The sequence below is a fragment of the Catenovulum agarivorans YM01 genome, from assembly GCF_000281085.1.
GTDB lineage: Bacteria > Pseudomonadota > Gammaproteobacteria > Enterobacterales > Alteromonadaceae > Catenovulum > Catenovulum agarivorans.
The window spans coordinates 57,978-115,648 of record NZ_JH767525.1 but is presented as its reverse complement, the minus strand read 5'-3'; the positions used below and the strand labels follow the sequence as shown (position 1 = coordinate 115,648).

Annotated in this window: 44 protein-coding genes (2 of these 44 cut by a window edge); 17 read left to right on the top strand and 27 right to left on the bottom strand. The window is 39.8% G+C overall.

Annotation, left to right across the window (positions count from 1 at the left end; translation table 11 throughout):
* Nucleotides 1-420 carry the final stretch of an HslU--HslV peptidase ATPase subunit gene (gene hslU / locus WSC_RS0107920; protein WP_016955385.1) on the top strand. It extends 912 nt beyond the left edge of the window, so the window shows 420 of its 1,332 coding nt (coding positions 913-1,332); its start codon lies off the left edge, out of view; the stop codon is at nucleotides 418-420.
* Between the two features lie 22 nt (nucleotides 421-442).
* On the opposite strand, the gene WSC_RS0107915 is transcribed toward hslU, so the two are convergent.
* The 4 genes from WSC_RS0107915 to WSC_RS0107900 all read right to left on the bottom strand — a co-directional run bounded on the left by WSC_RS0107915 (nucleotide 443) and on the right by WSC_RS0107900 (nucleotide 4,175).
* Nucleotides 443-2,176 (bottom strand): ABC transporter substrate binding protein, encoded by a 1,734-nt coding sequence (locus WSC_RS0107915; RefSeq protein WP_016955384.1) that lies wholly within the window; start codon nucleotides 2,174-2,176, stop codon nucleotides 443-445.
* Nucleotides 2,177-2,268: 92 nt separating this feature from the next.
* Complete coding sequence (locus WSC_RS0107910; protein WP_016955383.1) at nucleotides 2,269-2,694, bottom strand: type 2 periplasmic-binding domain-containing protein; 426 nt, start codon at nucleotides 2,692-2,694, stop codon at nucleotides 2,269-2,271.
* A gap of 11 nt (nucleotides 2,695-2,705) precedes the next feature.
* Entirely contained in the window at nucleotides 2,706-3,863 is a 1,158-nt protein-coding gene (locus WSC_RS0107905) for a hypothetical protein (RefSeq protein ID WP_016955382.1), read from the bottom strand.
* A 54-nt stretch (nucleotides 3,864-3,917) separates the two neighbouring features.
* Nucleotides 3,918-4,175 carry a hypothetical protein gene (locus WSC_RS0107900; RefSeq protein WP_157447229.1) on the bottom strand — a complete coding sequence of 86 codons (258 nt, stop codon included), beginning with the start codon at nucleotides 4,173-4,175 and terminating at the stop codon, nucleotides 3,918-3,920.
* A gap of 306 nt (nucleotides 4,176-4,481) precedes the next feature.
* Here WSC_RS0107900 and WSC_RS0107895 point away from each other — a divergent pair, with 306 nt between their 5' ends.
* Nucleotides 4,482-6,266 carry an ABCB family ABC transporter ATP-binding protein/permease gene (locus tag WSC_RS0107895; RefSeq protein ID WP_016955380.1) on the top strand — a complete coding sequence of 595 codons (1,785 nt, stop codon included), beginning with the start codon at nucleotides 4,482-4,484 and terminating at the stop codon, nucleotides 6,264-6,266.
* Nucleotides 6,267-6,283: 17 nt separating this feature from the next.
* Here WSC_RS0107895 and WSC_RS0107890 read toward each other — a convergent pair whose 3' ends face one another.
* The 11 genes from WSC_RS0107890 to WSC_RS0107840 form a co-directional block, all read right to left on the bottom strand.
* Nucleotides 6,284-7,078 (bottom strand): S1/P1 nuclease, encoded by a 795-nt coding sequence (locus tag WSC_RS0107890; protein WP_040394097.1) that lies wholly within the window; start codon nucleotides 7,076-7,078, stop codon nucleotides 6,284-6,286.
* Between the two features lie 48 nt (nucleotides 7,079-7,126).
* Complete coding sequence (locus tag WSC_RS0107885) at nucleotides 7,127-8,329, bottom strand: cyclic di-GMP phosphodiesterase (protein WP_016955378.1); 1,203 nt, start codon at nucleotides 8,327-8,329, stop codon at nucleotides 7,127-7,129.
* Between the two features lie 112 nt (nucleotides 8,330-8,441).
* Nucleotides 8,442-11,504 (bottom strand): phosphorylase b kinase regulatory subunit alpha/beta, encoded by a 3,063-nt coding sequence (locus WSC_RS0107880; RefSeq protein ID WP_016955377.1) that lies wholly within the window; start codon nucleotides 11,502-11,504, stop codon nucleotides 8,442-8,444.
* Nucleotides 11,505-11,749: 245 nt separating this feature from the next.
* A complete protein-coding gene (gene leuD / locus WSC_RS0107875; RefSeq protein ID WP_016955376.1) occupies nucleotides 11,750-12,352 on the bottom strand; it encodes a 3-isopropylmalate dehydratase small subunit in 603 nt (200 codons plus the stop codon).
* The gene (gene leuC, locus WSC_RS0107870) at nucleotides 12,352-13,761 is read right to left on the bottom strand and encodes a 3-isopropylmalate dehydratase large subunit (RefSeq protein WP_016955375.1); all 1,410 of its coding nucleotides are present in this window, start codon (nucleotides 13,759-13,761) and stop codon (nucleotides 12,352-12,354) included. The genes leuD and leuC overlap by 1 nt, the downstream gene beginning before the upstream one ends.
* 12 nt (nucleotides 13,762-13,773) lie before the next feature.
* Nucleotides 13,774-14,865, bottom strand: a complete 1,092-nt coding sequence (gene leuB, locus WSC_RS0107865; protein WP_016955374.1) for a 3-isopropylmalate dehydrogenase — start codon at nucleotides 14,863-14,865, stop codon at nucleotides 13,774-13,776.
* A 20-nt stretch (nucleotides 14,866-14,885) separates the two neighbouring features.
* Nucleotides 14,886-16,448, bottom strand: a complete 1,563-nt coding sequence (leuA, locus tag WSC_RS0107860; RefSeq protein WP_016955373.1) for a 2-isopropylmalate synthase — start codon at nucleotides 16,446-16,448, stop codon at nucleotides 14,886-14,888.
* A 305-nt stretch (nucleotides 16,449-16,753) separates the two neighbouring features.
* On the bottom strand, nucleotides 16,754-17,788 hold the full coding sequence (locus tag WSC_RS0107855) for an ABC transporter ATP-binding protein (protein ID WP_016955372.1): 1,035 nt from the start codon (nucleotides 17,786-17,788) through the stop codon (nucleotides 16,754-16,756).
* Nucleotide 17,789: 1 nt separating this feature from the next.
* Nucleotides 17,790-19,484, bottom strand: coding sequence for an ABC transporter permease subunit (locus WSC_RS0107850; protein WP_016955371.1), 1,695 nt, complete (start codon nucleotides 19,482-19,484; stop codon nucleotides 17,790-17,792).
* Between the two features lie 7 nt (nucleotides 19,485-19,491).
* Entirely contained in the window at nucleotides 19,492-20,496 is a 1,005-nt protein-coding gene (locus WSC_RS0107845; RefSeq protein ID WP_016955370.1) for an extracellular solute-binding protein, read from the bottom strand.
* 139 nt (nucleotides 20,497-20,635) lie between these two features.
* Nucleotides 20,636-22,867, bottom strand: coding sequence for a bifunctional diguanylate cyclase/phosphodiesterase (locus tag WSC_RS0107840; protein WP_016955369.1), 2,232 nt, complete (start codon nucleotides 22,865-22,867; stop codon nucleotides 20,636-20,638).
* A 105-nt stretch (nucleotides 22,868-22,972) separates the two neighbouring features.
* On the opposite strand from WSC_RS0107840, the gene WSC_RS22195 reads away from it, so the two are divergent.
* Entirely contained in the window at nucleotides 22,973-23,920 is a 948-nt protein-coding gene (locus WSC_RS22195) for a TIGR03899 family protein (RefSeq protein WP_016955368.1), read from the top strand.
* A gap of 780 nt (nucleotides 23,921-24,700) precedes the next feature.
* Here the strand turns inward: WSC_RS22195 and cysG are convergent.
* The 5 genes from cysG to WSC_RS0107810 all read right to left on the bottom strand — a co-directional run bounded on the left by cysG (nucleotide 24,701) and on the right by WSC_RS0107810 (nucleotide 33,308).
* Nucleotides 24,701-26,122, bottom strand: coding sequence for a siroheme synthase CysG (cysG, locus tag WSC_RS0107830; RefSeq protein WP_016955367.1), 1,422 nt, complete (start codon nucleotides 26,120-26,122; stop codon nucleotides 24,701-24,703).
* Between the two features lie 117 nt (nucleotides 26,123-26,239).
* Entirely contained in the window at nucleotides 26,240-26,986 is a 747-nt protein-coding gene (locus WSC_RS0107825) for a phosphoadenylyl-sulfate reductase (RefSeq protein ID WP_016955366.1), read from the bottom strand.
* Entirely contained in the window at nucleotides 26,973-28,676 is a 1,704-nt protein-coding gene (cysI, locus tag WSC_RS0107820) for an assimilatory sulfite reductase (NADPH) hemoprotein subunit (protein ID WP_016955365.1), read from the bottom strand. Before cysI ends, WSC_RS0107825 begins: the two co-directional genes overlap by 14 nt.
* Nucleotides 28,676-30,472, bottom strand: coding sequence for an assimilatory sulfite reductase (NADPH) flavoprotein subunit (locus WSC_RS0107815; protein WP_016955364.1), 1,797 nt, complete (start codon nucleotides 30,470-30,472; stop codon nucleotides 28,676-28,678). The genes cysI and WSC_RS0107815 overlap by 1 nt, the downstream gene beginning before the upstream one ends.
* Nucleotides 30,473-30,593: 121 nt before the next feature.
* Nucleotides 30,594-33,308 (bottom strand): ATP-binding protein, encoded by a 2,715-nt coding sequence (locus WSC_RS0107810; protein WP_016955363.1) that lies wholly within the window; start codon nucleotides 33,306-33,308, stop codon nucleotides 30,594-30,596.
* Nucleotides 33,309-33,520: 212 nt separating this feature from the next.
* On the opposite strand from WSC_RS0107810, the gene WSC_RS0107805 reads away from it, so the two are divergent.
* The 7 genes from WSC_RS0107805 to WSC_RS0107775 all read left to right on the top strand — a co-directional run bounded on the left by WSC_RS0107805 (nucleotide 33,521) and on the right by WSC_RS0107775 (nucleotide 44,663).
* Nucleotides 33,521-34,411, top strand: a complete 891-nt coding sequence (locus tag WSC_RS0107805) for a hypothetical protein (protein WP_157447227.1) — start codon at nucleotides 33,521-33,523, stop codon at nucleotides 34,409-34,411.
* 90 nt (nucleotides 34,412-34,501) lie between these two features.
* Nucleotides 34,502-35,584, top strand: a complete 1,083-nt coding sequence (gene gcvT / locus WSC_RS0107800) for a glycine cleavage system aminomethyltransferase GcvT (protein WP_016955361.1) — start codon at nucleotides 34,502-34,504, stop codon at nucleotides 35,582-35,584.
* Between the two features lie 29 nt (nucleotides 35,585-35,613).
* Entirely contained in the window at nucleotides 35,614-36,003 is a 390-nt protein-coding gene (gene gcvH, locus WSC_RS0107795) for a glycine cleavage system protein GcvH (RefSeq protein ID WP_016955360.1), read from the top strand.
* 330 nt (nucleotides 36,004-36,333) lie between these two features.
* Nucleotides 36,334-39,225 (top strand): aminomethyl-transferring glycine dehydrogenase, encoded by a 2,892-nt coding sequence (gene gcvP, locus WSC_RS0107790; protein ID WP_016955359.1) that lies wholly within the window; start codon nucleotides 36,334-36,336, stop codon nucleotides 39,223-39,225.
* Between the two features lie 532 nt (nucleotides 39,226-39,757).
* Nucleotides 39,758-41,854 carry an ATP-dependent nuclease gene (locus tag WSC_RS22190; protein WP_016955358.1) on the top strand — a complete coding sequence of 699 codons (2,097 nt, stop codon included), beginning with the start codon at nucleotides 39,758-39,760 and terminating at the stop codon, nucleotides 41,852-41,854.
* Entirely contained in the window at nucleotides 41,835-44,087 is a 2,253-nt protein-coding gene (locus WSC_RS0107780) for a UvrD-helicase domain-containing protein (protein ID WP_016955357.1), read from the top strand. The genes WSC_RS22190 and WSC_RS0107780 overlap by 20 nt, the downstream gene beginning before the upstream one ends.
* 81 nt (nucleotides 44,088-44,168) lie before the next feature.
* Nucleotides 44,169-44,663, top strand: a complete 495-nt coding sequence (locus tag WSC_RS0107775) for an REP-associated tyrosine transposase (protein ID WP_026016727.1) — start codon at nucleotides 44,169-44,171, stop codon at nucleotides 44,661-44,663.
* A gap of 19 nt (nucleotides 44,664-44,682) precedes the next feature.
* On the opposite strand, the gene WSC_RS0107770 is transcribed toward WSC_RS0107775, so the two are convergent.
* The 4 genes from WSC_RS0107770 to parS form a co-directional block, all read right to left on the bottom strand.
* Entirely contained in the window at nucleotides 44,683-45,333 is a 651-nt protein-coding gene (locus WSC_RS0107770; RefSeq protein WP_016955355.1) for an ATPase, read from the bottom strand.
* A 2-nt stretch (nucleotides 45,334-45,335) separates the two neighbouring features.
* Complete coding sequence (locus WSC_RS0107765; protein ID WP_016955354.1) at nucleotides 45,336-45,593, bottom strand: hypothetical protein; 258 nt, start codon at nucleotides 45,591-45,593, stop codon at nucleotides 45,336-45,338.
* 113 nt (nucleotides 45,594-45,706) lie between these two features.
* Nucleotides 45,707-46,162 carry an RES family NAD+ phosphorylase gene (locus tag WSC_RS0107760; RefSeq protein ID WP_016955353.1) on the bottom strand — a complete coding sequence of 152 codons (456 nt, stop codon included), beginning with the start codon at nucleotides 46,160-46,162 and terminating at the stop codon, nucleotides 45,707-45,709.
* Nucleotides 46,159-46,596 carry a type II RES/Xre toxin-antitoxin system antitoxin gene (gene parS / locus WSC_RS0107755; RefSeq protein WP_016955352.1) on the bottom strand — a complete coding sequence of 146 codons (438 nt, stop codon included), beginning with the start codon at nucleotides 46,594-46,596 and terminating at the stop codon, nucleotides 46,159-46,161. Before parS ends, WSC_RS0107760 begins: the two co-directional genes overlap by 4 nt.
* A gap of 134 nt (nucleotides 46,597-46,730) precedes the next feature.
* Here parS and efpL point away from each other — a divergent pair, with 134 nt between their 5' ends.
* Both efpL and WSC_RS0107745 read left to right on the top strand, forming a co-directional pair.
* Nucleotides 46,731-47,297, top strand: a complete 567-nt coding sequence (efpL, locus tag WSC_RS0107750; protein ID WP_016955351.1) for an elongation factor P-like protein EfpL — start codon at nucleotides 46,731-46,733, stop codon at nucleotides 47,295-47,297.
* 210 nt (nucleotides 47,298-47,507) lie between these two features.
* On the top strand, nucleotides 47,508-49,121 hold the full coding sequence (locus WSC_RS0107745; protein ID WP_016955350.1) for a trehalase family glycosidase: 1,614 nt from the start codon (nucleotides 47,508-47,510) through the stop codon (nucleotides 49,119-49,121).
* Between the two features lie 29 nt (nucleotides 49,122-49,150).
* On the opposite strand, the gene WSC_RS0107740 is transcribed toward WSC_RS0107745, so the two are convergent.
* Complete coding sequence (locus WSC_RS0107740; RefSeq protein ID WP_016955349.1) at nucleotides 49,151-49,330, bottom strand: DUF6435 family protein; 180 nt, start codon at nucleotides 49,328-49,330, stop codon at nucleotides 49,151-49,153.
* 205 nt (nucleotides 49,331-49,535) lie between these two features.
* Here WSC_RS0107740 and WSC_RS0107735 point away from each other — a divergent pair, with 205 nt between their 5' ends.
* Nucleotides 49,536-52,217: a DEAD/DEAH box helicase gene (locus WSC_RS0107735; RefSeq protein ID WP_016955348.1), complete on the top strand. Its 2,682-nt coding sequence runs from the start codon at nucleotides 49,536-49,538 to the stop codon at nucleotides 52,215-52,217.
* 88 nt (nucleotides 52,218-52,305) lie between these two features.
* The gene (locus WSC_RS0107730) at nucleotides 52,306-53,655 is read left to right on the top strand and encodes an alkaline phosphatase PhoX (protein ID WP_016955347.1); all 1,350 of its coding nucleotides are present in this window, start codon (nucleotides 52,306-52,308) and stop codon (nucleotides 53,653-53,655) included.
* On the opposite strand, the gene WSC_RS0107725 is transcribed toward WSC_RS0107730, so the two are convergent.
* Nucleotides 53,639-54,205: a nucleotidyltransferase family protein gene (locus WSC_RS0107725; RefSeq protein ID WP_016955346.1), complete on the bottom strand. Its 567-nt coding sequence runs from the start codon at nucleotides 54,203-54,205 to the stop codon at nucleotides 53,639-53,641. The genes WSC_RS0107730 and WSC_RS0107725 overlap by 17 nt on opposite strands.
* 169 nt (nucleotides 54,206-54,374) lie before the next feature.
* Between WSC_RS0107725 and WSC_RS0107720 the strand changes: the two genes are divergently transcribed.
* The gene (locus tag WSC_RS0107720; protein ID WP_157447226.1) at nucleotides 54,375-55,055 is read left to right on the top strand and encodes a PilZ domain-containing protein; all 681 of its coding nucleotides are present in this window, start codon (nucleotides 54,375-54,377) and stop codon (nucleotides 55,053-55,055) included.
* A 23-nt stretch (nucleotides 55,056-55,078) separates the two neighbouring features.
* Here WSC_RS0107720 and WSC_RS24030 read toward each other — a convergent pair whose 3' ends face one another.
* Nucleotides 55,079-55,933, bottom strand: coding sequence for an inositol monophosphatase family protein (locus WSC_RS24030; RefSeq protein WP_016955344.1), 855 nt, complete (start codon nucleotides 55,931-55,933; stop codon nucleotides 55,079-55,081).
* 165 nt (nucleotides 55,934-56,098) lie between these two features.
* Between WSC_RS24030 and pelA the strand changes: the two genes are divergently transcribed.
* Nucleotides 56,099-57,247 carry a pectate lyase gene (gene pelA, locus WSC_RS22180; RefSeq protein WP_016955343.1) on the top strand — a complete coding sequence of 383 codons (1,149 nt, stop codon included), beginning with the start codon at nucleotides 56,099-56,101 and terminating at the stop codon, nucleotides 57,245-57,247.
* A 49-nt stretch (nucleotides 57,248-57,296) separates the two neighbouring features.
* Nucleotides 57,297-57,671, top strand: the 5' end (the start) of a protein-coding gene (locus WSC_RS0107705) for an EAL domain-containing protein (protein ID WP_082196140.1). The gene runs 1,518 nt beyond the window's last position; 375 of the gene's 1,893 nt are visible here — the first part of the coding sequence; the start codon lies at nucleotides 57,297-57,299; its stop codon lies off the right edge, out of view.

Here is a 57,671-nt window from a genome sequence, read left to right as displayed (position 1 = left end):
ATCGCATCTGGTGCATTCCAAATGGCGAAACCGTCAGACTTAATCCCAGAATTGCAAGGTCGTTTGCCAATTCGAGTTGAGTTGTCGGCGTTAACCACTGAAGATTTTGTCTCTATTTTAACTGATACCAATGCGTCATTAACTGAGCAATACAGTGCATTATTAGCCACTGAAGGTGTAAAGGTTGATTTTACTGAAGATGGAATTAAACGTATTGCTGAGGCAGCATGGCAGGTAAATGAGCGTACTGAGAATATTGGCGCACGTCGTTTACATACTGTGATGGAAAAGCTGATGGAAGAAATTTCATTTGATGCCAGTGAAAAAGACGGGGAGCAACTGACAGTTGATGCGGCTTACGTCAACAAATACCTCAATGATGTAATTGAAGACGAAGACTTGTCGCGCTTTATCCTTTAATTTTATGGCCAGATAAACTCTGCTAACCAGTAGAGTTTATCTGCAAGTTTAAACTCACCTCAACTCTGTTTCTGCCATTGCCTTTTGCTTGATATAAAGCTTCATCCGCTCGTTTTAACAATTCAGCTGAAGATTCATCTTTTGTAAGTTGGGCTATGCCTGCACTAAAAGTCACACTGTACTCGTTTGCGACCAATATATTGCTTGTCATACTTTGTAGGCGTTTGCACAAACTTGTTGTGTCTAAACTACTTGTGTTAGGAAACAACAACAAAAATTCTTCACCGCCCCAGCGGTAGAGAAAATCAGTTGGACGAATACCCTCATCAAGTGTTTTGGCTATTTCAACAAGTACTCTATCCCCTTCATCGTGGCCATAGTTGTCATTGATGCGTTTGAAATAGTCTATGTCTAACAATACCACGCTGAGCTCTTTGTCTGAACTTATGCACCGGGTGACTAATTTATTGAGCTTCTTCATGCCTGCACGGCGGTTATACAATGAGGTGAGGGGATCTGTATGGGCGAGTTGTTTCAGCTCATCCATCATGCTATTTAACTGTACATTGGCGTCTTGTAGTTTTTCTGTGCGGCTACGAACTTTGTCATCCAACACTTTATTTAATTGCAATAACTGTTTCTCTGCGTGCATACGTCTTTGTATGTTCAAGGCTAGTAGCGCGATCGCCGCTAATAAAATGGTTAATATGGCTAAGCTAGCGTGGACAATTTCGGTATGTTTTTGATAAAAGCTTTCGGTTCTACCATGAATTTTACTGGCTTTTGGCAGCCTATCTAAGTTGATGTTGAAGCGCTGAAGTTGTCTATAATTAAAAGTTGGCACAAAATCGGATTTATCGCGAATGGGGATATCAGATACCTGCTTGCCTCGGATTATATCTTTAGCTATTTGCGCTAAACTCGCGCCATGTTGTAGCGGATTATTCATCAGTCCACCCATGACACCTTGGTTAATTAGAACCGCGCCCCACATCCCATAAATAGGGACTTTACTCAAATTAGTTAGTGGGAGAAGGTGCTCGGAAAAAGAGATATATTGACCGTTGCGGTCTCTGTGCATGCCTAAGATCAGATAAGCTGTATTTGCAGAAGCAGTATTTACACTCTGATGTAATTCAGCTAAGGAAAAGTCATCCCAAATTTTAACCGATAGTCGAGTTGTTAGTTTTGCCAACTCTAATCTAGCTTGGTCAGTCATTCGAGCGCCTAGCTCGGTTTTATCTGATAATAAAATAACTTGTTCAACTTTGGGCTGAATTTGTTCAATCAGCTTAATATTACCAGATATTTCCATCCCCTCTAGTATGCCGGTGAAGTTGTCTCTATCTTGCAAAAGCTCAGGTTTAAATACGTTTACCCCGCCAAATACCACAGGCGTATTAGCGAACAACTCAGGGTGTTCAATTAGAAAATAAAAAGCAGCATCGTCTGCAGTAATGACTACGTCTGGTTTAAAACTACGGTATTTATGTAATAACAGTTGGGTTATAAGTTGCTCGTGTACCGCGTCCGCAACAAATCTACGTGCGTCCATATATTCAACGTGGAAATTTTCACTAGGTAAAAAATCGTTTAGAGTATTTTTTACCCCCTGCGTTAGCTGTGCGGTCCAATCGTACTGAGGGTGGTAAGAATTAATTAATAAAATACGTGCTTTGGTTTCTGTATCATTACAAACGGCTTCCTTGCTGCATACGACAGAAAATACAAAGCAAATCAACAAGACTGCTTTCATGGAACTAACCGTTTACTATTAATTGCTGTTTTTTAGTATAGCTGAAATTTTTACGTGCGGCGTTACAGAACGCCACACGTGTGTTATTTCGCTTATTTGAGTTTAAAGACTACTTTGACACTAGCGTCAACTAAGCTGGAGTCGATATAACCCACCATATTCGGATTGGACGAAATTAATGCTTTAACGGCATTGGCGTCTCCAGCATCTTTTGGTGGTGTACCTTTACCGGTAAATACCAACTTAGACCAATAAGCCTTATATTGAGAAGCATTTTTCTTACAAATTTTCTCGTTAAAGGTTTCTCTGGCAGTCATTCCTTCATCCTGGTTGAGCGGAAAAGCTGTTGAGCCGTCTGGAAATTTTTTCGATTTGCCAAGAAAGAGCCTTGAAACTTCATCCGCTGACATTGAATCAAAAGCGACAGATGGATGTACAACCACTACGACTTCAGCAAAAGCTGCGATAGGAGCAAGGATCAAGCCGATCGCAGCAATTATTGCTTTAAATTTAGACATGCTTAATCTCCTTAAAATACCGTTTGCAGAGCAAAGGCATAAACTTTTTGGCGTTTTTGCCCATCGCGATCAACATCACTGTATTGAAACTTGAGCGCTGTACCAGCTGTGATGTCCCAGCGTGTTCCAAGGCTAATTACATCCCGTTTATTTGCTTCGCCTGCCGCTTGTGCATTTAGCTCTGCTATCAGCTCTGCTGTTTGTGGTGTTACTGGAATACCTTGAGATAAATTAGATGCTTCATCATCTGCTTTAGAGGCGGTTAAGTGAATTAACCAGTCACCGGTTCGTACACCTAACATGACAAATTGGCGAATGTTGTCGGCGTATAAGGTTTCGTCTTCAAATCTTAATTCAACATGTTCAGCAGCAGCTACAAAGGTGCCTGTGTCTATATTTAGGCCTAGCTCAATAAACTTTGCATCATCTTCGTCGATTCGGAATCTGTCAGCGTTTCTTGAAAATCCCGCACCTTGTAAAGTCTGCAATAGCTCAGGTACGTCAGGCAGAGCTTCAAGGTTAATTGACAATTTGGCCATATGGTAAGCAGCTCTAAAGGTCCACCAATCTTTGGCGAGCGTTCCGGCAAAACCGAGTTGGTTACGAGTTTTTGCTTCAATATCGACCCCGCGTTCATTTAACTCGTCGGTAAAGCTTCCAAAATACACTTGCATTGTTGTGTCAAAACTACCGAGTGTACCTGTGGTGTATAAGTCGATACCGTTCACATTGTTAAACGGCAGGTAATATACTTCGTTGGGTGGAGCAATCCATGGATAAGCGTAACCAACATCTAAATAATCCGAATACATGTAAAAGGGTGTTCGTAAACGACCAATCCTAACTGTGCTTTCGTCGGTAGCTTGCCAACTAACGTAAGCCCATTCAGCTTCAACTTTAAAGCCGTCTGTGTTGCGAGCGGTTAATTGCACGGTTGCAGTCAGCTCATTTGCAATATCAGAAGAAAATTGGATACCAAGCAAGCTATTGTCGAAAGTGATGTCTTCTTCTGCATAACCAGCGTAACTTCGGGCTGATTCGTCGTCCACAAAGCCACCGCCTATCGACATAAAACCTGAAAAGTTAAAATCGCCAGCATGTGCTAAAGAATGGCCGCAGGAGAGCAGGGCTAGTGCACAAACTGACTGTTTAAGTCTATTTCGAATCATAAAAATGCTCCTAAGGTTACTGCTATAGTTTTATTTATACCTTGTTTGAAGGTCTTACACTTTAAACTGCGAAGACAACTTTCTAAGTGCAGTTGTGATGCAGACTGTATCTTCGGTGACTCTGAATTTTTTATGTTGCGTGGTTTGCTCTGCTAGATTTTGAATGGTATCTAATAAATTGCCAACATTATTTAATAATGATTCGAATTTATCGAAAATTGCGACAATCGCAATGGCGACGATAAATTCTAAAATAGGGTATAGACGGCTCTGACGTTTTTGCAGTGAAAGTGTATTTTGCCTTTTGGTCATTTGCGCATAACATTGGGCGACCACAAATGATAAGATTGTGATTGCTCCCACAGCCATTAGTTTGTGCGAAATTCGCAGTAAAAACATGAATTGCCCTCTTCCGTACTGAAAGTAGAAGTCGCTTGGATTCCGATTAAAGTGTAGCAGAGAATAAGCTTTGCACTATTTTTCTAGTAAATGGCCGCGGAATTTTCCAACGAAACCGATTAAGATAAGCTATAGCCTGTTGATCTTTGGGGAATAAATTTTGTTCAAATCCAAAGGTTAGGTTAATTAAGACAATTCTATTAAAGAGATAATAACGATATGCGCCCATCCCACTTCAATGATTTTGAAAATCAAACATTAAATTGGCAAGTTATTCGGCAAATCTGGCCATATCTGTTGGAATTTAAGAGTCGGATCATTTTGGCGCTGTTGTGTTTAGTATTGGCGAAAGTTGCGGGGGTGACTTTGCCGTTTGTCTTAAAGCATATAGTTGACGACTTAAACACAAACAATGGCGCTCAGGGGTGGTTAGCTGTGCCAATAAGCCTGTTGATAGCCTATGGGGTTGTGCGTTTTTTAAATACCTTGATTGGTGAAATTCGCGACACTTTATTTGGCCGGGTTACTGAGCGCGCCATGCGTCGCCTTGGCCTTGGCGTTTTTAAACATTTACACCAACTTGATTTAGATTTTCATTTAACCCGCCAGACAGGTGGTATTGCTCGTGATATTGACCGTGGTACACACGGCGTCAGCTTTTTAATGCGTTTTATGGTGTTCAATATCGGCCCAACTTTGTTGGAAATAAGTTTTGTTGTTGGGTTGTTTCTAGTTAATTATGGCTGGCCGTTTGCGTTAATTATTGTCGTGGCAATTGTTTGTTATGTTGGTTTTTCAGTTTGGGCAACTGAATGGCGCACCGGATATGTTAAAGCGGCGGCAAAAGCTGATTCGAGCAGTAGCACTCGAGCGATAGACAGTTTATTAAATTATGAAACCGTTAAGTATTTTAATAACGAAGCTTACGAAGCACAGCGCTACGACGGCGCACTTGCAGAGTGGGAAATAGCAAAACGTAAAAATAGGTTATCTTTGTTTGTGCTTAACGCAGGTCAAGCTTTGGTTATTTCTTTAGCTATGGCAAGTATGATGATTTTAGCAGCCTATCAGGTGAGCTTAGATGCAATGACAATTGGTGACTTTGTTTTGGTCAACGCGTTTATGATGCAGTTGTTTTTACCGCTCAATTTTCTTGGTTTTGTCTATCGAGAAATAAAAGGCTCGCTTGCCAATATCGAGCATATGTTTGATTTACTAAAACGCAAACCTAAAACCATGGATTTGCAAGATGCCAAAGAGCTAGAAGTTACCCGCGGTAAAATTGAATTTAAGCAGGTTCATTTTTCGTATCAAACTGAACGTAACATTTTGCAGCATGTTAGTTTTGAGGTAGAAGCTGGCCATAAAGTTGCTGTAGTGGGACACAGTGGCTCTGGTAAATCGACCCTAGTAAAATTGCTTTATCGTTTTTATGATGTAACTGGTGGTCAAATATTGATTGATGGACAATATATTCAGCAACAAACTTTATTATCTTTGCGAAAAAACATTAGCATAGTGCCGCAAGATACAGTTTTGTTTAACGATACTTTATTTAACAACATCCAATACGGTAAACAGGATGCGAGTGAAGCTGACGTTGAGAAAGCAGTTGAACTGGCAAGTTTAGCCGAATTTGTTGCATCTTTACCTGAAGGGTTACAAACGAAAGTAGGTGAGCGTGGGCTTAAATTATCAGGTGGCGAGAAGCAGCGAGTTGCGATTGCGCGGGCAATTTTAAAAAATTCACCTATTTTGGTTTTTGATGAAGCAACGTCTTCGTTAGATTCAAACGCTGAACGCGCTATTATGCGCGCTTTTAATCAGTACGCCAGTGGCCACACTAGCATAGTGATTGCACATAGGTTATCAACTATTGTAGATGCCGATAAAATTATCGTATTAGACAAAGGCCAACTGGTTGAACAAGGGACGCATGCTGAGCTGCTGCATAAGCAAGGCCACTATTTCAATTTGTGGCAAGCGCAGCAGCAACAAAGTTAAACATGCTAAGCTTGCGGTTAGTCTGCCAATAGAATATTGAGTTGATGCGCAAGCCGCACAGCTGCTTGGATAATTCGCTGTTCGCTTATGCTTAAGTTATTCTCTAGGTAACTTTGGCTGATTTGCGCTTTTTCTTTGGCAGGATAAATGTTTTGTCTAATCTGGACACTTTCGTTTATCCAATCAATTGCTGTGCTGTTTTGCCACTCTTGTTTGCTGTTGTTGGATAAAGCACTTATTTTTGCCGATAGTGTTTTTATCCAATAACTATGTTTGTGAGTTGCAAGCATCTGGCTGTCCCACAACCTATGCATATTGGTTCGTTTGTTTTGAAAGTAGACAGCAAAATCATTGCCTCCTCTATCTTCACCATTGCCAGCATGCAATGGTTGGTGAATATCTCCAACCAAATGCAATACAAAGTACAAAGCTAATTTTTGTTGTTCGCTATTAGTACTTTGAGCCAGTTGTTTGCTGTAGTGCATCAATGCTGTGTAAGCGTCACCTCTTTTCGGTGCGTGTAAGTTTGCTTGGTAGTTTTGTTGGTTAGGTACAGTGACATAATGCCAAGGGGATGCGGTTTTTTGCCAGAACTTATCTTTTTGCCCACGCATTCTATCCAAATAGGTTGTGGCATGCGCAATAGTTTCATCGCCAAGTAATTGGGCTATTTTGTCTTTGCTCGCTGGTTTTAACATAGGTTCAGCTAATTCACCAATGAGCTCATGGCCCATTGGCCCCCATGCATGAGCGACTTTTACATGAGTTGCGGATAAGATAATAAGTAAAATAGATAGCTTGAGTGTTTTCACTGCAATTGTCTGATGCGTTAAAATTTAACTTAACACAGAGCTTAACATCTAATTACTTAAAACTTGTTTAAAAAACTTAATTAATTCAACACCAAATTGTTCTGGTTTGACCGCTTTGTCGATACTTTCAGTACACCCAGCTTTAGCTAAATTTACGTCTTTAATTTCTGAATAACGTTTGTGTTTAACATGATAAAAAACCTTAACTACAGGTTGTAGTGGGTTAATTCTATTGGCTTCTGTCACTATCGCCAGCTTGCCGCTATTTAACAACACAACTGTACCAACAGGGTGTATGCCCATACATTTTATAAACTGTTGCAATAATTCTGCATCTAATTCTGCGGGCGCCATAGATAACATAATTTTAAATGCGGCACTTGGGGTCATACCTTTTTTATAAACCCGCTCGGCTGTCATTGCATCGTAGATATCTACTATGGTTAACATACGGCCAGCTTGATTGATTTGCTCTTGTGTCAACCCTTTGGGATAGCCACAGCCGTTGAGCTTTTCATGGTGTAAGCTGACTATTTCAATGCATTGTTCACTGATACCTTGGCTTTGTTGCAAGGTTTCAACACCATATTCGACATGTTTTTGCATGATTTCGAATTCATCTTCAGTCAAACGTGAAGGTTTGTGGAGAATTTCGTCCGGCACTAAAACTTTGCCTATATCATGTAAAAAAGCACTTTGTGCCAGCTGTTCAATCTCTTTATCGACATAACCTAAATGTTTAGCGAAAATCGCCATTAAGATAGACACATTCAGCGAATGTTCGTAGAGGTACGCGTCTTTATCGCGAATTCGTGTCATGCACGCAAGTGCGTCTTGATTACGAAAAATCGAATCAATCAGTTGATTGGTTAGCTCTTTAATCGGCGCAATTTCGATAGAGTGACCTTGTTTAATGTCACTAATAATTTTCTCTTGTAAATTAATTGCCTCTGAATAAAGCTTTTTCGCTTTTTTCATTTCCAACGAAACGTTGGCAGGTTTGATATTGTCTTTGCGTTCAGTTGATCTGGGAGCAGATTGGATATCAGGTCGTGTCTGGTCGTTTTCTGCGTGTATGGTTTTGTCAGGATCTATCGCAACCTCGACTACTCCTTTGTTGGCTAGTGTTTGTATGACTTGCGTTTTTTTTACCCATCCGCTGGTTTTTACCGCTACTTGACCTGTTTGTTTTGTTACTTCAATAACATACATGCCAATTTTTAATTCAGAGAGAGGAATGACTTTGCGCATTGTCGGCCAGTTTTAAGAGTTAGATGTAATAACGATAGCAAAAATTATAAATTTTGCCTAAGTAACCAGGCTGAAACTTCATATCAGCCTGGTTTAATGTATAACTAGAACGTTAGTTAAACAAAGATTTAATCACTAGCGTGACATAATGCTGCAAAGTGACAGGAGAGCGCATTAATAATTGTTCAAGATGGCTCTGACAAGCACTGTCTTCACCTTCCTGCTCAACTAATTTTAAGGCTGCTTGTGCTAAGATATCACCCAATACAACATAATTATGGCACTGGCTGTTTTCATGTTGTTGGCAATACTGATGATAAATCGCCAACACTTCTACTAACGCAGCTTTATAATAAACTGGGTGGGCTTCTTGAATGAGCTTATCGACTAAAGTTGCAAAACTTTCTTCACCAGGGGTCATTGAGCTGGTAACTAAATCACTGTCTAACTTGGCTTTGTCGTTTGCGTGGTCGGCAAACACAATACCTTTACAGAAAGCTAAGCTTTGCCAAATAGCCGACAAAAAGTCGTCATCAAATCTTGCAATTAAGCCACGCTCTGAGCGCCACAATAACCAGTCTGTGTCCATTGCATGATGTTTTTCTGCAATATATTCGTGTGAGCCGTCTTGGCGTGAAAAACTCACTTTAACGTCAATGTCGAAGGTTTTGTGTTGATTTTCCAATATCGCCTGCACTTTTTGCATAAATTGATATGGTGACAGTTGTGCCAGTGCTTCCATGGTGACACATTGTTTACTGCTGTTCTCGGTACACATGCTGAGCATATTGTGCAGGTGGATTGAACGTATACCGTTAAACAATTGAGTGTTTGTTCTAATTGTATAACTTAATATTACCAGCAGTTCTTGGACTAAAGTTCTTTCTAATGGCGTTGTTGCTATATCAAGCGTATGTAATAGCTCTTCTTGATCTAACAAAGACTCGTCACCGCTTAACACGGTTAAGTTATTCGTTCCAACTAATATGCTGAGATTTCGTGAGCATAACAGTGATAAATCGTCGGCTAAATCTGCATGTGCTTTGCCTAATGCAGAGAAGCACCAACGTGCAGTTAACCAATAGTTATTATGCCGAGCAATTTGATAACAGGCTTCAATAACCTGTCTAAATTTAATCGTTCCGTCTGTGCTAACATCGTCGTCTAGCTTGTATTTAGTCGCCCAAGTGACGAGCAACTGATAACACTTATCATCGCAGCTTTCTAATTCAGCAAAGTTTTCTGATAGTTCTGGAGTGAGCGCAGCAGGGCTAAATGGATAAGCCTTATTAGCTAAATTGAAGCCTGGAGTAAATTGCATTGCAGCTAATTCAAAGTTAGGTAAGTTGAGCTTACAGTTGCGTGATGCTCTAAGCGCTAGCGCCGCAGACGCATAACCAACATTGTTAAACTGGTTACGCAATTGCAGTTTTTTCAATGCATCAAACAGAGGTTTGGTTTGCGCTGATTCGCACATAGATTGTGTCACCATATAGGTAACAACAGCTGCTTCGCGGTTAATCCAATGTTTATTAATGTGATTTATTTCGTTGAGCAATATTTCACAATCTAATTCAGCATCATAATTGCGGTAGTTGCAGTTGTCTTGCTGCACAGATGATAAACATAAATATTGTGCACCGTTTATTTGGTAGGTTTGTGCCGTGGCTAAACTTTGCATACGACGGCGCGGTCGGCCTGTTAAACCTAATACAGAGTTTTCACCTAAGTGTTGATAAGCATCAACTAACTGGTTGGCTGACATAACGCTTAGAGGCGCTATTTCAGAAGGTGTTTCAGCTATCACACCATGATCGGCCAACAATTGTTTAATCTGTTCGTTTTCAGCTAGGATCACAACCGCAATTTGCGTTTTGTTCTGGCTGGTGGAACGAAATCTTAATTGGCATGGGTCTAAATCATCCAACTCAATTAACCCTTCGTCAATCATAAAACCGGTATAAAACAAGCTTTGCGCCCAAACCAAAGGTAGGTTTTCGTTAGGGACTCGCGGCTGCGAACCTGGGTTTTCTTTTTCTGCGGCTACATGTGCTTTGTCCAAATAATAAAGCTCTGGAATAAGCATTTTACCATCTTGTTCAACCATAATAGCTTCAATTTGGCTACGATAATGTTGTGCTTGTTCTTCATCGCCGTCATACAAAGCTTGAATATATAAATAGGTAAAGAATAACGGCCATTCTGATTCAATATCTTTGAAGTTAGTTAATTCGTTATGTTCATAGTGAATACGGCTATGGTCTTCTACCGCAGTTTGATGACCATCCCATAAGAAACGCTTGCATCCGTACTGGCCACCTAGTTCGTTGAGAATTTTATCTCGGGTCTTTTTAACCAGTTTTTTGTCACCAACAGCAAAAGCAGGGAAACCAATAATACTCAGTAATGCACTATCCACTTCTTTAGAAATAGATTCGCGCGGTAATAAACGGGCTAGGGTGTTGCGCGCGCGTGAAATGCCATCTGGAATTGAATGAACAATTGCTCGAGAGCTGGCATTTTTGCCAAACAGGTTAAAGCCATCTAATGCTTGTAATGCTGCTTTGGCCATGCCAACAGAGCTTGCATTAATTTCGGTTTTACCATTGTTGATTTTATTGCCGCGCTCCCATATTCCATAGTCTGGAATTCTGTATGCAAAGGCTATGTAATAAATTAGATTTTGCACAAAATCAACTTCGTCATAAGTATTGACGATGCGTAAACCGGAAGCTGTCATTTGTGCAATCATCAATAAAAATATTGAGGTTGCATCTATTTGTAAATGACCCCAAGCATCATCCGCTACTACGGTTAACCCTGATTCTGTATCATATTTAGCGTGTAATGCATCTTTTGCGTGCATTGTGTGCTTAAATTTTTCAACTTTAGCCGACTGACGCATCATAGATTGCAGCAAACCACGCATTAACTTAATGGTTGCTTGGCATAACTCATCTGAGCGTTCTGTTTCGCCAACTCTTTTATAGGCAAGTCCCAGCGCCCACACGCTCATAATTGAGTATACGTTGTCACGCACCCAAGCATCAGTGTAATCACCATGTGTGGTAATTGCGGTACTGGCGGGTAATAAACCTGTAACCGGATGTTGCCGTTTTAAAATGATATCCTGGATATCTTGGTAAAGACGATTCAATATATTGGTATTGTTCATAGTCGCTATCCGCACAAAATTTGTTGTGTGTTTATTGTTAGATTAGACAAATTATGCAAATTTTACACCTGTATCTGCGTAATTTTTACTACAACTTGTTGAAATCTAGCTTAAAAACAAAAAAGGCCACACTAAGTGCAGCCTTTTTATAATTTTTTAATCCGTTTAACGATATTTTAACCTAAGCAACTTAGCAGTTAAGTTGAATACGTATTCAAATCATTTCCAACGGTTATGTCGATTAGTTATTTTAACCAGCTTGGTAATTTCTGCTCGTAAGTCGAGATATCATCAGCAAACTGTAAGGTCCAACCAATTGAATCCAAGCCGTTGATTAAACAATGTTTATGGAAATCATTGATCGGGAAGCTATAAGCTTTACCATTCACAGTTAAAGTTTGCGCCGGTAAATCAACTGCAAAAGCGACATTTGCATCAGCCGCAACTGCTTGAAACAACTCTTCAACTTCGCTTTCAGTTAATTTGATTGGCAAAATTTGATTGTTCATACAGTTACCGTAGAAGATATCTGCAAAACTGCTTGCTACGACAACATCAAAACCAAAGTCTTTAATCGCCCAAGGTGCGTGCTCACGGCTAGAGCCACAACCAAAGTTATCACGTGATAATAAAACGTTTGCACCTTGGTATTCGGCTTTATTTAACGCGAATTCTGGATTGTCTTGTGTGCCAGCTTCGTCTAAATAGCGCCAGTCGTGGAATAAATGTACACCAAAACCTGTGCGATCAACTTTTTGTAAAAACTGCTTTGGGATAATTTGGTCAGTATCCACGTTAGACTTATCTAACGGTGCAACCTTGCCATTAATTTGAGTAATACCTGACATTATTTGCCCTCCACTAAAGTACGTACGTCAACAAAGTGACCTGAAACAGCCGCAGCTGCAGCCATTGCTGGGCTAACTAAGTGAGTGCGACCCCCACGGCCTTGGCGACCTTCAAAGTTACGGTTTGAAGTTGATGCGCAACGCTCTTCAAAACCTAACTTGTCGTCGTTCATGGCTAAACACATAGAACAACCTGGTAAACGCCATTCAAAACCAGCTTCGATAAAGATTTTATCTAAACCTTCTTCTTCTGCTTGTTTACGTACTTGACCAGAGCCTGGTACAACTAAAGCTTCGATACCCGCTTGAACTTTACGGCCTTGTGCAACTTTTGCTGCTGCGCGTAAATCTTCAATACGGCTGTTGGTACAAGAACCAATAAATACTTTATCAACAGCTAAATCAGTTAATGCCTGACCTGCTTGAATGCCCATATATTTTAATGCAGCTTCACAAGATGCGCGTTCAACAGCGTTTTCAAAAGACTCTGGTGCAGGTACTGGTTCATTTACACCAATTACTTGGCCAGGGTTAGTACCCCAAGTTACTTGTGGGCTAATGTCTTCAGCTTTTAAGGTAACCACAGTGTCAAACTCTGCGTCAGCGTCCGATTTTAAGCTAGTCCAGTATTCAACAGCTTCATCCCAAGCCGCACCAGTTGGTGCAAACTCACGACCTTTAACATAGTCGATAGTGGTTTGGTCTGGAGCAACTAAACCCGCTTTCGCGCCAGCTTCAATACTCATGTTACAAATGGTCATGCGTTGTTCCATTGATAATGCTTCAATCGCATCACCACAATATTCCATAACATGACCGGTTGCGCCGTCCATACCAATTTTGCCGATAATCGCCAAAATAATATCTTTTGCATCAACACCAAATTGTAATTTGCCAGTTACTTCCACCTTCATGGTTTTGTAGCGGTTTTGTTTTAACGTTTGAGTTGCTAAAACATGCTCTACTTCAGATGTACCTATACCAAAAGCTAATGCACCAAATGCGCCATGGGTAGCTGTATGTGAATCACCACAAACAATAGTTGTGCCTGGTAAAGTAATACCCAACTCTGGGCCGATTACATGCACAATACCTTGTTTTAAGTGACCTACGCTGTATAAACGCACGCCGAACTCATCACAGTTTTGTTGTAATGTTTGCATTTGAATACGCGCCATAGGTGCAGCTGCGTCAATTGCAATAGATTTGGTCGATACATTGTGGTCCATAGTCGCGAATGTTTTATCAACACAACGCACAGGGCGATTTTTTTCACGTAAACCTGAAAAGGCTTGAGGTGAGGTCACTTCGTGGACTAAGTGACGATCAATATAAATTAATGGCGTTTCGCCTTCTTCGGCACGCACTATGTGCGCATCGTAGATTTTATCGTATAAAGTTTTGCTCATTTTAGTCGTACTCTAAATTAATTCTGCTATGTAATCACCCACTTGGGCAGTTGTTTTCGCTTGGTCTCGTTTCTCTGGTGCCAGTAGCTCACCAGTTAACACACCATCATTTAGAGTTTTAACAACTGCAGCTTCAATTGCATCAGCAATGTCGTTGCGGCCAAAACTAAAGCGTAACATCATAGCGGCAGATAAAATTTGTGCGATTGGGTTAGCAATACCTTTACCTGCGATATCCGGTGCACTACCACCAGCTGGTTCGTATAAACCAAAACCTTGCTCGTTAATAGAAGCTGAAGGCAACAAGCCCATAGAGCCTGTAATCATCGCACTTTCATCAGAAATAATGTCACCAAATAAGTTTGAACATAATACAACGTCAAACTGGCTTGGGTAACGAATTAACTGCATAGTCGCGTTGTCTATATACATATGCTCTAGTTCAACTTGAGGGTAATCTTTATGTACTTCTTCAACAACTTCACGCCACAATACGCTGGTTTGTAATACGTTGGCTTTGTCGATAGACAATACTTTACCACGACGTTTTAACGCAGCTTCAAAGGCGATAATAGCGATACGACGAATTTCGCGACGCGTATAACGCATGGTGTCAAAACCATATTCTTCTTCACCTTCGCCTTCACGACCTTTTGGTTTGCCGAAGTAAATACCTGAAGTTAATTCACGTACCACTAAAGTATCAAAACCACTTTTCGCAATGTCTTCACGTAATGGCGACAAAGCTTCTAAACCCGGATAAATACGGGCAGGGCGTAAGTTGCTGAATAAATCAAAATGGCCACGTAAGCCGAGTAGGGCTGCACGCTCTGGTTGTTGTTGTGGTGGCAATTTAGCCCACTTAGGACCACCTACTGAACCGAATAAAATCGCGTCAGCTGCTTCACATGCTGCAAGTGTTGATGCTGGCAAAGCTTCGCCATGGTTGTCAATTGCAATACCACCTACATCGTGTTCGCTTAGGTCAAACTCAACGTTGAACTTTTTCTCAACAACGTTTAATACTTTTAAAGCTTCTGCCATGACTTCCGGGCCAATGCCGTCACCCGCTAACACTGCAATTTTCATTTTGTTTTCAGACATTTCTGATTTTCCTGCTCGTTTTAGTTCTGCGTGGCTTGTTCGTTCTGTTTAGCCTGCTTTTGCAATTCTATTTGGTCTGCACGGTAGGCCAAATTCATTACGTTGATTAATGCTTGGGCTGAGGCTTCAACTATGTCAGTTGATAAACCGAAGCCGCGGAATTTTTGCCCTTTGTATTCAACAACAATATCAGCTTGCGCTTGAGCATCTTCGCCGCCAGTTTTTGCTGAAATTACATAGTCTTTGACTTCTAAATCCATCTCAACAATTTCTAACAATGCGCGATAAGTTGCATCAACAGGGCCATTACCTAAAGCTGATCCCGAGATTATATCATCGCCAACTTTTAATTTAACCCCCGCAGTCGCAGTTTCGTCTGTACCAGAGACTGCCGCTAAGTAGCTTAATTGATAATGTTGTTTATCCATTTGTTGGTTAGTGAAGTACAACAAGGCTTCTAAATCATAGTCAAACACTTGGCCTTTGCGATCAGCTAACTTTAAGAAGCTCGCGTATAACTCGTCCAAGTTGAAATCTTGCTCTGTATAACCCATTTCTTGCATGCGGTGTTTAATTACATGGCGGCCGCTGCGCGAGGTCATATTCAAGTCATTGGTACTCTTACCAATGCTTTCAGGCGTGATAATTTCGTAAGTGTTTTTCGCTTTCAATACGCCGTCTTGGTGAATACCTGAGCTATGGGTAAATGCATTGGCGCCAACAATAGCTTTGTTTGGTTGTACAGGCATATTACATAATTGGCTAACTAAACGAGAAGTGTGATAAATCTCTTTAGTATTAATGCGGCTGTTGGCACTGAACATATCAGAGCGTGTATTTAAAATCATAGCCACTTCTTCTAATGAACAGTTACCTGCGCGCTCACCTATACCATTAATGGTACATTCAATTTGGCGTGCACCCGCTTGTACTGCAGCAATAGAGTTAGACACTGCTAAACCTAAGTCGTTGTGACAATGCACTGAAATAGTTGCTTGGTCGATATTTGGTACGCGGTTGAATAAGGTTTGAATGATGCCACCAAATTCACTCGGTATAGTATAACCCACAGTGTCTGGAATATTGATAGTGCGTGCGCCGGCTTTAATTGCCGCTTCTACCATACGACACAAGTGGTCAATTGGGGTACGGCCAGCGTCTTCACAAGAAAACTCAACATCATCGGTAAATTTACGCGCATATTTAACCGCATTGACACCCATTTCTAAAACTTGGTCAAAACTGCGTTTTAATTTTTGCTCTACGTGAATAGTAGAAGTTGAAATGAAGGTATGAATACGGAATTGCTCTGCAACGCTTAATGACTGTGCACAGGCGTCTATGTCTTTTTCAACTGCGCGGGCTAAACCACATACAATTGAGTTTTTAACGTTTTTAGCAATGGTTTGTACAGATTCAAAATCGCCTGGGCTAGAAACAGGGAAACCTGCTTCCATCACATCCACACCCAATCTTTCCAAGGCTAATGCAATTTGCAATTTTTCACGAACCGATAAGCTCGCGGATAAAGCTTGTTCGCCGTCTCTTAATGTTGTGTCGAAAATTATTACTCTATCAGACATAGTTTAGCTCCTGTTCGTTTAAGGCCCGGAAACGGCGCGAATCTAATAAAAAACCCGCGCTGTTGAGCACGGGTTTTTTGTTTCGAAATCTTGATTTAAAGGTTTAGTTCGTCTCGAAACAAATCCTCCCGCACTCTAAATGAGTGAGGCTTAGTAGATTTGTAAGCGAGAGGATTAAAGTCATTTCATAAACCTTGTAAATTAACGAGTAAGTCAACAAATGTAACTTTGATGTGTATTTTGGTGTTAATGGCCTAAGATGTCAATGTTTGCTTGGCCTAAAAATAGAATTAGGCCAATCGGTTTTATTCAAAAAAAACTTTTGTTATTTGTGTATTAATGTTTAGCGATACTGTTTGGTGTAAAAAGGAGGTCGGTGTTTTTACTTTTATACTTTGTTGTTGCCATTGCAACAGTGATTCATAACACTCGCCGATAAAGCGTTCGTTATGCACTTGTAGTTTTGAATTTGCATCTGCCGCTAGGGTAAATTGATGTGGGCGCAGGTAAATTAACCCTGTTTTGCCGATAAACTCAGATAAACATTGTTTACCTAGATAATCTGCTTCGCCAAATGGTGTTGCCAAAACATTGGCCGATTTTATGCGGCTTTGCAGCCATAAACCTTCACCTAAAAATTCAGCGATATATTGAGTAGCAGGTGCGTTGAAAAGTTGTGCTGGTGTGTCAACTTGCTCAATTCGTCCTTGATTAACAACCGCTATACGATCACAAAACGCAAATGCTTCGTCTTGATTATGGGTTACAAATAAAGCAGAAATTTTTTGCGATTTAAGCAAGTTACGAATGTCGGTAATCAGCTCAAATCTTAATTTAGGATCTATGTTGGAAAAGGCTTCGTCAAATAACAAAATAGTTGGTTGGCAAGCGAGTGCTCTGACAATAGCGATGCGTTGTTGCTGGCCTCCGGATAATTGATGGGGATAATGCTGCGCGTAATCAGCCATTTTTATCAGTGCTAGCATTTCTGTTACTTTTTGTACTCGCTCGTCGCGGGACAATTTTTGCAACCCAAACGCGACATTTTCAGCAACAGTTAAATGGGGAAAAAGTGCATAATCTTGAAATATTAATCCAGTATGGCGTTTTTCGGCAGGTAGGTTGATTTTTGCGGATAACACTTGTTGCTCGCCAATTTTTACCTTGCCGGTAACTTGCTCTAGCAGACCCGCTATTGCTTTTAAAATTGTACTTTTGCCACCACCGGATGCACCAAACAGGGCGACTATTTCACCGTGCTGAACTTCAAGGTTTAAGTTACTGATAATGTTTTTATCTTGGTAGCTTACAGATAAATTATTGACTGATAATACCGACACTTTAGTTTTTCTCGATAGAACGATTTATAACAATTAATGGGATTAACCCAACCACAACGATAATAATTGCACCTAATGCGGCAATTTCTAATTGCTCTGTGCTGGCATATTGAAATACATATGTGGGTAGGGTTTGATAATCAAAAGGGCGTAATAACAAAGCCGCCGGTAATTCTTTCATACTTTCGACAAATATAAGCAAGCCTGCGACCAACACGCTTTTACGAATGAGCGCAAAATGCACTTTGCGAAATATATTAAAGCTTGTTTGCCCCATGGTTTTTGCAACCATATCTAATGACGGACTCACTTTGCTGTAACTGGCCTCTATGCCTTTGTTGGCAATGGCAATAAAACGAATACTATGCGCTAGTACTATAGCAATAAAAGAACCACTCAGTAGTAGCCCCGGCGCGGATAAATTTAAACTTTCCGCCAGTGCGTTAATTTGGTTATCTAAAAATGCCAATGGAATGAGCACGCCAATTGCCATAACAGTTCCGGGAATAGCATAACCAGAGCTGGCAACTTTTAAACTGCTTTTGTGCAGCTTGTTAGGTTTTATTCGTAAGCTGAAGTTAAGCAACAGTGAAAATACAATCGCAATTATGGCTGTTAGCGCCGCAATTATTAAGCTATTGAGCGTAAACTGTAACAGTTTGTCATTCCATGCTTGTGAAAAATAATCAATAGCATAGTCGGCTAGAATAATGAGTGGCGCAACAAAAGAAACTAATAGTATAAGGCTGCAAAAACAAAAGGCCGCAAAACTTTGTTTTTTATTTAGTTGATAAACAAGTTTTTGCGCCGATAGCTTTGCGTCGTTATGCGTTTGTTTTTTGCCGTTTTGTAATCGCTCAAAGTAGAGCAAAATAAAAATTCCCGCCACCATGATTATGGATAATTTAGCCGCTGCGGCTAAGTCGTAATAGCCTAACCAAGTATCGTAGATGGCCGTTGTTAGCGTGCTGACCGCAAAATATTTTACCGTGGCAAAGTCGGCGATGCTTTCCATTAATACCAAAGCTGTACTGGCGATAATAGCATTGCGAGCAACTGGTACTGATACTTTAAAAAAACATTTAGTTGGGCTGTAACCCATAGTGCGGGCGACGTGAGTTAAGTTTGCTTGCTGCTCTAAAAAGCCTGCTCGAACCATTAAATACACATAAGGATATAAGACTAAGGCCAATACAATAATTGCACCTGGCAAACTGCGAATATCAAAAAAATAATAGTCGGTTGCTGATTGCCAACCAAACCAATTGCGTAAGTTTGTTTGGATGGGGCCAGCGTAATCAAACAAGTCTGTGTAGGTATAGGCGACTATATAAGCTGGCATAGCGAGAGGGAGCACCAGCGCCCATTGAAAAAAGCCTTTAAAGCGAAAATCACATATGGCTATCAACCATGCCAATGGTACACCAATACTAATTACCAATATGCTAACGCCTAATGCTAATAAACAGGTATTGATAACATAGTCGGCAAGAACGGTTTGTTGAATATGGGCAAATGTATCGCTGTTTGGTGCAAACGCTTCAATGCTTATGCTGATCAGTGGTGCAGCAAGGATTAAAGCAAGTAGCAGTGTGGAAACATGGATCTTTTTTAATTGTTTGCAAGCAGAAAACAAACTGGCAACTAGAGATTTGCCAGTTTGTTGTTGAACGTTAGTTTGAGAAACTGAAGACAAACATCACCTACAAGTCGAACTTCACCCCATCAATCAGTTTTAGTGCTGCTGAACGATTTTCGGCTACTTTGGTCAATGGAAGCGTATCTTCCTTAAATTCACCCCAACTTGCAACCAAATCTGCAGGTTTTACTTGTGGGTTGACTGGATACTCAAAGTTAAGCGACGAATACGCTTGCTGTGCTTGCTCTGACGCTAAAAATGCAATGAGCTTAATTGCATTTTGTTTATTTGGTGCATGTTTAGCAACCGCTGCGCCCGAAACGTTAACATGTGCACCGCGGTTTTGCTGATTTGGATAAATGATATGAACTGAATCAGCCCAAGCTTTTTGCGCCGGATCGGTAATCATTTTGCCAAAATAATAGCTGTTACCCAAAGATACATCGCATAAACCTTCACTAATGGCTTTTACTTGCGCTCTGTCATTGCCTTGTGGTTTGCGAGCTAAGTTTTCTTTTACCGCTAATAACCAAGTTTTTGTTTGGGCTTCTCCGTGATGCGCTATCATAGACGCAACTAAACCTAAGTTATACGGATGTTTGCCACTGCGTGTACAAATTTTACCTTTAAATTCTGGTTTGGCTAAGTCTTCATAACTTAAAGTGAAAGGTGAAGCTACACGCGTTTTGGCCGCGTAGATATTGCGGATGCGTTTAGTTAACGCAACCCAGTGACCATTTTGATCTCTAAAATGCGCGGGTATGTTGGCGTTGATGTCAGCGTGATTAAATGCTTGAGTTAAATTTTCATCCGACAGTTGTAATAACTTACTGAAATTAGAGGTTAAAACTACATCAGCTGGGCTATATTTGCCCTCACGTTTGATTCTTTCTATCAAACCTTTCTCTGCAAACACAACTTTGGTTTTGATGCCAGTTTGCTCAGTAAATTGCTGCAAAATAGGCTCGATTAAAAAAGCTTGGCGGAATGAATAGATATTAACAGTGTCATCTTTAGCAAAGCTTGGCAGGGTAACGACTGCAAGCAATAAAAAACTTAAAATTTTCATAGCGATTATTAACTTTTATTAATGAGAATTGTTCTCATTAATTGTAAATAAAGTGACACAAATGTACAGAGGTTTTTATTGATAAGGCTCATTTACACAAGAAATAAGTTTAAATGAGCCTAAACTAAGTATAGTACTTTCAGTGATGCTGAGCATTTTGATGTTCAGCAACAAAGTTTTGCACTTGGTCTGGTGCTAATGGCTTTGCATATAAGAAGCCTTGCACTTCTTCGCAGCCCATATCCAATAACTTTCGCTCTTGAACAATTTCTTCAACACCTTCAGCGATTGTATGTAGGCCAAGTTTTTTCCCGAGCGCCAACACAGTCTCAACTATCACTTCACCATTTTTACTTAAGATATCACGAACAAAGGCTCTGTCTATTTTCATACGGTCAAGTGGTAATTGATGTAGATAATTCAAAGAACTGAACCCAGTGCCAAAATCATCTAGCGATACTTGAATGCCTTCAGCTTTAAGTAAGGTTAGGGCATCAATCACTGCACTTGGATTGTTCATCAACACACTTTCGGTTATTTCCAGTTCAATCGATTGAGGTTTAACCGCAAATTTATGCACAGTGTCTATGATTGTTGGTACAAATTTAGGGTTTCTAAATTGTGCCATAGACACATTTATTGCAATACGGATTTTATTGAATCCCTTATCTTCTAGCTGTTTTAACTGGCGGCAAGACTCTTCAACAACCCAGTTGCCTATGTCTATCATCAATCCCGAATGTTCAGCCAGCGGCACAAATACTTCTGGCTCTATCATGCCACCTTCGATTCTAGGCCAGCGTAACAATGCCTCGAAACCTATAACTGAATGGGTATTTAAGTCCAGTTGAGGTTGGAACCAAACTTGTAGTTTATTGTGCTGAAAGTCTTCGCGCAGTTGGTGTGCCATCCCCAGTCGCCACGCAGTTTTTTGTTCCATAGTATCTGAGAAATATGAGTAACACTGCTGCCGGTCTTTTTTTGCTTGGTTTAGTGCGATATCTGCGTGTTTTAAAATACGTAGACCACTTTTGTCGTTAGGGTCTCTATCACAAAATCCCATACTGAAATGGACCGGGATTCGCTGATCTTCAACTTTTAGTGGGTAGTCAAACAATTCTACAATATGCTCTGGGTTGACTAGAATTTTATGACCTATGATGCCAAATACGTCGGCGCTAACTCGAGCGAGTCGACTATTATTACCATATTTTTCTTTTAATCGTTCAGCGACTGCTCTAAGTAGATGATTGCCAGTTTCTTGTCCTAAACCATCATTGATATCGGCAAAGTGAGTTAAGTCGACTAGTACAACTGTGTCACCCATGGATGGGTCTTGTACATATTTATCTAACATACGAATAAAATCTGTACGGTTAGATAAACCCGTTAAACTATCGCGAAATGCCATATTTTTTAGTTCTTGGAATAGCTGAACGTTTTCTAAACTAACACCAACATTGCTTAGCAATACATTGGTTAATTGTTCGTTAAAGCGACTTGAATCTATACCTTCATCCAAATAAATCGCTGCATGAAACTTTTTGCTTTTTACAAATAAAGCTAGATCAGCTGAATGTAACTGGTGTTGCTGATGATTTAAACATTGGCTCAGCTGCATAATAATGCGGCCGTTGTCTAATTGCTCTATCAGTTGACCATTGCACTCTTGGTAATCCGCTGTACCGCCTATCACAAAAGGGCGCGCATTTTCTTTGTTGATGGGTCTTACACAAATTAATCCTTGTGCTTGTATTTCTAATAAATCATTTAGAGCGTTAATTGTTTCTTGGGTAAATTTTTGTGGATCTTGTTGTTGTAGCTGCACGCACGACGCAACTATATTGGCTAATTGAGCTTTGCTTTTTTCAATTTGTGTTATTTGGTCAAAACTTCGAATGGCTGAAATGAGTGTTGTGACTAATTTACTGCGGGTCAACTCTGTTTTGGTTTTATAGTCATTAATATCGTACTGCTGAACCACTGTTTCTTCAGGCGCATAACCTGGCTGACCTGTACGTAGGATGATTCGAGTGTTGGTTTGCCCTAGCTCGTCGCGAATATGTTTAACTGCATCTAAACCTGCATTTTCATGCTCCATTACAACGTCCATCAATATGACTGCAACATCGTGATGATTTTGCATATATTCGATAGACTCTTTGCCAGAGTAGGCATGGCCAAAATATAAAGGCTTTCCGAGTGTTTCTAAACCACTTAGAGCTAATTGGGTAACTGAATGAATTTCAGCATCATCATCTACAACTAACACGTGCCAAGCATTACTTGGGTCAACTTCATCCGGCTCGATGTCCAAATCGTCGTCGTCATCAGCAAATAGAATTACATCGTCTAATTTGTTTTGCAGCATATGAGTTCCGGTAAGTAAGATATTGGCATTTAACTATACAACTGGATTAATTATAGCCTAATATAGACATGTCGCTCATAACTATAAAAATAATCTTAAACTTTTATGAAAACTTCAGGCCTATCAGCCAATTTGCCACCATCGTTACAAAAAGAGGTTGTGCAGTTAGCTGACAAGAAACAGCAATCTAAACCAACAGCTGCCGATAAAGCTGCAACTGTCAGCGCGCACTCTCAAGGCAGAGCGCAGGCAAAAGTGACTTTAGATCAACAAACTGCAAGTTTTCGTTTAGCCCAAATTGCCCACAAATACGGAATTACCAGCCAAGTTAAAGGTCAACTTTCGTTAGAGCAAAGAGCCAGCCGCCGTGAGCGTTTAGATTCAGCGCGTAAGCAGCAAAACCTTGAAATGATTATGCAGCAGGCGCTAAGTTATGTTGATGACAAGGTGCCGAATGAGGATATCGACCCCGACTGGTTACATCAATTTTTTGAAATGGCTGAAAGCATTTTTTCTACGCCGATGCAAAAACTCTGGGGTAAAATTCTTGCCATGCAGACTTTGCGGCCTGGTAGTTTTTCGCTGCGTGCATTGTCTACTTTAAAACAAATGACCCACAGAGATGCGCTTATTTTTCAAGCTGCGTGTAATGTTACGCTGAAAGATAAAAACGAATATGGCGGACGTATTTTTAGCGGATTCTACGTTTTACCAACTTGGTTCGATTTATTTAAAAAAGACCATGGTTTTGCCATTAACTTATCTAAATGTGGGTTAAATTACCCAGATTTACTCACTTTGTTTGATTTGAATTTGTTATACGCCAGCGAAATTGAAACTACTGAGCTGAAAAAAGGTCAGGTGATTGAGATGGAAATTGGCAGTGGCAAAATTCAGTTGCAGGTGGCTAAAAGTGGGTATGTGTTAACTTATTATAAGCTCACGCAAATTGGTAATGAGTTGGCGCGTTTGATTCCAGCTGAGTTGAATCTGAATTATTTAGAGCAATTCGCTGCTGTGTTAGAGCCTGCAATTCATGTGAATATGAAGTAGGTTTTGTATTTGAGGCGTTTTTGGGTTGGCAGCAGGGAAGGTTATGTTGGCAGCGATATTTTTCGCAAATCGCTGCTAGGCCAGTGCAATATAGGGAAATCACTAGACCATAACTATCGCAAAAACGCTGTTCTGGATTAAAGTAAATCCTGAGTAGATTATTCGTCCCTGAAGGGCAGGCCCTGTCGCCGTCCTTGGCTCCACCTCGTCAGACTGCGAAGCGGTGCTTCGGTTCTGATTCGCCCCTGAAAAAGAGATTTTGCTCTAAGTTATTGCTCTAGCACTTTCCTAAATTTTTATCGCTGTTGTTTATTCTAGAAGCAATAAAAATGCTTGATAAAAGTCTAGCTGAACGCTGATTTTCTAAAACTTCAAACGTCCGGGACGACGTTTGGGAGCTTCCACGGATGGATTCACAGCGATTTTAGAAAACTATGCTTCAGCTGGGCTTGGGTGTAATATACATCCATCGCTTCTTCGATTGTGGCTGAGAAGGTCAAAGGCAAATGGAGTATTCCTCGCAAAATCGCTTTGAACTCGTCCATGAGCCGCTCGCACAAAAAATCCCTTTTTTGTGAAGTTTTGCTCGAAACACATCCATTCACCTTTTCGGCATTTTCGTTGCTGTTATTTGTTCGACAAGAGACACAAATGCTAGATAAAAGTCTAGCTGAATGCTGATTTTCTAAAACTTCAAACGTCCGGGACGACGTTTGGGAGCTTCCAAGGATGGATTCACGGCGATTTTAGAAAATTATGCTTCAGCTGGACTTGGTTGCACTACTTCTCAGCCAAATAATTCTTAAATGCGCCGGCGTTTTCTTGCCTATCAGGGGTAAACCAATCTAGCGAGCTATGTAATTTAACGACTTGGCCGATTATTAATAACGCAGGTGAGCCGATGTTGTGTTGCTGCTGTAATTGCCCTAACTCACTTAAAATACCAGTCACCACACGTTGATGTTGAGTTGTGCCATTTTCAACAATAGCAACCGGCATATCGGCAGCCATACCATGCTTAATTAAGTTTTCTTGTACCTGCTGTGCTTTACTCAAGCCCATGTAAATACACAAGGTATGATAAGGGTGGATAAGTGATTGCCAATCAGGCTCGTCACCCGCTTTACTGTTTTGCCCAGTGACAAAAGTAACTTTGCGCGCATAGTCTCTATGGGTTAACGGAATACCCGCATAACTTGAACAGCCGGCAGCTGCAGTTACAGCTGGAATCACTTGGAAAGGAATTTGCTGCTCAACTAAGGTTTCTAATTCTTCACCACCACGCCCAAAAATAAACGGGTCACCACCTTTTAAGCGGCAAACTTTTTTACCTTGTTTAGCTAAATCAACCAGTATTTGATTAATTTCTTGCTGTTGTTTCATGTGCAAACTTTTCTGTTTGCCAACACAAATAAACTCAGCATCTTTGCGTGCTAGGTTAACAATGTCTTCCGAGACGAGTCGGTCATATACCACAACATCTGCAAGTTGTAACTTTTGTAGCGCTTTAATGGTGATAAGCTCAGGATCGCCAGGGCCAGCACCAACTAACCAAACCTCACCTTGTTCATGGGTATCATCTAATAAATTATCCACCAAGTCAGTTTTTTCGCTGTCTGCCATTTGCTCAAAACGCGACATGATTGAACTTGAGAAAAACTTTTCCCAAAACAAACGGCGCAAATCAATCGTTGGTAATTTATTTTTTATTTTGCCGCGAATAGAGCCTGCATATTGGGCAATACCAGATAAAGATTGTGGTAACGCGGTTTCTATCATAGCGCGTATACGTCTTGCTAAAACTGGGCTCATACCTGCAGATGAAATAGCAATAACAATAGGTGAGCGGTCAACAATAGATGGTGTGGTGTAACGGCATAAATCAGGTTGGTCGACTGTATTCACTAAAATATTATGCGCTTCACAATATTCGAAAATTTGTTTATTAACTTGGTTGTTATCTGTAGCGGCAACCACTAGACGTTTGCCTGCAATACTGTCTGCTTGCCAGTTTTGTTGTAGCCATTCTATTTGTTTGTTTTCTACTAAGGCATTAATGTCGGCATTAATTTCAGGTGAGATCACACAAATTAGTGCTTTGGCTTTTAATAATGCGCTGATTTTTCGATAAGCAACTTCGCCACCACCAACAACGGCACAGGGGAAATTAGCCATATTTAAAAAGATTGGAAACTGTTCCATAACAAGCCTTAACAACTAAAAATGTCTAGAGATATCTTTGCTAAGTTTAACGCAAAAGCAGGGAAGGGGTTTAATAAATACAGGGATATTACAATAAAAAGATAAAGCGAGTAGCGGTTATATACCGCTACCACCTTCGTGAAGACCACACTCACGTTTTAAACCAAAGAAACGAGTTTCTTCTTCAGTCATACCCAATTCTAATGGGCGAGAGGTATGCCAATCACCAACAGATACATAACCTTGATCCCATAATGGATGATACGGTAAGTTATGCTCTTTCAAATAGTAATGTACATCTTTATTCGTCCAATCAATAATTGGCTGAACTTTATAACGACCACCGCTAATTTGTAATACAGGCAAGTTTGCTCGGCTGCTGGCTTGGTCGCGGCGTAAACCTGTGTACCAAACTTTTGCATCTAACTCTTGCATAGCTTGTTTCATCGGATCAACTTTATTGATCTGATTATATTTTTCGATGCCTTCGACACCTTGCTCCCACAATTTACCCCAGCGTTGTTCTTGCCACGCAGGGCTCCATGGTGAGCGGTACACTTTTAAGTTTAACTTTAAGCGTTCAGTTAGCTGATCGATAAACTCATAAGTTTCTGGAAATAAGTAGCCAGTGTCAGTTAATACCACAGGAATTTGTGGAATTGCTGAGTTAACTAAATTGAGCATAACAGCCGCTTGGATACCAAAACTCGATGAAAGAATTTGAGGTCCAGGCAAGTGTTTAGCAGCCCATTCTACTCTTTGCTGAGGCGTCAGTTGTTCAAGCTCAGCGTTAACTTGCGTTAACGCTGCAACTTGTTCTGATTTGTCTGCTTCAAGTAGCTTTACAAAATCAATTTGTGGCATGAAACTCTCGACCGTCATATACAGGTTTAACTAAACCAATTCGTACAACATAGTCACCAAAGCGTTCGTCTTGTTCTCTTTCTTTGCTATAGCGCGCTAGGATAGTATCCATTTCAGCTAGAATTTCTTCTTCGCCGATGTTTTCGCGATACATTTGATTTAAGCGTGTACCTTTACCGTCAGCACCTAAATACATATTGTATTTACCTGGGCCTTTACCAACAAAAGCAACTTCTGCTAAGAAAGGACGACCACAGCCGTTTGGACAACCTGTCATACGTGTTACGATTTCTTGATCGCCAACACCGTGTTTTTGCGCTAACACGTCAAATTTTTCAATTAAACGTGGTAAATAACGCTCTGACTCAGCCATAGCTAACGCACAAGTTGGTAATGCAACACAAGCGATACTATTAAGCATAATTGGTGAATGTTCAGTACCTAATAAACCGTACTGTTTACACATGTCTTCAATTTTAGCTTTGTCTGCTGCAGCTACGTTGGCAATCATAATGTTTTGGTTAGCTGTCATGCGGTATTCACCTTTGTGAACTTTAGCAATTTCGCGTAAACCTGTTTTGATTGTACGACGTTCGTCATCAACAATACGGCCAGCTTCTAAGAAAAGCGTTAAGTGCCAGTTGCCGTTCATGTCTTCTACCCAACCAAAACGATCACCTTGGCTAGTGAATTCATAATCACGCGCAGCTTCAAACTTTTTACCAGCATGTTTTTCAGTTGCTTCACGGAATGCATCTACACCCATGTCATCAACTGTGTACTTAGTACGTGCGCGTTTACGGTCGTAACGGTTACCATTGTCACGTTGAGTCATCATCACAGCTTGAGCAAAATCAAGAGTGTCTTCTAACTTACAGAAACCTAAAACACGAGTTAACTGAGGGTAGGTGTTTACGTCACCATGGGTAGAACCTAAACCACCACCAGCACATACGTTAAAACCAGCTAAGCCGCCTTTACCGTCTTCAATGGCGATAAAGCTTAAATCGTTGGCGCTGATGTCAACATCATTATACGGAGGTACAGCAACTGCAATTTTAAATTTACGTGGTAAATAAGTTTTACCGTAAACAGGCTCTTGCTCAACGTCTGCTGGGGTTTCTAATTTTTCTTCATCTAACCATAACTCAAAGTACGCACGAGTTTTTGGCAATAAATGCTCAGAAATTTTAACTGACCATTCGTGCACTTCTTTTTGCAACTGAGTTTGAATTGGGTTAGTGGTTGCCATAACGTTACGGTTAACGTCACCACAGGCGGCAATTGAGTCTAATTTAACTTGGTACAAACCTTTAATTAACGGTTTTAAGTTACGTTTTAAAATACCGTGGTATTGGAAAGTTTGACGCGTCGTTAAACGAATTGAGTTGTAATCAGTCAATTCTTCAGCAATTTGGTCTATTTGTAACCACTGCGGCATATCAATTACACCACCAGGGATACGTGCACGTAACATAAATGTATGTTTCGGCTCTAATTTTTGTTGCTTACGCTCGTTACGAATATCACGGTCGTCTTGCATGTAGAAACCGTGGAACTTAGTTAACTGAGTATCATCGTCAGCAACAGCACCTGTTACTTGGTTGGCTACACTTTCTTCTAACGTGCCACGCAAGTAGTTGCTGTTAATTTTTAAATATTCGTTGGCTGCTAATTTCTTTTCGCTCATTAGTAAACATCTCTCTGGTAACGTTTGTTTTTGCGTAATTCACTAACATAGTTTTCAGCTTCTTCACGGCTCTTGCCACCTTGCTGTTCAACTATGCTTACTAATGCTTCGTGTACGTCTTTCGCCATACGATTAGCATCACCACACACATAGAAATACGCGCCTTTTTCTAACCAAGCCCATAGCTCCGCAGCTTTTTCTAACATACGATCTTGTACGTAGATTTTTTCTGCTTGGTCACGAGAGAAAGCTAAATCAATTTTAGTTAATACACCGTCTTTTAGATAACTTTGCCATTCAACTTGGTATAAGAAATCTTCAGTGAAAGTTGGGTTACCAAAGAATAACCAAGTTTCATTTTCACGCTCAACTGAATCAATTTCTTGCATGAATGCGCGGAAAGGTGCGATACCTGTACCTGGGCCAACCATGATCACAGGTGAGTTATCTTCTGGTAAACGGAAGTGGCTGTGCTCAACAAATACGTCTACTTCGCCGCCTTCTTCTAAACGCTCGGCTAAGAAACCAGACGCGCCACCAAAGTGCTCTTCACCGAATGCATCGTAACGCACAACACCAACAGTTAAGTGTACTTCTTCTTCAACTTCAGCTTGGCTAGAAGCGATTGAGTACAAACGTGGGGTTAAACGACGCAAACAGCTTACTAATTGCTCGGCAGAAATTTTTGCTGCATGTTCACGAATGATGTCGATAATTTGGCGAACATCAATATATTCACGTAATGCTTGGCGATCTTCAGCTAATTTTGCAAGTTCAGCATTAGCAGTTACTTCAGCATATTTGCTAACAAAACCAGGATGGCTCAAAGTTAATTCGTAGTGACGAATTAATGCGTCACGCACTGCAACTTGCTCACCATCAATTTCGATAGTTGCTGTTGCATCTAAGCCTAATTTTTCAATGATTTCGTCAACGTTCTTTTCGTCGTTGCGGAACCATATACCTAAAGAATCACCCGGCTGATAAGTTAAACCAGAACCTTCTAAAGAAATCTCGAAGTGACGGATATCTTTAACCGAATCCCGACCAGTAATTTTCTGGTTGGTTTCTAAAGTTGCCGTGAAAGGATTCTTTTTGTTGTAAGCAGAAGCACTTGCTGCTGGTGTAGCAGCCGCAGAAACTGTTACTTGCGCAACACCTGCTTGCATGTCTTTTGCCATAGCGGCAACAGCTCGTTCAATCCAACCGGCTGCTGGCTCTTCGTATTCAACGTCACAATCAACACGAGGTTCAATTGCAGTTGCGCCTAATTTAGCGAAACGCTCGTCGAAATCTTTACCAGTTTGGCAGAAAAATTCGTATGAAGAGTCACCTAGCGCTAATACAGAATATTTAACACCTGCTAATTTAGGTGCTTTTTTGCCAGCTAAGAAAGCGTGGAATTCAATAGCGTCATCTGGTGGATCACCTTCACCTTGAGTGCAAGAGGTGATTAATACGTGCGTCTCAGATTTTAATTCTTTGGCTTTGTAATCGCCCATAGAAACACAGCGTACTTTTAAGCCTGCTGCTTCAGCGGCTGCCGCTGCTTGTTGTGCAACACCTTTTGCGTTACCGGTTTGTGAACCATACAAAACGGTTAAAGTAGGTAGCTCAGCAGGCGCTGCTGGTACACCAGCTGCTGGCAATGAACCCGCGCCAGCTTGTGCTAAGCCGTATAAGTAGCCGCTTACCCAAGAAAGTTGGTTAGCAGACATACCTGCGGTAATTTTATTTAACTGAGTTAATTGCTCAGCTGCCAAAGGGCTTGTAAGTTCTGTGTTTTGCGAAGACATATTCCCAAAAATCCGTGACTTGATTTAGCGCTATAGCTTAGTTGGGATATTGATAACTGGAAAGAATAAATATTAATTTTTTATTCCATCCAGATATATACCAATTCTATTACGCTATTAGTTAATTAGGCTTGTTTTGAGGGATTGCGGACAATCCAGACGCGACATTATCCATTTCATTGGACAATTTTTCCAGTTGTTCTTCAACATTTACTAACACACCTTTTTTAAGTTGTGATTCAATGTTGTTCGCAAGCTGGCGTAGATAGGGCACTCCAGAGTAACAAGTAGACCCATGAAACTTGTGGATTACGTTGAGTAGCGCTGCTTGATCATTGTTGGCTAGCGCGGTGTTTATATCTTGTTTTACCCCATCAAAGGTAGAAATCAGCATAGTTAACATTTCTACTGCTGTCTTGTGGTTGTTGGCGGCTTTTTCTAGCGCCAGCGACCAGTCAATGCCATGTTTAATCACTGAATGACTGCGTTTGTGTTTTTGTTGTTCGGCAAAATCTGCAGCACCTATGACCCATTTTGCCACCAATTGATTAAATTTATCCATATCAATTGGTTTAGCTAGGTAATCGTCCATACCGTTTTTCAATAAGTTTTCGCGTTCTTCTTTAAACGCATGAGCGGTAAAAGCAATAATAGGCGTAGAGCGATTAAGTTTGCCTTGGCGAATGCGCGCTGTGGTTTGCACACCGTCCATTTCTGGCATTTGTACATCCATTAAAATAATGTCGAATTCATCTTGTTCGGCAATTTCACAAGCTAACTTCCCTGAAGTTGTTGTGGTTAATTCAACACGACCGTTGCGCAAAATAGCGGAGAGCAACTTTAAGTTAGTTTCGTTGTCATCTACCGCTAACATTTTTATTTTTGAGCCAGATTGAATAATGTCTTGATTGACGGCGTCCAAACTTTCATCGGCTAACCAAGTTAATCTGTCGTATTTCCGCCAGGCATTCTCTAATTTACACAAGGTAAATGGTTTTTCGGTAACAGGCCAGTCACCGAGCATCTTTTTGTGTTCTTCCGGTAGTGAGCTATAAAGCGGTACTGACAGTAAAATCAAAGCATTACATTGTTGTTTAGCCGCAAATGCTGCTTGTAACGGCAATAACTCGAGTGACTCTTCGTCTGAATCACTGGCGATTACAATTAAGTCGTAGTTTTCAATTTGGCGGACTTGGGTTTCCCATTCTTCGGTTTCAGAATAAATATCTGCTGCAATACCTAGTTGTTGGAACAATTGGCGATATGCAGTGTAGGTTACTGAATGGGGATCTAACACCAATGCTTTATGCAATTTTTGCATTTTATCTATAGTGCTTGGTTTAGATGTGGTAATTGGTAGCTGTAAGGTAAAAGTGGAGCCTTTACCTAAAGCGCTGTCTATGCTCAATTTACCATTCATTTTGCTGACCAAACCATGGGTAATGGCTAAACCTAAACCAGTACCACCGTATTTTCTGGTGGTACTTGCATCTGCTTGATGAAAGGCTTTAAACAATTTGCTTTGTTTATCTCTACTTATGCCTATACCTGAATCTTGTACTTCAACCGTCAGCATATGCTGGCTTTCAGACACAGACTCTATTTTTAAACGTAAAATAACAAAACCTTTTGGGGTAAATTTTATTGCGTTGGACAATAGGTTGGTCAGAATTTGTTTAAATCTATGTTGGTCACCAATAGCTGCAATTGGCAGTGCATCAGATTCAACAGAGAAGACTAAACCTTTGGTAAAAGCATCACGCGACATCAGTTTAGTGACATCTTCCACCGTTTGCATTAGGTTGAAAGCAGAGTGGTCTAACTCAATTTTACCAGCTTCAATTTTTGAGAAATCGAGTACATCATTAACAATTGCGATTAAGTTGTCGGCCGATGCGTTAATTGTTGTGACATAGTCTTTATACGGTTCTTCTAATTGAGCTTTTTCTAATTCTTTAGTAAAACCAACAATTGCGTTAAGCGGTGTACGTACTTCATGACTCATGGTCGCTAAGAATTGCGACTTAACTTTACTCGCTTCAAGTGCTTCTTTACGTGCTATATCTAGCTCAGCGTTTTTCTCTTCTACCAAGAGTAGATTTTGCTGTAGGTCGCGTGTTGCGTCTTCAATTTCTGATTCTAATTTAGCTTGGTGATGTTGTAATTGCGCCGCCATCACATTAATACCATCTTTTAAGTCGTTAAATTCGTACTGCACAGGAATGTCCAGCCTAAATTTTAGATCGCCACTCCCAATACGCTTTACTGCTTGTACGAAGGCTTGCACAGGGCGGATAACACGGTTAACTAAGGCTATCATTAACATGGCGGTTAAAATGGCGGCGATGCCGATGAGCACAAATAAATTTAAGTTTGTAATAAATCTTTGATAAGTTTCGGCGGATAAATCTAGTACCAATACGATATGGCCAATAGGTTGTTGAGTTTGCTGACTTGATTGCCACTGAGCGGTTTGGTTAAAACTGCTATCAAAGGCGAAGATAGGCGAATTTACAATGAGTTTTTGACTGTTGGGTCTATGTAGTTGGGTACCCAAGTGACTACTGGTATGGTAACTAAAGCCTAATTGGGTGTAATTCGACGCGACAAATAACTCGCCAGTTTCGTCGTAAATTAATATATTAGAGATAGGCAAAGATGAAGTGGCATTGATATCACGCAACTTACTTTGTAAACCAACTTTGTTTAAGCTAATTAAGTTATATTCGCTGGCATAAGCAATTGAATCAACTAGATTAACCGCCTGTTCTTCAATTAACTTATCGCGCTCAACACTGGTTGCGTGCACAATATAACCACAAATACCTATGGTCATTAGAATGCTAGGTATAATTGCAAAAAAAATCGCGTTAAAAAGAATACTGGGTTTGAACATGCTAATTCTACAGGTTAATCTGCTATGAAACGGCTTCCAATAAATCTAACTATAACGTTAAATTTGCCTAAAACGGAATAACTATTTGTGAGTAATGTGCGTTTATGTGGTTAAAAACAGCAAAATTATTGCCTTTGGTGTGGTGGGTTTGTTTGAGTTGCTTACCACAATCATTTATTGCAAATGCAACTGAGTTGACCGCAGGTTTTTATTTTCCACCTTATCAATTTTCTAAAGCTCAGTTTCAATATACCCAAACTTTATTGGCACCAGAAATTGAGCTGGTGCCTTTTTATGCAGCACCTAGCGAGCAAGATAGTGTGCTGGTTGCTGGTTATGACAATGCATATCACCTGGCCACTCATGTAAAAAACGCGCACGAATTATTTGCCGTTGTGTTGGGCGTAAATGAACAAGAAGGTAAAAAACTTGAACAATTAAGATGCCAAGCGCAAAAGCATTGTTCGAGCTGGGTTTACATAAATGAAAATGCATCTGTTGAGCGTTTACGTTACTTAACTGACAAAATATTTGCCGACCATAATTTAGTTTCAGTCAGTAAGAATTTAGGTTTAATTAGCCGTTTATCAAAAGAGTGGCCTGAATTGCAAATATTAAGTACAAATCAAGCGGTCGAAAAAGAATTTGAGCTGATAAAAAAAGCCAGCATATTAGGTGATGTGTTTGTTTTATTGCCAGATGACGAGTTGTACGATGACGCCACAGGCCGCACTGTGCTGCAATATTTGTTTCAACAAAAGGTTATTAGCATAGGTTTTTCGTCAGGAAGTTACAATGCGGGTGCTATGTTGGCTAGTTATGCTGATTACCCAAACATGTTACTGACTGCCAAACTTAAGTTATTAAACCACCCAGCACCAGAGCAGACGTTATTTTTAAACGCGTGTTACCAAGATTATTATATAAATGAGCCGCTACTGAGCCGAATCTTTGGTGAGCAATTAGCTAATGTGGTCGACTTTGATTCATTATATATACTCGCAGACGAACTCAATTTTAACTGCAATAAAAAGCTCCAATAAAAATTGGATAAAAACTAGGTTTGTTACAACAACTCGGTTATAATTCGCCGCCTAAATTTTGACCCCCACAAAACTGGTTTACAACTCGTTATGACACTCAAAACTGTACTACATGCAAAACACTTAGAAGCTGGCGCGAAAATGGTCGATTTTCACGGCTGGGAAATGCCAATTCGTTATGGTTCACAAATTGAAGAACATCAAGTAGTGCGTGAAAAAGCGGGTATGTTTGATGTGTCACATATGACAGTGGTTGACGCTAAAGGCGCACAAGCTCAAGCCTTTTTACAAAAGTTATTAGCTAATGATGTAGCTAAATTAACTGTCAAAGGCAAAGCCTTATATTCAGGCATGTTAAATGAGCAAGGTGGGGTGATTGACGATTTAATTGTTTATTATTTCAGCGAAACTGATTATCGTTTGGTTGTGAATTCAGCCACACGTGAAAAAGATTTAGCTTGGTTAAATAAAGTTGCAGCAGATTTTGAAGTAACTTTAACTGAACGTGCTGAGCTTGCAATGATCGCAGTGCAAGGCCCAGAAGCGGTTTCAATTGTGGGTGGTTTATTAACTGCAGAACAGCAACAAGCTGTTGCAGGTATGAAACCATTTTTTGGTGTGCAAGCTGGTGATTTATTTATCGCCACAACAGGCTACACTGGTGAAGCTGGCTACGAAATTTTATTAGCTAATGAACAAGCCCCTGACTTTTGGCAAAAATTAGTCGACGCAGGTGTTGTGCCTTGTGGTTTAGGTGCACGTGATACCTTGCGTTTAGAAGCAGGCATGAATTTATATGGCCAAGACATGGATGAAAATGTCTCGCCACTAGCGGCAAATATGGGCTGGACAATCGCTTGGCAACCAGAAGCACGTGACTTTGTTGGTCGCCAAGCATTAACAGAATACAAAAATAATCAAACTGAAAAATTAGTTGGTTTGGTTATGTTAGACAAAGGTGTACTTCGTGCAGGCAGCAAAATTCGCTGTGAAGCAGGCGAAGGCATAATTACCAGTGGTACATTTTCTCCAACTTTAGGCCACAGCATTGCATTTGCGCGTGTACCTGTTGCAACAGGTGATGAAGTTGAAGTTGAAATGCGCAAAAAGTGGGTTACAGTGAAAGTAGTTAAACCTGCGTTTGTTCGCAACGGTAAGTCTTTGTTGAGCTAATTTTAAAATTTTTACAGAGGAATATTTTAATGAGCAAAATCCTTCCAGAATTAAAATACACTGACAGCCACGAGTGGGTACGTGACGAAGGCAATGGCATAGTGACTATTGGTATTTCTGATCACGCACAAGACTTATTAGGCGACTTAGTTCACGTTGATTTACCAGACGTTGGCGCTGGTTTTACTGCAGGTGACGAAATTGCGGTAGTTGAGTCTGTAAAAGCTGCTTCTGACGTATATGCTCCAATTGCTGGTGAAGTAATTGAAGTGAACGAAGAATTAGAAGATTCACCTGAGCTTGTAAACACTGACCCATACAATGACGGTTGGTTGTTTAAATTAAAAGTTGAAGACGAAGGTGAATTAGATTCGTTGTTAGATGCTGAAGGTTACGAGCAAGCATTAGACGACGAATAAAATCAATTTGTGCTCAGTATTACGTATAAAAGCTGAGTTTAAATTGTAAAAAATTTGAATTTATAACCTCGAGTTTATACTCGGGGTTTTTTATTTTTAGTTCAGTGGATTAAATGCGTGTCGCTGGTTGGATAAAGCTTGCAACACCAATATTGATTAAGCCACAGAGCACTGGCATCAGCTAAGCCAACGTTACACAACAGGGATGTTGTGTTAGAGCGTTCCAAGGATGGATTTAAAGCGTTTGGCGTGATGATGGCTGTGCTCTGGGGCGTGAACACTGAACAAAGCAAAAATTAGCAAACTAATTTGATTTAGGAATCCCGATTCATGAGCGAACCTGTATCTTTATCGCAATTAGAAAATAGAGATGATTTTATTCAACGCCATATAGGCCCTGATGTTGCCGAGCAGCAACACATGTTAGCCACAATTGGTGCAACGTCATTGGACGACTTAATCAAACAAACTGTTCCTGCGAACATTTTGATTAACGAGCAAATGGCGTTAGGTGAAGCTCAAAGCGAAGTAGAAGTTTTAAGCTGGTTAAAACAAATCGCTTCACAGAATCAGGTAAACAAATCATATATTGGTTTAGGTTACTATCCAACGCATACGCCAAACGTAATTTTACGTAACGTGTTAGAAAATCCAGGTTGGTACACGGCTTATACGCCTTATCAGCCAGAAGTGGCGCAAGGCCGTTTACAAAGCTTGTTAAACTACCAACAAATGGTAATTGACTTAACAGGTTTAGAAATTGCAAATGCATCTTTATTAGATGAAGGTACAGCAGCGGCCGAAGCAATGGCTTTTGCAAAACGCACCAGCAAAAATAAAAAATCTAACCTATTTTTTATAGCAGATGACGTACACCCACAAACCATTAATGTTGTGGTAACTCGTGCTGAATTATTTGGTTTTGAAGTTGAAATTGCCCCTGCTGACAAAGTATTAGAATTAGACGTATTTGGTGCGTTATTTCAATATCCAAATACCTATGGCGACATCAACCCAATTGAAAAATTGATTGCGCATGTAGCAGACAACAAAGGTATTTCTACTGTTGTTACCGACTTATTGGCATTAACTCAATTAAAAACACCTGGTGAATTAGGTGCAGACGTTGCAGTAGGTAGTGCACAGCGTTTTGGTGTGCCTATGTGTTACGGTGGTCCACACGCAGCATTTTTTGCAACACGCGATAGCTTAAAACGTTCATTGCCGGGCCGTATTATTGGTGTTTCTAAAGACAGTAAAGGCAAACTTGCTTTACGTATGGCACTGCAAACACGTGAGCAACATATCCGTCGTGAAAAAGCCAACTCAAACATTTGTACCGCACAAGTATTATTAGCCAATATGGCGGCGTTTTATGCTGTTTATCATGGGCCAAAAGGTTTAGATACAATTGCTAAACGTGTAGAGCGTTTAACCTCGATTTTTGTTGAAGGTTTAAAACATAAAGGCATTGAAGTTAAAAACAAAAACTTCTTTGACACAGTTGCCATTGCAACCGACAGTAAAGCTCAAATCATTGCGCGTGCTGAGCAAAAAGGCGTTAATTTACGTGTTGATTTAGACGGTGTAGTTGCAGTTAGTTTTGACGAAACTAAAACAGCCAACGACGTAGCTGAGCTATTTGATATCGTATTAGGCGAAGGTCATGGTTTAGATATTAAAGCGCTAGACAAAGTAATTGCTAGCCAGCAAAAATCTGGCATACCAGCAGAGTACAAACGTACTAGCGAATATTTAACCCACCCAGTATTTAATACGCATCATTCAGAAACTGAAATGTTGCGTTATATTAAATCTTTAGAAAATAAAGATTTAGCCCTAAACCATTCAATGATTTCATTGGGCTCTTGTACCATGAAATTAAATGCAACTGCTGAGATGATCCCGGTAACTTGGCCTGAATTCGCCAACATGCACCCGTTTGCGCCAATTAACCAAGCGCAAGGTTATCAACGCATGATTCGCCAATTGAACGACTGGTTAATTGAAATTACCGGTTACGACGCAATAAGCATGCAACCAAACTCAGGTGCACAAGGTGAATATGCAGGTTTATTAGCTATTCGTAAATATCACGAAAGCCGTGGCGACAGCCACAGAAACATCTGTTTAATTCCGTCATCTGCGCATGGTACTAACCCAGCATCTGCACAAATGGCGGGTATGAAAGTTGTTGTAACAGCTTGTGATGCAAAAGGTAATGTTGATTTAGACGACCTACGCAAAAAAGCCGCAGAAGTTGCAGACAACTTATCGTGCATAATGATCACCTACCCATCAACTCATGGTGTATACGAACAAACCATTCGTGAAATTTGTGACATAGTACATGGCCACGGCGGTCAAGTGTATATGGATGGCGCAAACATGAATGCACAGGTTGGTGTAACATCACCTGGTTTTATTGGTTCAGACGTATCGCACTTAAACCTGCATAAAACATTCTGTATTCCACACGGTGGTGGTGGCCCAGGTATGGGACCAATTGGCGTTAAATCACACTTAGCACCGTTTTTACCAAACCACCCAGTTGTACAAATTGATGAATTAGACAAAGCCAATGGTGCCGTTTCAGCCGCGCCATGGGGCAGTGCAGGTATATTGCCAATTTCTTGGGTATACATTGCATTAATGGGTGCACAAGGTTTACGCAAAGCAACTCAAGTCGCTATTTTAAGTGCTAACTATATTGCCAAACGTTTAGCCGACCATTACCCAATTTTGTATACAGGGCAAAACGACCGCGTAGCACACGAATGTATAATTGATATTCGCCCATTAAAAGCGAGCTCAGGCGTAACTGAAATGGACGTAGCAAAACGTTTAATTGACTATGGTTTCCATGCACCAACTATGAGCTTTCCTGTTGCTGGTACATTAATGGTTGAGCCAACTGAATCTGAACCACTATGTGAAGTAGACAGATTTATTGAAGCAATGATCGCCATTAAAAACGAAATTGACCAAGTTGAAAAAGGCGTATGGCCATTAGAAGACAACCCACTTGGCAATGCACCACATACCATGAGCGATTTAAGCCAAGCTGAATGGAACCACCCGTACAGCCGCGAGTTAGCTGTATTCCCAACTGCACAAGCCCGCGAAAACAAATTTTGGCCAACAGTAAACCGTATTGATGATGTATACGGCGACCGTAACTTGATTTGTAGCTGTCCGACAACGGAAAGCTACGCAGAGTAAAATTGATTTTACTTTTTTAAATCATTCAAAAGCGGCCCACCAGCCGCTTTTGTCGTTTATACCCCACTTAAATCCTTCATCTATGCGGTTTACGTAGGTTACATAAGCCGAAGGCGCACCTGACGTTCAGAGGTGCATGTAACTGCAATTGTCGGATGCGCTTCGCTTATGCCGACCTACGTTAAAATTGTGCGCTATAATCAAATCGGTTCGTTTACTCGGCTTCCGTTTTGCTTTTTTTGCGTGTTGGTCTACTTGAAAAATAGCGTCAGATAAATGAAGTTGATGTAGGTTAGATAAGCCAAAGGCGCATCTAACATTTTTTGGTTATGAGTCGTTTGCCTATATCAAACTTGCAATTATATGGACTTGTAGATACAAAAAAACGTCAGCTCAATGTGCTGTTTTTATTGGAATTTTTACGGTTGTGGTATATGGTTTGATCATGATTTTTGTAACATCAAAATCATCAAGCTATTTGTAATTGATTTGTGTTACCCAAGGCCTATAAAAATAACTTAAGGATATCTACATGTATCTCAAGGAACTCCAATTAGTTAATTTCAGGAAGTTTAGAAGTTTAAATATTGAATTTAAAAATGGATTAAATGTACTCGTTGGAGAAAACGATTCCGGAAAAACAGCAATTATCGACGCCATTCGTTATTTGCTAAACACAAAAAGTTATGAATCGATTCGTTTTGAACCCCGAGATTTTTATAAACCAGATTTTACAGAGGAGCGAGCAGAATCCTTTACTATAACGGCTAAATTATCAGGGTTTACAGATAAAGAAGCTGCTAACTTTATTGAATGGGGATATTTTGATAATGACAAAAGTTTTGAACTGAGGTTGTTTTTAAAAGCTCGCTTACTGATTAACGATAGAATTGTTTGGGACATTAAAGCAGGCCCTGAAAATGCTGAAACCTTGATGGATGGAAATGCAAGGGAACTTCTACAGGTTACTTATTTAAAACCGCTTCGTGATGCCGAAACAGAAATGACACCGGGTTATCGCTCTCGCTTAGCGCAAATTTTACAAAGTCATGGAGATTTTAAAAAAATCAAAGGGCAAGACGGTAAATATCAAAAACACGCATTAGAAAATATTGTTGCAGAAGCGAATCAAGGCATATCAAATTTTCTCAAGACAGTTAAAACTAAAACGACCGATGACGCCTCACTAAACATTCTTGATAGTATAAATTATTACATAAAGGATTTTCGCCAAACAGACGATAAACGTGAAGCCGAAGTAAAAATTGCCGATCCGGAGTTACATAAAATACTTAAAACCTTAGGTTTAGAACTTGAAGAAAATAGCTCTGGGCTTGGCACCCTCAATAAACTTTTTATGGCAGCAGAATTACTACATTTAGAAACTGATCCATACAATTCAATTAAGTTGTGTTTAATTGAAGAATTAGAAGCTCATCTGCATCCACAAGCGCAATTAAGAGTAATAAATACGCTCAAGTCCATAAGCGAAAATGATAATACTCAATTTATTTTGACTACTCATAGTACAACTATTGGCGCTTCAATTGATTTAGAAAACTTGATTTTATGTCGAGGTCAAAATGTTTATCCAATGTGGCAAGGCCAAACCAAATTAGATGCTGGTGATTATAAATTTTTACAACGTTTTTTAGATTCAACCAAAGCCAATATGTTTTTTGCGCGTGGTGTCATTATGGTTGAAGGTGACGCTGAAAATATTTTAATTCCAGTCATCGCTGAGCTAATTGATAAACCTCTACATAAGTACGGTGTGTCTATTGTTAACGTTGGTAGCACTGCTTTTTTGCGCTATGCAAAAATTTTCCAGCGACAGCCAAATAATAATGAATTAGATATACCTGTTGCTGTCATTACGGATTTAGATATACCAGCGATTGAGTATTTCGAAAGTGAGAATAAACAATTTAACGAGTATTATAAAATCCAAGAAACACATTTAGTTGATACTAATGGTACACCATATTCTTTAGAGCAAATTCACGGAACTTTTTATACCACTAAAGACGAATTAATAGAGGCTATTAAAGCTACTATTAATGAAACCACAATGCCAAAAGGGCTTAATGATCAAATCGATAAGTGGTCGAAAATTGCGTTATCAACTCAAAATATTCAAGAAATCAGAACGGCTAAAACTCAAAAGCTTGAGCAAAAATACAATAAGCAAAAAGTTAGATTATTTACGAATAAAAAATGGACATTGGAATACGATTTAGTATGTAGTCAAAATCTGCGAGATTCATTTGCTTGTGCAATTGAAATTGCAGCAAAAATTAAAAATTCTGAAAGTTATTTTCAAGAGTTGTTAGATGACAATGGAAACTTTCAAATACCGCAAGATATAAATAAGTTGGTTGAATCTAAGATTTCGGCATCACAAAAAACTGAAGACGCAATTGCATTTGATATTTTTCACCCTTTTGTTGGTAGCAATTCCCCCTCAAAAGCCGTCACCGCACAAATATTTGCAGAGATTTTGCAACTTAAATGTGACGAATTGTCGAAATACTTAACAAGCGATCCATATTTAAAATATCTTGTTGATGCAATTAATTATGTTTGCCCCAATGATGAAGTAAAACTGGGTGAGCATAATAACGGATAAATTTATTTTTACGGATGACGAAATTAGGCAGGTTTGCAAAGAGCTCGGTTTACCTGAAAATACTTACGATGATCTTAAAAGCGAACGAAGAATAATTATCGACAGTTGGCAAAATGCCAACATTATCGCATGTCCGGGAAGCGGTAAAACAACAGTGTTACTGGTTAAATTATTATTACTCTCAAAAAGAATGCCGTTTACCGACGGCAGTGGTATTTGTGTGTTAACACATACTAATGTTGCCATTGATGAAATTAAAAATCGTTTAGGTACTAAAGCGGACATTTTATTTCAATATCCTAACTTTTTCGGAACTATCCAGAGTTTTGTTGGTAAATTTTTATTAAAAAAATCTTTATGGCTTTTATATAGTAGTTCAGTAAATGTCGTTGATACTGATTTATTTAACTTGAAATTAGTCAATAAATTTAAAAAATTGGATCATTTCAACTCCAGTTTACACAAATTGTTATTCAATTATGCTTACAGTCAGAAGATTACCAAACAAGAGATAGAACAAGAATGTTTTACAATTACGGATGGCTCCACTAAAGAAATATCTAAGAAAGCTAAAACATTACTGGATAGCTTAAAAAATTTTGGTTATTTGAACAAAAAAACTGGCGAGTTGATATACCAAAAATGCAAAAGCATAAATGCAGATGACTTACCAAATGAATACGCTAAGCAGTTTTTATTAAAAAAATTAATTGATGAAAAACATCGTTTAGCAATGAGTGAAGTATCTACCAATAAGTGCAATTTGCTCGTATCAAAATTACGTTTGGATTTAAATCGACACGGTGTGTACGATCGAACTAACTTTAAATTAATTGCTGGTGAGAAAACTAATTCTTTTAAAGAGTTAAAAGCAATAACAAAAAATTTGCTCGAAGCAGGGTATGTTAGTTACGAGAGTGCATTTGAATTATCGACTATTGGTGTTCAAGATTTTCCCCAAATAGGTAGTATTTTATCTAGTCGTTTTCGGATGTTATTCGTAGATGAAATGCAAGATACGCAGCAACACCAAATGGATATAATTAATTCAGTATTTAATCAAACAGTAATCAAACAATATTTTGGTGATCCTGACCAAGCTATTTTTAATGGTGGAGAGGGACAAAAGTCTTCTTGGCAACATGAGCAGCAAGGCTTTTTAAATTTAACTATTTCAGATAGTAAGCGCTTCGGTGACGTTATTGCCCAATCTATAAACCCATTTAAGCAAGTATTACCAGTGTTAACCGGTAATACAGAGCAAGAGTCAATACGGCCAACAATTTTATTGTATGACGATCCAAAAGAGGTAGTGGGTTTATTTGCACAACAAATTAAAAGTCATGGGTTGGATAAGCAGGAATGGAAAGGCACATCAGCAGCATTTAATCTGGTTGGTTTTGTTGGCAAAGCTACACAAGATAAAACGGATAAACTTACTTTACATTCGTATGTTGCTGGGTTTTCAAAAGAAACTGCAAAGCGCAAAACAAATTTTGATAATTTAGTTTCATACTTTCAGCCAAGACCAACTATAGAAATAGCTGAGCATGGTACAAAAATTTATTATGATTTATTTATTAATGCGTTAGTTTCGGTTTTTAATCTTGATCCTGCAAATCGCTATTCTAAAACTAAACTACTCGCAGAATTAAAAGAAAACCAGCCTGAGTTTTTAGCTGAGTTAAATCTGAGCATGGTTGATTGGATAATAAGAATCGAATATGGCTCAGTGAATCCAAATGTAATTAAGAATGAGTTTATTGGACTTTTGCAAAAAAATAATTATCTAGTTCCAGTAAATGACCGATTTATAAATGAGAAAGAGATTTCTGCTATTGATACATTTACCTCTTACGATAATCTGGTTATTGAAGATGGTATAGAAATAAAAATAAGTACCATTCATTCAGTGAAAGGTGAAACTCACATGGCTACCATGTTGGTTGAAAATGAAGATCACAGTGAGAGTGAAGCGACATATTTTTGGAATCATAAATTAAAAAATGATTTATTTTGTGGGAATAACTACGTCCATCCTAAATCTGGTGGAAGTAGATTGTATGAAACTTTAAAAAGGACTTATGTTGCTATGAGCCGACCAACACATTTATTGTGTGTCGCGGTACACAAAGACAAAGCTGGGTGTCCGAAATGCCCTCAAGACAAAAAGGCAAATTGCAAATGGCAAGTGGTAAGTGGTGTGAAGTTTCACTCCGAAGCTTCAGGATAACTCGGTGCAAAATTGTCAGGTGCGCCTCTGGCTTACCAGACCTACGATAGGATGTGACAAAGATAAAAATGGGGAGCTGGGATGCGGTATCGAAGGATGTATGTGGAAGGTGGGTCATATTTTTTTACTGTGAATTTGCAGGATAAAAAGAGTCAGTTGCTGGTTGAGCACGTTGATTTACTGCGCGAGGCAGTACGTCGAGTTAAACAGCAGAGGCCTTTTACAATTGATGCTTGGGTGGTATTGCCAAATCATATACATGCAGTTTGGACTTTGCCCGTAGGGGATTGTGATTACTCGGGGCGTTGGCGCGAAATCAAGAAACGCTTTCGCTATCTTTTAGCTAAATCGGAAAAGTCATCTGGTACAGGCTCACATTTTGCTGATAGCCCAATCTGGCAAAAGCGTTTCTGGGAACATACCATTCGGAATGAGGCTGATTTGATAAACCATATCAATTATGTACATATTAACCCGCTGAAGCATGGTTTGGTTTGTCAGGTAAAAGATTGGCCGTATTCGAGTTTTCATCGTGCTGTGGCTGATGGGTATTATTCTATAAATTGGTGTGGTTAAACATCAAGCCACCTTAGTTTCACGAATACTCAATCAACCTCAGTAAATCCTTATCCCACTTGCTTAATACATATTCTTGAAACCAAATTGGAGCAATTTGGTTGTATCTCGATTGGTCTATTTTTAACAGGTTATTTTCTGATTTTTCGGCAAATAATTCTTGAGTAAACGAGTTGTCAAAAAAGTAAGCTCTGTGGCAAATTGAAGCCATTTCAAATAGCTGCTCTAGGCTAGCAAAATAGCGCTTTACAATTTTGTCGGTTGGTACAGGGTGGCCACCTGTTTTAACTCGTGCAGAAACACGCTCAATATTGACGTCAGGGTCGTTAATGCAGGTGTAGTACAAGTAAGTTTTAAAGCCTTTGGAATTCGCCGTTTTAATATAGTCGAGGTGGCTCGCATGGCTCATCACAGATTCATAAGTTAAAGATAAACCCTGTTCTAAATACTTGTCACGCAGCCCTACACATATATTTTGTGCTGCTTTATATCTATCATCGTCAATAAGTGGCAAGGCAGAATTTGTTGGTTTGAAGCCTTTTAAAGTGTCTGCGACGTCATCTGGGTTTATATATTGGCCAAAATGTACGTCTTGGTGTTGTTGAAGCGTTTTGAAAAGGGTCGTTTTACCAGAACCATTCGGCCCTGCAATTAATCTTACTCTAGGCATGTTTAGCCAAGTTGAAGAGGATGGAAGGTTGCAGGTGTTGAAGTTGATTTGCGTTCAACCTTTGTTTTACTGCCATCTGGCGCAATTTTTACCACACTACCGTTCTCAATTACAGTTATTGCAACACCTTGTTGTTTAGCCAATTTTTGTGCGGCTACTGAGCCGTAATGGGCATAGGTGCTAAGCTTTTTCCAATCACCTAACGCATTTTTTTGACTGCGGCTTACCTTAGCTTTTTTATTCACAATTACGTTTGGCATTGAGACACCCTCAGTGTTTAACTTTGAATTGATTTTAACACAACTTCCATTTAGTACTAGGTTAAAGTTTATTCAGTTTACAGAGGTGCCCGGAGGGGATCAGTAGCTATGGCTCAAACCAATCTTGAATCTATGCTAATTTCAATTTCTTCAACTGACGCTAACACTGTTTTCATTGCTGGATGTAAGGGGTTTATTAAATAATTATATTCACGCGGTACTATTACGCTTGGTACTTGTAAGGCTAAACTCTGTTCACTTTTGAGCCACTGATCACCAATTACGGCTGTTTGCGCTGGGGCAGGCTCTGCTCGCCAGTTTTGAGGGAGTGTCCCTAGCGTCATTATTTCTGTGGGTGGAAGTTTTGATTTTAGCAGGGTATATGAGTTTAAAATCGCATCTGATTCTAAGTGGACTAGAATTTCCAACAAGGCTAACGATTCACTGCTTGCTGCGTAAACACAGGCTTTACCTTTGTTATTCCAACGGCCGCCAAATAAACGTGCGCCTTCGCCATCAAAAGCTGAAGCTGCCCATTTCTTTTTAACTATTCTATAGATGGATATCACGCAAATACGCCGTGTTCTAGTCGTCCGATTAGGTCTAAAACAGCTTCGCTCTCTGCGCTGGTGCCTAACATTTCAATCGGCTTTTTGCCACCCAAGCCTTTAACTGGGCGTTTAAGCCACTGGTTAGCCGCTGCAAGGTCGCCTTCAAACAATTCAACTGCTGCGTTTACCACTTCAGTAAAACGATAAAACTTATCGCTTTCTTCGCGATTAAAATGTCCGGCTTTGGCTCGTCTTGCTAATGTCGCAGGCGCTAAATGAATGACATTCGCAATTTCTTTTTTATCTAACTGAGTTAACTCTGATATTTGTCGAAAAACATCAAATGATAGTCCTTTGTTGAGTGCTGCGTACAATTCATTCCCACGTGGTGGAATACCTACACTATCCCAAACGCTGGTTGTTTCTTCAATAATTGGATTAAATTGATTCATTGATGCACTCCTATCAAATGATAGATTTTAATATATCACATGATTTGAATAAATCTAACTAATCTCCACTTGGCGGCGTTCGCGCTTTCTGCTACATTCGCGAAAATTTTCTATAAGCGTTTAAGGGCTTAATCATGCCAAAGGCAAGTGAAATTAAAAAAAATATGGCCATCGAGTTTGATGGTGGTGTTGTAATTGTTCGCGACATTGAGCGCTCTGTGCCACAAGGCCGCGCGGGTGGTAGTTTGTACCGTATGCGCATGTACAATGTGGTTACGGGTGGCAAAATTGACCATACTTTTAAAGCAGAAGAAATGCTGAATGTGGCTGATTTAGCGCGTCGTCCTGTGACTTTTTCTTATATGGACGGTGACGACTATGTATTTATGGACAGCGAAGACTATACGCCATACCACTTAAACAAAGAGACCATTGAAGAAGAAGCTAGATTTATTGCTGACGATACGCAAGGTTTAGTTGTGGTATTGGTTGAAGGCAACCCTGTAATGGTTGAGTTACCTTCAAGTGTTGAGTTGGTTATTACCGAAACTGCACCATCAATTAAAGGTGCATCTGCGAGTGCACGTACTAAACCTGCTACCTTAACCACAGGTTTAGTTATTCAAGTACCAGAGCATATTGCGAGTGGCGACCGAGTAAAAGTGAACACTGAAGAAGTTCGTTTTATGGGTCGTGCATAAAGCTTAAGCTTGCTATAACTAAAGCAACGCAATGTTGCTTTAGTTATTTTACACCCTCGTACTAAAGTTTGTTTTCCTTAGTTAACCTCTGCCTACATACGTATTCAACCGTCAGCGCTCGAGCACATCATTGCGACCTCACTGTGTTTCATATTTAATGATTTTTTACTAAAAAATAACATTAATAAAATAACTTGGAGATGGATTGTGATGGCGCGAAACTGGATTAGAAATCTAGCCAAAGGCACTGTGTTGTTGGCAGGGCTTATGGGTATAAATGGTTATGCTGCAGTATCAGAAAAAGGCGACGATTTGTATCAAGCCGAGCTTGTATTTGGCGATTTATTTAAACAAGTACAAATTGAAAAAGTAATGGGCGATTACAAAACCTTTGTTGATGCCATTCCACTTTACCCCGCAGAAAAAATACTGGCAGATTACCAAGCGGAAAAATCAGCTGGCAATTTTAATCTTAAACAATTTGTTTTAAAAAACTTTAAGCTGCCGCTAACGTCAACTATCCAAACGGTTGAAAAACTACCGAATATGCAACAGCACTTGCGCCAACACTGGCCTAAGCTTGTACGCCATCCACAAAAAACTGAGACAAATTCAAGTTTAATCCAACTACCTAACCCTTATGTTGTACCCGGTGGACGCTTTCGTGAAATGTTTTATTGGGACAGTTATTTCAGCATAGTAGGTTTAATCGAGTCTGATCAACAAGGCTTAACCAAAGGCATATTAGATAACTTTGCTTATTTAATTGACCAATTTGGTTATGTGCCAAACGGCAATCGCAGTTACTTTTTAAGCCGTTCACAACCACCGTTTTTTGCCGCTACTGTATTAAGTTATGCGGATAAATTTGGTTTAGATGCTGTGGTGCAATACATACCGCAACTAGAAAAAGAGTATCTGTTTTGGATGGATGGCCATAGCGAAATTCCTAAACAAGCGGTTGAAGGCAAACATTTAATTGTGCTTGAAAATGGCGATTATTTTAACCGTTATTATGGCGCGTTAGAAACACCTAGAGCTGAAGCGTACGGCAAAGAATACAAGTGGGCGCTGCAACGCACCAAAGCTGAAAGGCCACAATATCACAGAGACTTACGCGCAGCTTGCGAATCAGGCTGGGATTTTAGCAGTCGCTGGTTTGCTGATGGCAAAAGCAAAAAAACAACTCATACCATGGATGTGATCCCAGTTGATTTAAACAGCTTGTTGTATCAGCTAGAAAGTGTACTGGTTCAGTTAACCCAACATACGAATCAACAAAACAAAGCACAGTTTTACACGCAAAGGCTCAACAAACGTAAACAACTTATCGACAAGTATCATTTTGATGGTCAAAAGGGTATTTACCAAGATTATAACTACAAGTTAAAACAATTCACTGGCCGTGAATCACTTGCCATGATGTATCCGTTATTTGTTGGCGCTTCATCTAAGCAAACCGCTGCAAGCGTCGCTAAGTATATTAACCAGCACTTTTTACATGCAGGTGGTTTAGTTACAACCTTAACGCAAACTGGCGAACAGTGGGATTACCCAAATGGTTGGGCGCCACTGCAATATTTATCGGTTAAAGGCTTATTGCGCTATCAACAAAACGAACTTGCCACAACCGTAATGCAGCGTTGGTTGGCGTTAAATGAAAAGGTCTATCAGCAAGACGGTAAAATGATGGAAAAATATAATGTAGTGGATATCAACCTAGCTGCTGGTGGTGGTGAATATCCAAACCAAGATGGATTTGGTTGGACCAATGGTGTTGCAATTGCGTTTGATGAAATGTTGCAGCATCTATCAATTCGCTAGATTGTTGATAATAAGCCACTGATGTGGCTTTAATCTTTATCACTTGTTTTTAGCTGCTCAATTTCTTCAGCTATTTTCTCAGCTTCAGCGGTTATCATGGCGTAAGACCTAATATCACCATTTCTTTGTGCCCACATTGCTTGTTCGAGTTTAGCTTCATATAGTTTATTCAGCTTTTTTATTGGATCTTTTTTAAATATTGAGAACATAATAAAACTCTTGATCAGGTAGTTGAAGTGCTTTTTTACGTTGAGCGAGGGCTTAAGGATTAAAATGTCATTATAATTAAAACACTTTTATCAAGCTTCTCCCTTTGCTCGGTTATACCTTAATGTAAAACGAAAATACGACCCAACGAACAAGTTTACCAATATGTTGTTGGATAAATATGATTAATCTCGATATTCGCTAAATATGCCATCTTTAAATCAAATTGTTTGTTATTACCGTGACTGTTATAAAGCGGATAACTCTTCTATTGCACTCTGGGACATATTTAAACTTAAAAAAGCTGATTACTATGTTTTAGAAGGAAAAGATGAGTTAGGCACTGGGTTTTTACCTCGGCTACCAATAGAGAATGTTCTAGGAAAAGCCTTGCTTGAGCGCTCCCAGCAGTACCTGCGAGAAAAACAATTATTATATATCAGGTATATTTTAGCGGGGCAGCTGGAGCTTGATGGTGATGTTAAAACTATTGCTGCTCCTATCATTTATAATGAAGCTGAGATTGAATGTGAGCAAGGACAATTTTACTTTACTATAGACGATAAAACCTTTGGTATTAACGAACCTGTCCTTGCTGTAACTAATCCTGAATTTTCATTAGGAAACTTAAGTGAACAAGAGCTTAAATCCACTTCGTTTTGGGCTAATTTATTCAGTGAATCACCAAGTAATATTAGTAGTTTTCAGGTATTAGATTTTCCAAATTTAGTGGATTTAGCCACTCTAAAGAAATGCAACAAGGCTAAAAAACTTACTCTGTTGCCTGCATCTATGTTGGTCTTGCTTGATAAAGCGAAAGCAAGCCGAGGTGTTATTCACGAATTGGATCAGATCATTGATTCTTCCGTTCAATCGAATGCTTTAGCTGGATTATTAACAGGGCAAGCTGAAAGTGAGTCGGTTACAGATTTGAAACATCAGTATTTGCCTTGTTTATTATCGGCAGCGCAAAACAAAATTATCTCGACAGCAGCAACTGCACCGCTAAGCTGTGTTTCCGGCCCCCCTGGAACTGGAAAAAGCTATACCATTTCAGCGATTGCTGCTGAAAACATGGCTAGAGGAAAGAAAGTGCTAATTGTTTCGCACACAGAACAAGCGTTGGAGGTGATTAGTCAAAAGCTAGCGGACAATTTTGAGATGGGGGATATTGCGATAAGAGCTGGCCAAAAAACATTTTTACGTCAGTTTAAGCGATATTTGGCTGATTTGTTAGAAGGATACTCTTCGTTTGAGGATGGCACCAATCTACAAAAATTGGAAATTAAGCTAAATTCACTGGGTAAAAAAGTAGATAAGCTCGAACGCAAATTTGAAAAGTTTTGCCAACAAGCAATTCGCCGAGGCCATAGAATACAAGCGCTTGAAAAGAAAGAATCAAAGTGGCGAAAGCACATTTATTTTTCTTTATTTAAAACCAAAATATTTACCTTAGAGAAACAGTGGCTCGCCTTGGAGCAATTAAATACTTTACTTAAACAAAAAGAAAATGCTGCTAGTTCATATTTGAGCCTTTATAAACAGAATCAGTTAAACACTCTGTTAAAAGAGTATCGACAGGTGCTAAAAACCTTTAAAAGTGCGGTAAGTAGCCGAACATCGCAGCGCCAGTTTGAACGTTTCAGTGAGGTAAATTACGACGCTTTACTTGCTGCTTTCCCGGTTTGGTTAGTGAGTTTGAATACGCTGCATAAAGTTCTCCCGATGAAACACGAACTATTTGATTTAGTTATCCTTGATGAGGCTACTCAATGTAATATCAGCGCCTGTTTACCTGCTTTCTTTCGAGCAAAACGAGCGGTTGTTATTGGCGACAACAAACAGCTTAAACATTATTCTTTTCTTTCTAAGCAAAAAGAAACCTCAATTCTCAAGGAGCAAGAACTAACGTGGGAGACGAATGGTGTTTTAAGCTATAGAGATAACTCAGTGTTAGATTTAGCACTGGAGCAAATAAAAAATGGTGATCAAGTTAACTTTTTGGATGAACACTTTAGAAGCCAGCCTGAGTTAATTTATTTCAGCAATAAGCAATTTTACCAAAATAAATTAAAGGTGATTCAGCACCGACCCTGTACCTCGTCTGGTCATTTGATAATCGAAAGTACAGGCGGTAGTCGCGATACCTATGGTGTTAATAAAACGGAAGCAGGTAAAATAATTTCTGACTTGCGCTGCCTAGTTGATAATCAAAGCAGTCTTTCCATTAAACAAACTATAGGCGTGATATCACCTTTTAGAGCTCAAGCTGAATACTTAAAATCTGCTATTAATAAGCAATTTTCTGTACAAGAAATTGAAGCTCACAAAATTTTAGTTGCAACACCATATGGTTTTCAAGGTGAAGAGCGAGACCTTGTATTTATATCTTTTGCTCTCGATAACAAGTCAGTTAGAGCTGCAAGTTATTTGAATAAAGCAGATGTATTTAATGTGTGTGTGACCCGTGCGCGAAGTATGCAGCATGTCTATCTTTCAATTGACGCCAATAAATTACCTACATCTAACTTACTTGCACAATATGTGGCTTCGGCATCTGAATTTAATGCTGTCCACAGTACAGCAGATTCTATGGACGCTTTCCAACAACAAGTTTCTGAACGTCTTAAGGATCTGGGTATTCAAACTTGGCCTGGTTACCACATAGCTGGAACAGAAATCGATTTGTTGTGTGGTTTTGATGGAAAATATCTGGCCGTTGATCTAATCGGCTTTCCTGGGCCTTGGTCTGATTTTTTTAAGTTAGAAACATACAAATTGTTTAAGCGAGTGGGTGTGGAGATTATGCCCGTTACTTATGGTTTATGGACGTTAGATGCGCAAACCTGTATTCAAAAAATTGCAGAAAAATTAGGCTGTAAATGTTAATTGCCATAATAACTTTACGAGAGCTGTAATAATTTTTACACGAAATTGAAATAGGATACCGTACAAACAGTTATTAGGTCACAGCAGTATGATAACAAGAAGACAGTTTGGTTTAGGTTTAGCCTCTATGGCTTTTTCGGGATTAGCCGCCAGTTCTTTGGGTAAAAAGGCTTTAGCGCTAGAGAGTATTGAGACAGTTTATGGCCCTTTAAAAGCAGATCCGAAAAAGTTGCTCGATTTACCCGCAGGTTTTAGTTACAAAGTGATATCACAATTAGGTGATATGATGAGTGATAATTTCGCAGTGCCAGACAGAGCTGATGGCATGGGTTGTATTCCGTTAGCTAATAACAGAGTTGCACTTATTCGCAATCACGAGTTGCAGCCTAAGCATTTAGACCGCCAACCCAAGTCAATTCAAACACACAAAACCACTAAAGCGTACGACCAGTTAAACAATGGCGTAGCCTTGCCGGGTGGTACCAGTACCATTATTTATAACTTACAAACTCAACAAAAAGAGCAAGAGTTTTTAAGTTTAGTTGGCACCATTCGAAATTGTGCGGGTGGTATAACCCCTTGGGGTACTTGGTTAACCTGTGAAGAATCGGTTGTTCGCAGTGGCTCAGGCGTGAATGAAGATCATGGATATATCTTCGAAGTGCCAGCCAATGCAACAGGTTTAATTGATCCTGTGCCATTAAAACAAATGGGGCGCTTTAATCACGAAGCCGCAGCTGTTGACCCTAAAACAGGTATTGTTTATTTAACTGAAGATCGCGGTGACAGCTTGTTTTATCGTTTTGTGCCAGATGTTTATGGGCAGTTGGCCAAAGGTGGTAGGTTAGAAGCTTTAGTGATTAAAAAGCATAAGCAGTTTGATACACGCAATTGGTCAAAAGCCACTATGCCAGTTGGACAGTGGTTTGAAGCTGAGTGGATTAAAATAGAAAATCCTGAAAGCCCAGAAGACGACCTACGCCAACAAGGTTATCAAAAAGGCGCGGCTTTGTTTGCCAGAGGAGAGGGCATTCACTGGGGCAATGGCGAGTTATATTTCTGTTGCACTAATGGCGGTGAAAAACAGTTTGGCCAAATTATGCGTTATCAACCTTCTGTGGTTGAAGGTATGGCGGAAGAACAGCAATCACCTGGGTTAATTCAATTATTTTTTGAGAGTTACGATAAATCAGCCTATAACTTTGGTGATAATTTAACTGTTATGCCAAACGGACATTTATTGGTGTGTGAAGACCAATATACGGATATTGTTGATAACCATTTACGTGGTGTGACGCCGCAGGGGCAAGTTTACGACTTTGCGCGTTTGCATGAACAAACCGAACTAGCAGGCACATGTTTTTCGCCAGATGGTCGCACCTTGTTTGTAAATGTATACTCACCTGCAAAAACCTTAGTTATCACAGGACCTTGGTAAAATTATCAAGTTGCTGCTGTGTATCTATATCGATTGCTGCACTTTCGAGTGGGCAATCGACTATGCTAAATTCGCTGCTATAGAGTAATTTTTTAGCACCTTTATCTCCATCCAACTTACTTAGTTGCGCAAAGGTGGTTTTACTGAAAACAGCCGGAACCCCTCGTGTTTGTTGGTAGTTTGCACAGACAATATCCTTTTGCTGTAAGGCGAATTCATCTAATAGTTGTTGGTAGTCTTGCTGAGTAATCGCCACTTGGTCGGCGAGTGCAATTAAAATAGCATCATAATCTTGAGCGAGTTTGGTAACTGCCAATGCGATTGAATTGCCAATCCCAGCTTGCCAGTTTGGGTTGAATAGCAGTTGTACTTTGCAATTTTTTTCGCCCAAAAAGTCGCGAATTTGTTTGTGCCAGCGACCGGTTATTATAAAAACATCATTGACCCCGGTATGCTGCAGAGCTTCAAAGGTAAGCTCTAACAAACTATGCTCGTTAACTTTCGCTAGATGTTTACAACCATTAAACCGACTAGATTGTCCAGCTGCCATTATCACGCCTGCTATTTTCACTACTCATCCTTAGTTGGGATTGTTGGGTTTATAGTATAAGTATCAGTTTGCTAAAACTAGACGGCTAGCTAACTTATTGAAACAACTTGCTCATTTTATTGGTATATGCCTTAATTAGTTAAGCCATACATTGATTGGAGAAAGTGTATTGAGTCTTTTGTTGGAACTAAAACCAGGCGCACCTATTAGTGTCAGTTACCTAGATACTGGGCACAGAATGCAAACGGTTCAGATGTTGTATGTGGGGCTGATTGATAAAGAGTACCTGATTTTACGATTTCCAGACACTAGAGCGCTGGTTAATCACAAATTTGGTTTAGTGCCAGGCACGCATTTAACCCTTCGCACTATGGTTGCAAAAGAAGTGTTGCATGCACTGTCGTTTAAAGCACCGTCGCTGGGTGTATCTAAATTAAGAGAACCTTTGTTGTTAGTTGGTTTTCCGAATCAAACTAACAGCCAACAGCTTAGGTCAAAACCTAGATTAAAAGTTGAGGCTATGGCTGGTGTTCGCTTGCTAAATAAAGAATTAGAATTTTTAACTATGGTCAGTGACTTTTCATTAACTGGGCTAAAATGCGAATTTAACCTAACTGAAGAACAAGAAGCTGTATTAAACAAAAGCAACATTGCTGAGTTAGTGGGTGAGCGGGTTAATATTGATTTTGGCGTTAATGATGATTTTGAATCTGATTTCCAGCTCTATGGTGTAATCAAAAATGCGCGTATTCAAGACAAAACTTGGTTTGGCATTCAATTTGAAGATAACGATGAGTCCATGGTGAAGTCAATATTTGCCATACTGCTGATGCGACTACATGGTTTGTAATCGCATTAACAACGGATTGAGCATTACTTAATGCAAGCCACGAGTTCCTGACTAAACTTTTGATCTTTCGACACTATCATCATTTGTCGTGAGCGCGCTTGTCCTTGTTTAAACATTGAAAAATCGTAGTCTTGTTCAATTTGGAAAGTCAGCGGCGTGCCATCAATAAAACTTTGATGAAATCCTAGCTTGCGCAAAATTGCACTACCAGCGGCTGCGTCCCAAATATTTAACCCGGCACAAATACCAGCCATACGACCTTGCGCTAAATAAACATACGGAAAAACAATGCTGTAATAAGTGGTTACGCCTCGGTTTAATCCTTCAACCTGTTTGGTTTTAGCAATCAGTTGGTTAATAACCAATACGCGAGATGGGTGGTCACAGTTGTTTTTAAGATCAGGCGACAGCTCTACAAGTTGCTCAAACTTAGGTAAAGCGCCAATGCCTTTGCCATATAGCACTTTGCCTTGATAACTAATAATCGCTTCAAACGTACCTGGTAAAACAATACAACCTTCAGTTAATTCGCCATTCTGTGCAAACCCTATGGATATGCCCCACAAAGGTGTCAGTGATGCATAAGGCACAGTGCCATCAATTGGATCGATAATATAACAATTGCCAGTAAGCGCTTGGTTTAATTCAGCTCGGGTTAATTCTTTTATCGTTTCTTCGCCAATTACATAAGTATCATTTGCTGGGTTTGCTAATGCTTTAATCGCAGTATCTTCTACTAGCTTGTCTGCTTGTGTGACAATTGAATTGTCTGGTTTTATTTCGGTGGTTAGTTTTTGTTGCTCTGCAACAGCAATATCAGCCAGTTTACAAGCTGTAGCATATACAAATTGGGCATCCCAAATAGATTTTATCGGCAAAACAAAGTCCTTAATTACATCGTAAAGAGGCTTTATTGTAAGGGGTTTGCTGATAACATCAAATGCAAATACTTTGCTTGGGCTATGTATTTTGCAATAATGCCACCGGTGGCTTTGGCGTGATGATTTAGTTTAATTTTTTAATTGATACGAATAAGGATAAAAATGAAGTGTCTACTCCCTATACTAGCCGTTGTTTTTGCACTGGCGGCATGCTCAATCGATAAAAGTGATCAAGCTAATTCTACAATACAACCCGCAATCTCATTAGCAGAGTTTTATGACATTATTAAACACTGGCGAGATCAAAATCCAGATAAACCAGAGCAGCTATTGGAAGAAAATGACATAGTTGGGATTGCTAACAACATTTTGTTATACCAGCGCAATAATGGTGGTTGGCCAACCAATAAAAATATCCTGCTAAAACTATCAGAAGACGAAAAACAAAATGTTTTGGCTAATAAGGACGCTTTAGACTCTAGTTTGGATAACCGTAATACTTATCCGCAAATACGTTATTTGGCTCATGCATATATGATTACCAAGGATAAGGGCTACAAAGACGCTGCAATCGCTGGGTTGAATTATATTTTAGCTGCGCAGTACAACAACGGTGGTTTTGCTCATTCACCACCACGTAAGGGTCAATATTATGAACATATTACCTTTGCTGATGAGGTGATGCCGGGCACTTTAAATTTATTACGAGATATTGCCAAGAAATCTGCGCCATTTACCTTCTTTAATGAAGAAATTTATCAACAAAGTGCCGCCGCATGGCAAAAAGGGCACAATTTATTGCTTGAACTACAAGTTGAAATTGATGGTAAAAAGACCATTTGGGCAGGCCAATATCACAAAGAAACTTTGCAACCAGTCGGCGCACGCAGCTACGAGTTAGCTGGTCTGTTAACTTGGGAAAGTGTCGCTGTTGTCGAATACTTAATGGCTGAGCCTAGACCAAGCCAAGAGGTTATTCAGGCGGTAGAAGCCGCGGTGCTTTGGTTTAAACAGCATAAAATAGATAATTTACGCATTAAAAAAGTTGAAACTGAGCCTGTGCGTTTTAAATACTTCACTTCCACTTACGATTTATTTGAAGTTGAAGATGAAACTGCGCCACCAATTTGGGCAAGATTTTATGATTTACAAACTCAACAGCCTTTTATGGCCGGGCGTGAAGGTAATAAAGTTTATAAACTTCAAGAAGTCGGAAGAGATAGGCGAACAGGGTATACTTGGTATGGATATTGGCCACAACAACTAATAAGTGAAAGCTACGTAAATTGGCAAAAAAACTTGCCAAAGTAATTGCTAATGTGAGCTGGTCAAACTAACCTTAAGTGGTAAGGATAAACCTATGAGTATAAGGAGTTTACTGATGCGTGTTTGGATGAATACATGGCATTACCGCGGAATATGGATTGTTTTCCTTTCAGGCTTAGCAGCTATCAGTTTATATAGTTTAGTTACTTTCTTTTATCAAAAACACCATGCGCTTGCTGAAATTGATCAAAGATTACATCAGGCAGCACTGGGTGCATTAGAGATAGTTAAATCGCAATCGGCAATAGTCGGCGAGCAAAAAAGTTTCGCCGATAGTGACTACCAAAAATTGATTATGCAGATGTCGGAGTTTGCTCGCCGCTCTGATGTTGAATACGTCTATACCTTGGAAAAAATAGCCGACAGTATATTTTTTACCAGCTCGAGTTACACAGCTGAAGATGCTGAG

Coding starts and splice junctions, on each gene's coding strand:
- WSC_RS0107825 (WP_016955366.1), bottom strand. CDS start 26,986: ATGCCACAAATTGATTTTGTAAAGCTACTTGAAGCAGACAAATCAGAA.
- WSC_RS0107905 (WP_016955382.1), bottom strand. CDS start 3,863: ATGATTCGAAATAGACTTAAACAGTCAGTTTGTGCACTAGCCCTGCTC.
- cysI (WP_016955365.1), bottom strand. CDS start 28,676: ATGAGCGAAAAGAAATTAGCAGCCAACGAATATTTAAAAATTAACAGC.
- pelA (WP_016955343.1), top strand. CDS start 56,099: ATGAAGTGTCTACTCCCTATACTAGCCGTTGTTTTTGCACTGGCGGCA.
- WSC_RS0107740 (WP_016955349.1), bottom strand. CDS start 49,330: ATGTTCTCAATATTTAAAAAAGATCCAATAAAAAAGCTGAATAAACTA.
- WSC_RS22190 (WP_016955358.1), top strand. CDS start 39,758: ATGTATCTCAAGGAACTCCAATTAGTTAATTTCAGGAAGTTTAGAAGT.
- leuB (WP_016955374.1), bottom strand. CDS start 14,865: ATGTCTGAAAACAAAATGAAAATTGCAGTGTTAGCGGGTGACGGCATT.
- cysG (WP_016955367.1), bottom strand. CDS start 26,122: ATGGAACAGTTTCCAATCTTTTTAAATATGGCTAATTTCCCCTGTGCC.
- gcvH (WP_016955360.1), top strand. CDS start 35,614: ATGAGCAAAATCCTTCCAGAATTAAAATACACTGACAGCCACGAGTGG.
- WSC_RS0107880 (WP_016955377.1), bottom strand. CDS start 11,504: ATGAACAATACCAATATATTGAATCGTCTTTACCAAGATATCCAGGAT.
- WSC_RS0107735 (WP_016955348.1), top strand. CDS start 49,536: ATGCCATCTTTAAATCAAATTGTTTGTTATTACCGTGACTGTTATAAA.
- WSC_RS0107910 (WP_016955383.1), bottom strand. CDS start 2,694: ATGTCTAAATTTAAAGCAATAATTGCTGCGATCGGCTTGATCCTTGCT.
- WSC_RS0107810 (WP_016955363.1), bottom strand. CDS start 33,308: ATGACCATAGGTATTTGTGGTTATATTGTGCACGCAACCAGTGTTGAG.
- WSC_RS0107770 (WP_016955355.1), bottom strand. CDS start 45,333: ATGCCTAGAGTAAGATTAATTGCAGGGCCGAATGGTTCTGGTAAAACG.
- efpL (WP_016955351.1), top strand. CDS start 46,731: ATGCCAAAGGCAAGTGAAATTAAAAAAAATATGGCCATCGAGTTTGAT.
- WSC_RS0107775 (WP_026016727.1), top strand. CDS start 44,169: ATGCGGTATCGAAGGATGTATGTGGAAGGTGGGTCATATTTTTTTACT.
- WSC_RS0107765 (WP_016955354.1), bottom strand. CDS start 45,593: ATGCCAAACGTAATTGTGAATAAAAAAGCTAAGGTAAGCCGCAGTCAA.
- WSC_RS0107725 (WP_016955346.1), bottom strand. CDS start 54,205: ATGGCAGCTGGACAATCTAGTCGGTTTAATGGTTGTAAACATCTAGCG.
- leuD (WP_016955376.1), bottom strand. CDS start 12,352: ATGTCAGGTATTACTCAAATTAATGGCAAGGTTGCACCGTTAGATAAG.
- parS (WP_016955352.1), bottom strand. CDS start 46,596: ATGAATCAATTTAATCCAATTATTGAAGAAACAACCAGCGTTTGGGAT.
- WSC_RS0107900 (WP_157447229.1), bottom strand. CDS start 4,175: ATGACCAAAAGGCAAAATACACTTTCACTGCAAAAACGTCAGAGCCGT.
- WSC_RS0107915 (WP_016955384.1), bottom strand. CDS start 2,176: ATGAAAGCAGTCTTGTTGATTTGCTTTGTATTTTCTGTCGTATGCAGC.
- leuA (WP_016955373.1), bottom strand. CDS start 16,448: ATGTCTGATAGAGTAATAATTTTCGACACAACATTAAGAGACGGCGAA.
- WSC_RS0107845 (WP_016955370.1), bottom strand. CDS start 20,496: ATGAAAATTTTAAGTTTTTTATTGCTTGCAGTCGTTACCCTGCCAAGC.
- WSC_RS0107730 (WP_016955347.1), top strand. CDS start 52,306: ATGATAACAAGAAGACAGTTTGGTTTAGGTTTAGCCTCTATGGCTTTT.
- gcvP (WP_016955359.1), top strand. CDS start 36,334: ATGAGCGAACCTGTATCTTTATCGCAATTAGAAAATAGAGATGATTTT.
- leuC (WP_016955375.1), bottom strand. CDS start 13,761: ATGAGCAAAACTTTATACGATAAAATCTACGATGCGCACATAGTGCGT.
- WSC_RS0107895 (WP_016955380.1), top strand. CDS start 4,482: ATGCGCCCATCCCACTTCAATGATTTTGAAAATCAAACATTAAATTGG.
- WSC_RS0107840 (WP_016955369.1), bottom strand. CDS start 22,867: ATGCTGCAAAACAAATTAGACGATGTAATTCTATTTGCTGATGACGAC.
- WSC_RS0107815 (WP_016955364.1), bottom strand. CDS start 30,472: ATGTCTTCGCAAAACACAGAACTTACAAGCCCTTTGGCAGCTGAGCAA.
- gcvT (WP_016955361.1), top strand. CDS start 34,502: ATGACACTCAAAACTGTACTACATGCAAAACACTTAGAAGCTGGCGCG.
- WSC_RS22195 (WP_016955368.1), top strand. CDS start 22,973: ATGAAAACTTCAGGCCTATCAGCCAATTTGCCACCATCGTTACAAAAA.
- WSC_RS0107885 (WP_016955378.1), bottom strand. CDS start 8,329: ATGCGCAAAGTCATTCCTCTCTCTGAATTAAAAATTGGCATGTATGTT.
- WSC_RS0107745 (WP_016955350.1), top strand. CDS start 47,508: ATGGCGCGAAACTGGATTAGAAATCTAGCCAAAGGCACTGTGTTGTTG.